We start from the raw sequence: 57,385 nt of genomic DNA on the forward strand, positions 1-57,385 counted from the left end.
CGCGCTGTTGTAGTGGCATTTTTTAAAATCGACATCAATAAAATCAAATAGTTGCGCGTTTAACTGTCGAACTCAAGTGGACAATGCTGACCCGGATGTTTCTTGCGTCGAGCGCCGAGCGCGCGGCTTCCAGCCTCGACGGCGTGCGATTCCACAACAACACTTCGCGGATGGAAGGCCGGATGTGCAGGTAAGCGTCCGTCAACGACCGTGCAACCGGACCTGCGCCCAACACCAGCAAAACCTCGCTATGCTCGCGGCACAGCATGCGGGCCGCCAGCGCGGAATCGGCCGCGGTTTTCCATCGCGTGATTTCGGGGCCGTCCAGCATCGCGACGAGCCCCTTGGTGCGCTCGTCCAGGACCAGAAACGCGGCCTGCTCCGACGGCAGCGGCGGGACGGCAGCGCCATTGGCCGGATGGATCGACGCGATCTTGACCCCGGCCCCCCTGCCCGGCAGGATCACGCCCCGGCTGAACAGGCCGAAGCTCGCATCCCCGATGAAGTAGCTGCCGCCGCTGGGCCGGGCACCCGCGTGCCCATGGTGCAACGCGTCGAGGACGCCGGACCAGTCGAGTACCGACTGGATCTGCTGCGCGGAAATGATCTGCATGCGTACTGTCCCTACTGTTTCGGCCAGATGTTCCCAAGCGGACCATGCGAACCCGCCTCGAATTCCTCACCTTCGTCTTGCGAACGACGCAATATGAAAAGAAACGGAACGCGTCAGAGCATGACCCGAGAGCGTCATTCGGCGGCGCGAATAGAGCCGACGTCGGCACGCGAGCTCTGACGGTCGCCTTGATGATAAGCATATCCCTCGCGGTCGAGGTCGTTGAAATTTGGAGCGTAGGCTCGCAGGCAGATGCCGCTATTCCTTGCTCTCGTCCGCGAGAGTTGGCAATACGAAAGCTATCGGTGGTTCCTCTGTCGAAGCTGCGCGCCGCTGCTGAGTCTGAAGCAACGCAGTACTAGCAAAAATGAGGGTGATAGCAACCACCTCTACCAGCCCGAACCGATCACCCATGAACCAACCCAGAAGTAGCGCGACTGCGGGTGCCAAGTAGTTCGCGCTCGACGAGGCGACGGCTCCCATTCTCTGAAGAAGAAGGTAATAGAGCAGAAACGCGGCTCCCGTTCCCAAGATTCCCAGCCCAACCACGACCCCGATCGTCGCACGCAGGCTGGACAGAAGGTGGCTTATGCCAGTGAAATCGGTGCAGAAAAACAGTATCAGCAATGCCAGGCCCATCTGCCAGGTCGCGAGCGCGAGAGGCGGAAGGTTGGCCGGTGACAAGAATAGTCGAACGTATATATACGATAGCCCGAGAATCATCGAACTCGCCAATAGCCATAACACTCCGGTAAAGCTGATAGCTCCTTCTCCGGTCTCCCATGGACGAGAGATGAGAACGATTCCCAGGAAACCCAGGACGACGCCAATCGCCATCACTCCAGTCAACTTTTCACTTCGCAGAAAGACTACCGAGAAGAGCGCCGTGAAAAGTGCAATGGAACCGCCGAGGACGCCTGCAATTCCCAGCGGAACCATCGAGGTTCCTTTGATGATGGCGACAAAGTAGAAGGCCGTTGCCCCGGCCGCCATCATTAGGAAGTGAGGAAGTAACCGAACCTGTGCGCGAGTGATTGCACCTTGACGCCATGCAGCGAACACCAAAGGCAGGAAACCGAAGAGAACGCGGAGAAACGCGACCTGCATGGGACTGATGACCTCAGTCGCCCATTTCATGTAGACGAGATTTGCTCCTCCAAGCAGCCCGAGGAGGATAAACGCTAGCTTCATGTTTCTCATGAGCCTGTGGGAAAAGAGGGGAAAAAAGGGCGTCGAACGTCGCCCTCAACGATGCCTCTGCATCGAGGAAGGTACGCGGCAGCGTACCTTCCGTCAGACCAGTTTCTCCAAACCTTGCTGCGTTACTCCTTCCTGGCGAGAACCTCGGCAGCCTCAAACACCGTGAGCCTGCAAACGCCCTGCATACCAACCAACGAACTGGTCGACGTATGCCTCCGTGGTGGGCGAGTACGGTCCAGGAATATAGCCCGGGTCCTGTGCGCCGCGGTGATTGATGGCGACGAGACTAGCGTCCTGTGCGTTCGTCGCGACCCAAACCTCTGTCAGCTTCGTGACGTCATAGTCCACGCCTTCCACTGCGTCCGCGTGAACCAGCCACTTCGTTCGAACCAGGGTTTTGTCCGGAGTCAGCGGAATGATGTAGCTAATCATGGCATGGTCACTCATTACGTGCGTCCACGAATTGTGTGTCCACATGTGCGTATCGCCAAGGTCACGACGGGTGAGATCGCCCAGCAGCTTCTGACAAGCGACCTTGGTATCCATCGTCTGCGACTCGCCCTCGCCTCCGATGATTAGCCGCTGCGTGCGGAAATGCGTGGCGACGTCGCCTGTGAGTTCCTCGACCGCCGAGCACACATGGCCCTCGCTCTCCCAATCCTGCTGGCTATCGGCGTTGAGCTTGTTATACGCGTCGAGCGCTTTCCGTCCCGCCTCATCCATGTCGTCCGCGCTCGCGCCGGTGGATTCCGGAATGAACGACAACGTCAGCTCTGGATGCCCCGCTTCGCAGTGATAGCACTCACGGTTGTTCTCCATGACGAGCTTCCAGTTGCCGTCTTCGACAATTTCCGACTTGAACGCAATCTTTGTGTCCTGCAACTCATACGGGGCGAAGCGCGGCGTCATCGTTTCGTCGAGCTTCGCGATGTCAGCCGGCGGCTCGTCCGCGAAACACACAAAAATATGCGTGCCGACAACTTTGAGATGCACCGGCCGCAGGTTGCGACAGGTCGCGTCGAAATCCTGGCCCATGTGCTTGGCGTGCTTCAGGCTGCCGTCGAGGTCATACGTCCACTGGTGGTAGGGACATACGAGCATACCGACCGTCGATTTACCTGCCTCCTTCAAACGAGCGCCACGGTGGCGACACACATTGCGATAAGCGCGGATGTTCTCATCATCATCGCGGACGATGATGACCGATGCCCGACCGACATCCACGACAGAGACATCGCCTGGCTCCGGAACATCGGCTGTCACTCCCACCACAATCCAGTGCTTATGGAAAAAGATATCGACGTCCGTATCGAAAACGTCCGGTCGGATGAACACTTCGCCGGGCAATCCACACCCAGGCTCACGGCTCCGGACAAGCTCACCAAGGGGCTTCAACACAAACTCAGACATCGTCTTTCTCCAACGTTGAGGGGTATCGGAACTACGAGTGGTCCCGCGTTGGCGCCAGTATTGAATTGCCGAGAAACGCCGTCAATGCGCTTTATTTTCTGTGCAGTATTACTTTAGATTATGGTCTGACGCCTCTCGCGTTTCCGTTAGGTCTGCGCGCGGCTTGCGGCCTCGGATAAGGGAAATCAATGACCTTGCAGGCTTCGACCTTAAGCGAATCCTTCGTTGTTAAGCGGTTCCTGACAGTGGGTTAGCCACGCCAGGAAATTGCCCCGCGCTATCTGAAAACGCAACAGCCCCACTTCGTTGGGGGGCAGGAGGTTGCGAAAGATCAGAATTGATGCAGCGGTGGCTGGCGCGCTATCGCTGGCCGCAGGTGGTCAAAGGAACCGATTTGACGCCGGTCGTACCGCCTCAGGTAACGCCTGCGGCGTGACGCAATAGCTCAATAAGCGTTTGGGTCGTCGGCGTGATTCGTCTCCCGTGAGGGACAACGAGGTAATAGGCATCACGCAACGGCAGAGACGCAGCCGTCACGCGGACGAGTTGTCCAGATGCGAGATGTTCATGAAGCAGTCGGTTCCATCCCATCACTATCCCCTGGCCGTCGAGTGCCGCTTGAACGGCATCCGGATAAAGCGAGGTGAGCAAGCCGTACTTTAACTTTCCGGGACGTTCGCCTAGCGCTCGGAACCACTGCTCCCACGTCAACCAACCCTCTGATGTGGGGTCGTCCGCAATGAAAGTGCAGGTCATCAGTTCGGCCAGCGTTTGAGGCGTCCCATTCTCCTTCAACCAGCTCGGCGAGCACACGGCTGAAACCTGCTCCTCAAACAGCAGATAGGACGTGCCATCGCTCCAGTTGCCGTTTCCGAAGCGTACGACCGCATCGACTTCGTTGTGTCGGAGGTCGGCGGTGAACATCGTGGTTGTGAGCCGAATTCTCAGGTTCGGATTGAGGCGCTTGAGCGTCCCAACACTGGACATCAGACGGAAATGGGAGAAGGCGGCCGTCGCCGCGAGAACAAGCTCTTCATCCTCGATACCTGTTGATAACCGGTCGAAGACGCCTGCGATTCTGCCCATCGACTCAGACACGACTGCATAAAGCGCCTCACCTTCCTTCGTCAGAGTGAGGTTCCTGTGCAACCGGTCTAAGAGACGCACAGCCAGCATCTCTTCCAGAAGCCGTACCTGCCGGCTTACGGCAGCCTGAGTGACCCCTAACTCCGTAGCCGCGTTGGTAAAGCTGCGCAGCCTGGCGACGGCCTCGAATTCGACCAACGCGGTAAGAGAAGGGATGAGTCGTCGATAGCCCTTCGCACCATCCTGGACTGCTTTCATCGTGAGCGTATAAGTCGAGATTTATCCTTCTGAACACGCGCCAAGTGGCAACGACGGCAGTCACCACTTGAAGTCCCGCTGCTACCTTACCGGTAGCAGCGAGTGAAAGCCACATCACCGACCTTTACAGCGATGCCTTGATTTTTTCCGCAGCCGCCGGCGTCACCCACTTCGTCCAAACGTCCGGCTTGTTCTTCAGGAAGTGTTTCGCTGCGTCCTCACCGGTCGCCTGGTTGTCGGTCATCCACGCCATGGCCTGTTGCACGTCATTCGTGGTCAACGTGCGCGTGTTCAAGTACTTCATCACGTCGGGGCTGGCCTTGTCAGCGAACGGCTTCGCGACCAACGTAAGCAAGCGGCTTCCCGGCCACCCAGTCGGCTTCGGGTCAGGACAGCTCGCGACGGTGGTGCATCGCTTCCACTCCGCCAGGTCGACGGGCACACCCTCTTCGAGCTTGACCATCTTGTATTTCCCGAGAAGCGAAGTAGGCGCCCAGTACACGCCGAGCCAACCCTGCTTGCGCTCGTAGGCTTTGCTCAGCGACCCGTCCAAACCCGCTGCGGAACCTGTGTCTACCAGACGGAAGCCCGCCTGCTCAGCTTTGAACGCCTTGTACAACTGGGCCGTATTCACCGTGATGCCCCACCCTTGGGGGCCGTTGTAGATTGCCCCCTTCTTGGCATTCTCGGGGTCGGGAAAGAGCTCCGGATGTTTCAGCGCATCGGAAATCGTTTTGATTTCTGGATGTGCATCCGCTACGTACTTTGGAATGTACCAGCCATAGACTGCACCTTCCTTGATGACGCTTGCGGCGGTGATGATCTTCTTGGAATCGAGGCCTTGCTTGGCGACTGCCGGCAACAGGTCAATTGCGCCCTCAGACACGATGTCCGGCTGGCCCTTTTCGACCATAGACGTAATCGTCGGAACGGTATCGCCGATGACGGAGTTCACCGAGCAACCATAACCTTCGGTGAGAATGTACTTATCGACGGCCGCTTCGAGCTCGGCGCTCTGCCAGTTCATGCTTGCTATCGTCACGTTTCCGCAACTGGCGGCATTGGCTTGCGGAATTCCGCAAAGAGCGCCCACGGTTAAAACGACACCAAGAAGTTTGAGTCTCATTGCAGCTCCTTTGATTTTCCGGACCTTCCCCGGCATGCGCTGGGTTGATGCGTCCGTGACGTTCCAGAAGGACGCATCTGAATGGTTAATGACAGTTTGTGTGGCCAACTACGACAGGCTTCGTACTTCAGCGATGTGTCTGAACGCACCTTTGTTAATCGCGAAAATGCGCAGGAATCAGCGAGACGCGGCTACCTGAACCTCGGCGCGCTTTCGCGCGTCGGCACCGACGGGAATCACAACCGGCTCTTCGTCCGGGGTAATCAGGGCGCAAGCCAACTGACGCAGACTCACCGTTCCCAGCGGATGGTTGTTCTCTCCGACGACAATCAAATGGTCGTGGTCGGGTTCGCGAGTCAATATCGAAATCGCGTCCTCCACGGTCGTATCGGCCGCGACGTGCTTGCCGACTGCAGCGACACCGGAATGAAGGGGCGACATGACGCCGTCGACGGATACGACTCGACCTCGGTTCACCTGCTTGACGAAGTTGGTCACGTACTGATCTGCCGGTCGAAGGACGATGTCCTGCTTCGTCCCCTGCTGAACCATGCAGCCGTCCCGTAGAATGGCAATCTGGTCGCCCAGGCGAAGCGCTTCATCCAGATCGTGGGTGATGAAGACAATCGTCTTTCGGATTTCCTTCTGCAGGTCCAGCAGCACGGTCTGCATGTCCATGCGAATGAGCGGGTCGAGGGCCGAGTACGCTTCATCCATCAGGAGAACGGGTGCGTCCATCGCAAGTGCACGGGCGAGACCGACGCGCTGCTGCATGCCGCCAGAGAGCTGATTGGGATAACGCTGCTCGAAGCCTTTGAGGCCGACGCGCTCAATCCATCGCATCGCCGTATCGACGGACTCCTTGCGCGAGACTCCGCAAACTTCCAGACCGTAGATAACGTTGTCCAACACATTCCTGTGCGGGAGCAGCGCGAACTTTTGGAACACCATCGCGGTTTGACGACGGCGAAAGTCGCGCAAGTCACGGAACTTCATCTTGCAGACATCGACGCCGCCAATCAGCACTTCGCCGGCGGTGGGGTCAATGAGTCGGTTGATGTGCCGAATCAGCGTCGACTTACCGGAGCCAGACAGTCCCATGATGACCTGGATTGAGCCTGCAGGGATGTCCAGGTTGATGTCTCGCAGGCCTAGTACGTGGCCGGACTGCTTCAGCAAGTCAGCCTTGGAGAGGCCGTTCTTGACCGGCGCAACGAACGATGCTGCCTTCGGTCCAAATATCTTGTACAGGTTGCGGATTTTGATTCCGCCATCGTTGATGTCAGCCATGGACCACCTCCTGATGCTTTTGGAGCCGCTTGCCATATGCCTGACTGACACGGTCGAAGATGACCGCGATGCCCACGATAGCAAGACCGTTAAAAATACCGAGCGTGAAGTACTGGTTTGCGATTGCTTTGAGAACCGGCTGACCGAGGCCCTGAACACCAATCATCGCGGCGACCACGACCATCGCAAGCGCCATCATGATGGTCTGATTGACGCCGGCCATGATCGTCGGCAAAGCGAGCGGGAGTTGGACTTTGCGCAGGCGCTGCCACTGAGAGGAACCGAAGGCGTCGGCTGCTTCGAGAATGTCGCGATCAACCAGGCGGATGCCGAGATTGGTCAAGCGGATCATCGGCGGAATGGCGTAGATAACCACTGCAATCAAGCCGGGCACCCGGCCGATGCCAAGCAACATCACGACGGGAATCAAGTAAACGAAGCTTGGCATCGTCTGCATCACATCGAGAATCGGGTCGACGATGCGGCGGACACGGTCAGACTTCGCCATGACGATTCCAATGGGCAGCCCAATGACAATCGACAGCACCGTACAGACGAAAATCATCGACACGGTCCGCATCGTGTCCTGCCACATGTCGAAGTAGCCGATCAGTGCCAGCGTCACGAAGCACCCTGCGACAACCTTCCAGTTTCGACTTGCTCCCCATGCGATGGCGAGGATGAGCAACATGATGATTGGCCATGGCGTCTGAGTCAGAAATCGCTCCGCTGCCATCAAGAACTGCTGGAGCGGTTGAAAAAAACTGTCGACAGAGTCGCCGTACGCCGATGTAAACGCGCGAAAACTGTCATCAATGGACCGCTTCAAATGTAGAAGCGACTCATCCTGCATATGTGGGAACTTGCTTAACCAGTCCATGTGTCCTCCGTCATTCAGCTATTGCCGGAATTTGCTGTGCTTGCGAACGTCGAGCTGATTCGTCACTCCAATCCAGCCGACCACTCCTTCATGCTCAAATTTGCAGTCGCTCCTATCGTCAGGAAAGGCTGAGGTGGCAGCCGCTTCGGCGCCGCAAAGCCTTTAAAGACCTGAACCAGCCAGGAATCCATACCGAGCGCTGCTTCCGCTGCGGCGATGCCAGATGCAGTCGCCTTGGTAGCGCCCACTCCATTGCACGCAATCGCTGCGAACACGCCGGGTTCAATCTCACCGAACGCGGGAACGCCGTTCCAGGTCAGCGCCATTGCCCCGGCCCATCGGTACTCCATTGGCACGCCTTTCAGCATCGGGAAACGCGCTTCCAACTTCTTGTCGTGCACGCGGCCGGCGCGAGCAATGGCGCCTTCGCTCACCTGCATCCGCGGGTTGTAGGTGTATCGCGAGCGAATGAGAATCCGGTCTCCCTTATCGCCTTGAACCCGACGGACCGTTGTTCCCATCGGAAAGGCAGGTGTCGCCGCCCACGAGCGCTGACCTCCAAGCCGCTTCGGCTCGAACGCCTCAGTCATCGACGCGTAGGTGTAGACATGCAAGAGCTGTCCGCGGAACAGACCGAAGTTCTGCGCCTGACCGTTATTTGCGAGAATGATTTTCCCCGCATTAACCGTCCCTTTCGGCGTCTTGACTTGCCACGATGCGCCGTTCCGGTCGAATGACAATGCGGGCGTGTTCTCGTAGAGGCGCACGGATCCAGTGAAGGAATCGGCCAGCCCTCGGATATAAGCAGCGGGCTGGATGATGACGGTTCCTGGCGTGAAAATCGCGGACGTGAAAGAGTTCGTCCCGGTTACGGCCGCGATTTCCTTGGCATCGAGAAGTCGATAAGGTTCGTTCACCTTGTCCAGTTGCTTCGCATACGAGGTAACGTGCTTATCGCCTTGCTCACCGAGCGCGACGTTGTACTTGCCGCACGGGTCGAAGACATCTTTCCCCCATCCTTTTTCGTCGGCCAGGCCTTGGGCCAACGCAATCGCCATACGGTGGACCTTGATGTCGTGTCGCCTTGAATCATCGCCTGACCCACCGTAGTCTTCAGACGAGACTTCGTGCGGCAAGTCGATGATGAAACCCGAGTTGCGGCCAGTGGCACCCTCCGCAACCTCCCCAGCCTCGAGGATGACGACCTTGAGCTTCGGGTCGAGTTGAGAGAGACGCCGCGCTGCCGATAGCCCGGCGAACCCACCGCCAATCACGACGACGTCGGCGTTCACCGTGCCATTCAGAGACGCGCGCGGCGTCCGGCGGGGAAGCATTGATACCCAGCCGGATTGACCAAGATGTTGGGGAAGTTTGCTCGCTACGTACATGATTGGCTCGGCCCGTTAAACAGCACTCTCGCGTTCGACCAGTTCGCCCAAGGCGCTGCGCAGAACATCGATTTTCTTAGCCGACAGACGAGACAAGGGGCGACGCGGATTGCCTGCGCCATAGCCGGTCATCTCCGCCGCCGCGTACACGGACTGGACGTAGTCGCCCTCCCAAATCAGGGACATGGCGGGCTCGAGCAGACGCCAGATTTCGCGGGCATCGTCCCAACGGTGCTCCTGCGCTGCGGTGACGAACTGAGTACAGGTTTTCGGCGCGAAGTTCGCACCGCCCCAGATAAGGCCTTTGACGCCGGCATACATCGCGTAGGGAACGAGCGCATCGGCCCCGTTCATCATCGGGAGGCCGGTACGGACGAGAGCCGCCTGCTTGGCCAAGTCACCGCTGCTGTCCTTGACCGCAAGGAATTCCGGAATCTCCCAGAGACGGCGCAGAAGAGACGGCGTGATTTCTACGCCGACTGCCTGCGGCACGTTGTAGCCGATGATAGGAAGACCACCACGCGCAACAGCGGCGTAGAACTCGAAGACGCCATCGTCATCGGTCGGACCCTCGAAGAACGGCGGGAGAACCATCACACCGTCCGCACCGGAGTCGGCAGCGTGGCGTGTGCGCTCAACGACGTCATCGACAAGCAATGCGGACGTCTGCGCGATGATTCTGGCGCGGCCGTTGATGACCTTTGCGCCAAACGCGACGAGGTCCTTCGACTCTTGCGGCGAGAGGTAGACGTGCATACCGGTGCCTGAACTGAGCACGAAGCCACGAATCCCTGCGGCGAGGTACTTTTCAATCAATTGCTCCAATCGCGCATGGTCGGACTTTCCATTTGCATCGAAAGGAGTACTGATGGCCAGATTGATACCAGTGAAAGCAAAGTTCTTCATGTGATTACTCTTCGTCCGTTTCGTTGTCGTTGAGGTCGAGCCAAATTGTCTTCAGCTGCGTGTATTGGTCGTGAGCGTGGAGCGAGTTATCGCGCCCACCAAAGCCCGAGTGCTTGTACCCGCCGAACGGCGTGGTAATGTCACCTTCTCCGAAGGAGTTCACCGTGACCGTGCCGGCTCGAACCGCGCGTGCCGCGCGCAAGGCTCGCTTACCGTTGCCCGCGAACACGGAGGCGCACAGGCCGTACTCCGTGTCGTTCGCGACGTCGATAGCCTGTTGGAGGCTATCGACTGTGATGACCGACAGAATCGGGCCAAAAATCTCCTCGCGAGCGTGCTTCGCGTCATTGCTCTCGACATCGATGATGGTCGGATGCACATAGCGTCCTTCGCTCGTCTCGCCACCGAAGAGCACCTTTACGTCGCCAGTGAGATACGACTGCACTTTCTCGTAATGTTGACGGGAGACCAGCGGCCCGATCCGGTTCTGCGGGTCCAGCGGGTCGCCTACGCGCCACTCTTCGGCGAGCTTGAGGATTTTGTTGAGAAGGGGCGCCTTGATGTCGCGATGAACGATGAGCCTCGAAATTGCCGAGCAGTTTTCGCCCATATTCCAGAGCGCGCCATTCACGATGTGACCCGCCACTGCGTCGAGGTCCGTTACGTCGGACATCACAATGCAGGGATTCTTCCCGCCCATTTCAAGCACAATCTCCTTTAGATTGCTCTCGGCGGAATAGGAGAGGAACTTCCGTCCGGTGGCCGTTGAACCAGTGAACGACACCATGTCGATGTCCGGGTGGCGTCCAATCACTTCGCCAACCGCGCGGCCAGAGCCGGTCACCACGTTGAAGACGCCTGCAGGAATGCCCGCCTCGAGCGCGAGTTCCGCGACGCGCATGGTCGTCAGCGACGTCTCAACAGCCGGCTTCACGACAAGCGAGCAGCCCGCAGCAAGCGACGGGCCAATTTTCCACGCCAGCATCAACAGCGGAAAGTTCCACGGCAAAACCAGGCCCACAACGCCGACGGGCTCGCGGACAATCATGGAAATATGGCTGTCCGAGGCCGGAGAAACCTGGTCGTAGATTTTGTCGATGGCTTCGGCGTGCCAGCGCAGCACGTTGACCGTTTCGGGAACGTCAACCGTCTGGCAATCGAAGATTGTCTTCCCCGCATCGAGACTTTCCATCACGGAGAGCTCGAGCGCGTTCTGCTCAACGAGGTCCGCCAGCTTGAGAATGGCCTGCTTGCGAGCGGCCGGATGGAGCTTCGACCAGCGCCCGTCGTTGAATGCAGCCCGCGCGCTCGCAACGGCTGCGTCGACGTCCGCCTTCGAACATGCCGGCACGTCCGCGAGGTGTTCACCGGTTGCCGGATTGGTCGTCGGGAACGTTTCGCCCGATGCGGCACCGCGAAGCTCGCCCCCAATGACTGCGGACGTCGGCAGTTTCAGCTCGCGGGCAATCTTTTGATACTCGCTCTTGGACAGCAAATCACTCATGTCAGTCTCTCGTTGATGCGGTTTTCAGGAAGAACCAAATGGTTATTCGGCTCGCGAAACTAGAATTCGACCGGGACGGTGACGCCCTCTGGTGTGACGTAAGACGCCATATTTCGCCGGGCCAGATTGACGTGCGCTAACACCACAGCGCCGGCCGCCTCTGCATCCCGGCGCTCGATCGCATCGATGATGTCTTCATGTTGCTGCACGGCTTCTGCAAGCTCCGAGTCCATTCGCTCGTCGCGCGGTTGATAGAAAGTCCGCCCGAGCCTCGCGTGGTCAATCAGGAGCCGACAGAGGCTGGGCAGCAGATATGGGTTATGCGCCATCTTCCCGATAGCGAAGTGGAACTGGTCGTTCTCGAGCACCCGGTCGTCGACGACATTGCCTTCGACAGCCGCCCGAAACTGCTCCTGAATACGCTTGAGGCCGTCAATCTCCGACTTCGTCGCGTGCCGCGCTGCGAGTTTTGTCGTGGCTACATAAATCAGCGGCGCCGCCAGGAAGTAATTGCGCAGCGAGTCGAAGTTCATCGACGCGACGCGTGCAGCTCGATTCGCCTCGAGCTCGATGTACCCTTCGGCCGCCATCTGGCGCATCAGCTCACGTACCGGCGGACGAGATAGTCCGAACTCCTCCGCCAACGCAACCTCGTCCAAGCTCGCACCTGGCGCCAGTTCCATGCTCAAAATGCGATGTCGCAGTGACTGCGCCAGCGTGGCCTTGCGGTCCTGAGATGGAACCTGTCCATCGCCCTGGTCAATGTCGATGACGTTCGTCTTCATACCGCCTCCTGTTGGTCCGAATCTTGTGTCTTCAATTTGTATTCGTCAAGACGTCTGAGTGTCTAACTAGGGAAGTCACTTAGAAAACCCCATAAAATCAGTACCATGCATAACTTAATGTAATAGAGCGAGGAAAATAAAGCGCATTGACGGCGGTGATTCGCAAACCAATACTCCACCCCAAGCGAAGGTGCATCCGGACCTGAGACACCACCAAAAAAACACCGACCCGCCGCCTTCGCCCGGTTCTTCGGTAGTCACGTTTGATACGTCGCGCGCTGTGACCGGCCGAAAGACTACTCACAACGTGCTTAATTAGATTGACGCTATGAACTCGGTGGAAAGGATGTTGGCCCCCATGCACGATGTAGAGTCCAGCTTTTCGAATCCCGGGACCTGGGAAAGCGCAGGTCGGGTCTGGGCAAGCGGCGAGCAGCAGACTTTGACCTGCTGTCGTGTCACGAATGAAACGCACGACGTCAAAACGTTCGAGTTTCGAGTGGGCGACGGTATGCCCGTGCGTTTCGAACCCGGTCAGTTCATGACTATCTCGGCCAACGTGCACGGGCAATCGGTCGAACGCTGCTACACCATCTCATCGCCGCCGACGCGCCCCTACCTCGTTTCAATCACGGTAAAGCGTGTGCCCGGAGGCGTCATGTCGAACTGGCTGCACGACCACATGCATCCGGGAAGCCATTTGCGCGCCTATGGACCGTCGGGCACGTTCACTTCGACCGCAGCGGCTCCAACAAAGTCGCTCTATTTGTCTGCGGGTTCGGGCGTAACGCCGTTGATGTCGATGACGCGCGCGAGCATCGACTTGGGACTGGACCGCGATGTGGTGTTCGTCCACAGCGCGAGAACGCCTGCGGACATCGTCTTTCGCAAGGAACTCCATCAACTCACCGGGAAATCGCCGCGATTCCACACATTCTTCATCTGCGAAGGCGTCGGCGACGAAGCAGATTGGACCGGCCCGACGGGCCGGCTGAGCCTGCAGCAATTGGCGGCCTGGATTCCGGATTACGCAGAGCGAGAAGTGTTCACCTGCGGCCCCGCCGGCTACATGCACGCCGTGCGCGAAATACTCAGAGAAGGCGGACACGACCCTTCGCACTATCACCAGGAAAGCTTCGACATTACCGCCGGGGTCGCGCCAGAGCCCGTCCATGAGGAAGAACCGGTCACGCAAGAGACGTTCACCGTCACGCTCTCGCGCTCGTCGAGGGCTTTCAAAATGAACGCGTCGGAGACGGTTCTCTCGGCAGCAAGGAAGGCGGGGGTTGCTATCCCGTCTTCATGCAGTCAGGGCGTGTGTGGAACATGCAAAACGAAATTGCTGGAAGGCACAGTCGATATGCAGCACAACGGAGGCATTCGCGAGCGAGAAATTCAGAAGGGCTTTCGCTTGCTTTGTTGCAGCCGACCGACCTCCGACCTGGTCCTTGAACTGTAGGTCGTCGAATTAAGCCGCAACGGGTGTGAGTGGCGAAAATTCGGCGTCGCTATGAGTCCGCCACTCCCCGCTGATTGATTCAAACCCCACTCAAAATAAATGCTTGGAGCAACAGAATGATGGACGTCCGGTCGAATGGAGCAGGCAGCGTCGTCACGACGGGAGAGAGAGACAACATTCAGCGAGATGTCAGAGCATACCGACTCCAGCGCGTCCAGGAGCAATTGCGGCAATACGATTGCCCCGCGATTCTGCTGTATGACCCGGTCAACATCCGCTACGCAACGGACACGTCGAACATGCAGGTGTGGGCTGGTAGAAACCCCGCCCGCTACGTCATGGTCTTCGCCGACGGTCGCATCGTCGCCTGGGAATTCCACAGCAGCGAACACGTCTGGGACGGCCTGGACCTCAACGTCGAATTGCGCGGCGCCAAAAGTTGGACGTTCTTCAACGCGGGGCATGAAGCGGAAAACCGCGCTCAACTCTGGGGGGCCGAGATTGTCGACGTGTTCCGTAAGTACGCCCCGGGCGAGCGCCTGCTTGCCATCGACCGCCTCGACCCGTTTGGTACCGCGTATCTCGAGAAGGAGGGAATCACCATCCTTGATGGCCAGGCCTTGATGGAGACCGCGCGGCTTATTAAGTCGTCGGGCGAACTCGTTCTCATCGGTGAATCCTTGCGGACCGCAGAAAAAGGCATCGAGCGCATGCGTCGCGAGCTTCGCCCGGGGCTCACCGAGAATGACATCTGGGCGCACCTTCATTTTGAGAACATCAGGAATGGCGGAGAGTGGATTGAAACGCGGCTTCTCGCCTCTGGTGACCGAACCAACCCGTGGATGCATGAGTGTTCGTCCCGGGTTTTGAAAGAAGGTGACCTTCTCGCTTTCGATACGGACATGGTGGGACCGAACGGCTATTGCTCCGACATCTCGCGGACATGGCTTGTCGGCGATGGCCGTCCGTCTGACGAGCAACGCAAGCTTTATGAATACGCCTACGCACAGGTCCACTACAACATGGACATCCTGCGGCCAGGTATGACGTTCCGGGAGTTTTCGGAGAAGGCCTGGAAGATTCCGGAGCAATTCGTCAAGAACAGATACTGCTGCTTGGCCCATGGCATCGGCATGGTCGACGAGTACCCCTCTATCGCACACATGGTCGACTGGGATGCCGCGGGTTACGACGGCAGATTCGAGGTTGGCATGACGGTGTGCGTGGAGAGCTACATCGGCGCCGAGGGTGGAACGCAAGGCGTCAAACTCGAACAGCAAGTGGTGTTGACAGAAGAAGGATGTGTTTCGCTTACTGATTGCGACTTCGAAACCGATTGGCTGTGACCGCAGCGTCGCTTTGTATTACATCAGAACAGGAGGCTACATGTCAGGTAATCGTGGAGTGGTTTATGTTGGGCCTGGAAAAGTCGAAGTCCGCAGCATTGCTTTTCCGGAGCTTGTCGACCCCGCTGGGAGGAAGGCCAATCACGGTGTCATCCTTCGAGTTGTCGCTACGAACATCTGCGGCTCGGACCAGCACATGGTTCGCGGTCGAACCACCGCCCCCGCTGGGCTTGTGCTCGGCCACGAAATCACCGGCGAAGTGATCGAAGTCGGCTCCGACGTGACGACTTTGCAGAAAGGTGATCTGGTTTCCGTGCCCTTCAACGTCGCGTGCGGCCGCTGTCCGATGTGCAAGGCTCAAAACACCGGCGTGTGTCTGAACGTCAACCCGGCGCGCGCCGGTGGCGCATATGGCTACGTTGACATGGGCGGATGGATTGGCGGCCAGGCCGAGTTCGTCATGGTGCCGTACGCAGACTTCAATTTGCTCAAGTTCCCGGACCGGGACCGGGCGATGGCCAAAATTCGCGACCTGACATGCCTGTCGGACATTCTGCCGACCGGCTATCACGGCGCCGTGACCGCAGGGGTCGGTCCGGGTTCCACCGTCTATATTGCGGGCGCTGGCCCGGTCGGGATGGCCGCGGCTGCATCGGCGAGACTGCTGGGCGCAGCGGTCACCATCGTCGGAGACGTCAATCCGACACGCCTCGAGCACGCTCGTCGAGTCGGATTCGAGACCGTCGACTTGTCCGAAGACGCATCGCTTGCTGAACAGATCGCGGGATTGCTCGGTGAACCGGAAGTCGACTGCGCTATCGATTGCGTGGGCTTTGAGGCTCGAGGGCATGGTCACGCCGGTTCTCAATCGGAGGCTCCAGCCACCGTCCTGAATTCACTCATGGAAGTCACCCGCGCCGCTGGCAAGATTGGCATTCCCGGCTTGTACGTCACGGATGACCCCGGCGCCGCCGACTCAGCCGCCAAGCACGGTAGCCTTTCGGTTCGCTTTGGACTAGGTTGGGCGAAGTCGCATTCGTTCTTCACCGGCCAGACCCCGGTGATGAAGTACAACCGCAATCTGATGCAGGCCATCCTTTGGGACCGGCTGAATATTGCCGAAGCGGTCAACGTGACGGTCATCGAACTCGATCAGGCACCTAATGGATACGCCGAGTTCGATTCGGGTGTGCCAAAGAAGTTCGTCATCGATCCGCACGGAAGTCTGAAGGCAGCGGCGTAGACGTGGATCTTCGATGAGTGCTTTGCGGCCGGTCGTAGGACCGGCACTTTTTCTTGATCGCTCGCACGGCAGTCGATCCCGACATACGAAAGCTGCATCTCCACTCCTCCATTGACGGCGCTTTTACAGGCTCGAATACTCGGATCGGCGTCTCGAAACACGTTTCGCTTGACGACGCATTCGTCCAGGGCAAAGGGCGAATCGCTGATGTTAATCAGAATGGTTGAGCGGAACATAGGTGGAAGCCAGGTTCAAAGGCAGACTTCAACTGTCGCGACACAGGTGACGAAACGAAGAAATCCTTTTCCTCGCAGTTCGTTATAAAGGCTGCTGTCGCAGTCTCCGCGATCACGTTCGTGATGTCCGCGAACTCGGCTGAACCAATCAAGATTACGCTAGCCCACTGGGCCGATGCGCAAGCAGTCGTCTACACGGCGAAGTACGTTCTCGAAACGAAACTGCAACAGCCTGTCAATCTGGTGTATGCGGACCTTGGTATCGAATTCCAGGGCATCGCCCGGGGCGACGTGGACTTGATGCTGGGCGCCTGGCTGCCGGTCACGCACGCAGCCTATTACGCACGCTTCAAGAATGACATGGACGACATCGGGGTCATCTACACGGGAGCGAAGATCGGCTGGGCCGTGCCAGACTACGTGCCCGAAAGCGAAGTGTCGTCGACTCCCGATCTGAACAAGCCCGAGGTCAAGAGCAAGCTCAATAGCTCGATTCAAGGCATCGAACCGGGTGCGGGCGAGATGGAGGCATCGGAAAAGGCCTTGAAGGAGTACAACCTGGCCGGTTACAACCTCATCAGGGCGAGCGAGGCCGGCATGCTGAGTGCCGTCACGCGTGCTTACGATTCGAAGAACTGGATTGTCGCGACTGTGTGGAGCCCACACTGGCTGTGGCAAAAGTACAAAATGCGCTATCTGAAGGATCCGAAGGGCGTCTTGGGCGGCTCCGAGGAAATTCATGGCTTCGCTTCGAAGCAGTTCGCGCAAAAGTACCCGCGCGCCAACGTCTTTGTTCGCCACTTCAAGCTGACCTTGGCCGATGTCGAATCAATTGAGCTCGACGGTAATGCGACGAACGACTGGAACGCCGCCGCAAAGAAGTTCGTCGACACGCATCCGGACAAAGTTCAGGCATGGCTTGCGCAGTAGACGATCGACGGCGACACTCGCGCATCCTGCTGCCGTGGTTTTCTTAGCGGTCGCCTTTTTCGCGACTGTCGTATTCGACGCACCGGCCTTCTTAACGGTCGACTTTGCCTTCTCCGGGGTCACAGCTTCGGTTTCTGACTCTTTCGCAGCCACGCCCTTCTCCGCAACCGCATTCGTTGGTTCGCCCCTCTCGCCTGCAGCGCCGCTGCCTTCAATCAGAAACGCGCTGCGATCCTTGGCCGTGGCGATCCAGCCCGGCGCGCGTCCAAATCCATTCCAGGTAAGCCCGGAAACCGGATCACGGTACACCGTGCTTCGGTTCATTAGTCGGGAAACAACGCTTGCAAATCCCGAGTCCGTCTGTGTGATTTCGCGAATCCATGCGCATGGATCGTCCGACAATCCTGAATAGTCCCTCCAACGATAGAGGAGTGACAGAAGGTCCGGAGGAACCGAGTTCATCGAGACCCTGTTTCGACGAAAAACCAAAACGCTAGTCAGTACAATCAATTGCTGTCGTAAACGACATTTTCAGAGTAACTCCACAACACCCATACGCCGACAACGAATCACGTCGATGGCGGAAGACAGCCGGAGTCGAACCGACCTGGGAATGTCTGACATCCCCAACTGGGTTTGAAGCCCAGCCGCACCACCGGATACGAATGTCTTCCTTTTCACGACCGCGATCGAACACGCTCGCTCCAGATTCGACCGGGCGTCCGATTATAGCGGCGCCTCTTCAGCTGCTGCCATCGCGCGAACGCGAGGGCGGCTGTCGTCGCCGCACGAGTCGATAAACCCAGTACAGCAAGGCCGTCGCGACGAGCAGATCGACCACCGTCGCGCCGTGCGATTCCAGCGTCAGCACGGCGCGACGCAATTGCGGCTCGAACAGCGCGCCGCCCATCACCCAGAACGACGCCCACGCGACGATGCCGGCCGCGTCCCACGAAAAGAACGCGAGCGCGGCGATCTGCGTCGTGCCCATGAGCGGCGGCGTGACGAGCCCGAGGCCCGGCACGAACTTCGACACCGCGACGATCGGCGCGCCATGCCGCTCGAACAGTTCGCCGGTCGTGCGCATGCCGGTATCGACCGCATACGACCTGCGCGCGAGCGCCGCGACGAGCCGCCGTCCGTAGATGCGTCCCGCCGAGAACCACACGCTGTCGCCGAGCAGCGCCCCGCACATCGCCGCGAGCAGAACGTGCCCGAACGACAGCCGCCCGCTCGCCACCATCGAGCCCGCGAACACGAGCAGCGGCGCGGACGGCAGCGGCACGCCCAGGCGCGTGAGCAGGACGTTCGCGAACACGGCCGCGCCGCCCCACTGCACGATCGCCGACGGCGGAATCTGGATCAAGCGGCACCTCTCGATCGTTGGCTACCGGCTTCAATCGGACACGTCATTCGGGCTTCGACTCGACGAGCATCACCGGGACGCTGCCGCATCCAGCGCTGCTCGCAATTTCGATGCCGCGCCACGGCGAGCTCTCGCCGTGATCGAAGGCCATCGGATCGACGCGCCTGTCCGGCCTCAGCACGTTGAACGGCCACGAGGGCCGGCGCAAGCGCTCGTGCACGACCGAGCCGAGCCAGATGGGCGCAGGCGGCCCGCCCGCGTGCTCGCGCACCGCGTAATGCGTCGCCCAGAAACGCAGCACGTCGCGCTCGTCGCTGCCACGATTCGAGCGCGCGAACACGAACTTCGACGGCTCGCCGTTGTTCAGGCGCGGCAGCGCGGGCAGCGCGATCGCGGGCGCATTCGGCGACACCACCGACATCACGCTCGCAAGCGACACATGCGACACCTCGGTCCACCCGCGCGACAGCAGTTGCGCGCGCATCTGCGCGGGCGTCGCGGCCCATTGCACGGTGATCGGCTCGCGGCGATCGCCCTCCATGCTCGACCGATAGCAGGAAAACGTGCGCCAGACCGAATCGGTCCATTGGATCGGCGTGACGACGACGGTCGCGGGCGGCGTCGTGTGCGCCTCGGTGTCGTCGCTCAATTGCAGCGCGACGCTCGCGCAGATGACGGCCAGCACCGCGACCGGCATCAACGGGCGCGGCTTCGGTTTGGCCGGATTGCGCCAGACCGCCGTGAGCGCGATCAGGAACACCCAGACAGCCGCGAGCGCCGCGCTGCCGAGCGCATCGGAGATGGTGAAGCGGCCGAAGTACAACCCGGCGAGACCGACCGCCGTGACGATGGCCGAAGTCGCCGTCGCGATGAACACGCCCGTCAGCACACCCACGCGCCGCAGCAGCAGGAACGCGAGAAAGCCGTAGATCACGACCGTGGCCGCCACATGGCTGCTCGGAAAGCGATGCTCCGTCGGCGCGAACGACACGAGGACCGGCTCGTGCGCGGTGAAGCGGATCGCCGCGACGAGCAACTGCGAGAACGCGATGGCCACGACCCAGTACGCGACCGTGCGCCAGCGCCGCTCGAAGCTCATCCACACGATGACCATCGCGCCGAGCGCGAGCAAGGTCTGCGTGCTGCCGAGCGTCGCGGCGGCATCGAGAATCGAATCGGTCCAGGTCGAGCGGAAGGATTGCAGCAGCCGGTAGATCGACACATCCACCTGCACGATCGACGCGCCGCGCGCGACATTCGCGAGCACCGAGAAAAAGAGGACTGCGGAGGCGAGCAGCAGCACCGAGATGACGACGATGAGGCCCGTGGCCGGGTTGCCGGGATCGAGCGCCCGCGCCACGAGCCGCGCGATCAGCCCGCGGCCCTTCTGCGCCCACGCGAGCAGCGCGTCGCGCGACGCGATGGTCCAGCGCATCGCATGCGATACGACCACGCGCGCGAGATTGAACACGATCCAGCCGATCGCGGTGACGATGATGAGGATCACGACGAGCCGGATCGACACCGCGCCCGCCAGCTCGATCGACGCACCGAACACGACGCCCGGCAGGATATGCGTCGGCGCCCAGATGAGCGCGCTCAGGATGTTCACGAAGAGAAAGCGCGCGGGCGTCATGCCCGCGACGCCCGCGACGACCGGCACCACCGCGCGCATCGGGGCGACGAATCGCGCGAGCACGACGCTCTTCGCGCCGTGCGCGTCGAAATACTTCTTGCCGGCGACGAGCGCGCCGGGATGCGCGCGAAACGGCCACATCTGCGCGATCCTGTCCGCGTAGCGCTGGCCGAACCAGAAGCTCGCGGCATCGCCGGCGATGGCGCCCGCGATCGCGCAGACGAATACCCAGCCGAGATTCAGCGCACCGGCGCCGACGAGCGCGCCCGCGATGAACATCGCCGTGCTGCCGGGCACGAAGGTGCCGATGAACGCGACCGATTCGAGAAACGACGCGAGCAGCACGACGGCGAGCGCCCATTCCGGGTGGCCCGACAAGAGGTGCAGCAGCTTGAAGTAGGAATGCTCCATCGTGATCGACAGGCGAAGGCGCGAAGGTGCGCAATCGTCAGACGGACTCGTGCCAGCGGCTATCGGCGCGCAACAGATGCACGTCGCGGTGGAATCGAGTGTACCCAACCCGGTCGAAGAACTCCAAAATCTGTATCGCACGCTTGCGGCCGAGCGCGCTGGCATCGCGGAATGCCGCCGCGCCGAGCGCGCCGCCCTGTGCCTCGGCCGCTTGCGCCACGAGCTGCGCGAGCGCGCCGATCGACGCGCGGCAATAGAACAGGTCGCGCACGACCTGATGCACGTCGCCGCGCCGCGCGAGCTTCTTCAGCAGCCGGCGCATCTCGTCTTCCGCGACGCCATGCGTATTCGCGAGATCGCGCACCCACGGCGGATCGAAGCGCCCTGCTTCGAGCGATGCGAGCACCGCGCGCGCGAGCGTTTCCTCGCGTTCGTCGAGCGTCACCGCGTGCGACGGCAGATGCAGCCACGGCCCGCTCTTCGCGATCGATCCTTCGTTCACGGCATCATCGACGAGCGCGCGCCACAAGGCATCCGGCGCGAGCGGCGCGGCCATGCGGCGCAGGCGCGCGGCGTCGGGGCCTTGTTCATCGGGGAAACGTTCGTGGAAGGCGGCAAGCGCGTCGAGCAGACGGGCGTGCAAGGCGCGCCAGTGCGATGCCGCGATGAGCAACGCGTCGTCCTGCAAGGCAACGATGCGGGCATCGGCGGGCCATGCGATCGACGCCGCCGGCAGTCCGCACAGATGCTCGATCAGCGAGCGCTGCAGGCCGTAGGGCGCCTGCTCGAAGAGCGCATCGGCGCGGCCCGTGTCGAGCATGTCGGCGAGCGCGTCGAGCCACGCGCGGCGCTGCGGCGTGCGTCGCTTGCGCGCGGGCGCGAACGGATCGAGCACGCGTCCGCCGCCCACGGTTTTGTTCGCCTGCGCATTGCGCACGATGAAGCGGTCGCCGGGCAGCGCGCAAACAGGCTTGTCGAAGACGAGTTGCACGCGCGCCGTGTTCCCTGCGAGGAGCATGTCGGCTTCGAGCAGCGCGACGTGCGCCACGCGATGCGTCGTGCCGAGATGCACATGCAACGGCGCCCAATGCGTGAGCGTGAGTTGCGCATCCTTCAGCAGGCTCAGTTCGACATCGAGCCGCTCGGACGCGCGCGCGAGCCGCGCATCGACGATCCAGTCACCGCGTGCGAGCGCATCTTTTTCGATGCCCGCGAGATTGAGCGCGCAGCGCTCGCCCGCCCTGCCCGTCTGCGCCGCGCGGTTTTGCGCGTGAATGCCGCGCACGCGCACGGGTTCGCCGCGCGGTTCACGCGGCGCGATCGCGAGCGTGTCGCCGACGTTCGCGCGGCCCGCGAACACCGTGCCCGTCGCGATCGTGCCCTGCCCCGTCAACGTGAACACGCGATCCACCGCGAGCCGGAAAAAGCCGTCGTCGCGGCGCGTGCGCCAGTGCGCGGCGGCATCATGAAGACAGGCGTTCAGTGCGGCGACGCCCGCGTCGTTCTCTTTCGTCGCGTCGGTATCGAAGCAGGGCGCGTCACGCAACGCGCTTTCGGCGAGCAGCGCTGCGATGTCGGCATGCACGTCACGCACGCGCGCTTCATCGACGCGATCGCATTTCGTCACCGCGACCGCGCCGCGCGTCACGCCGAGCAGTTGGAGTATCGCGAGATGCTCGCGCGTTTGCGGCATCACGCCATCGTCGGCGGCGATCACGAGCAAAGCGAAGTCGATGCCGCACGCGCCCGCCGCCATCGTGTGGACGAGCTTCTCGTGACCGGGCACGTCGATGAAGCCGAGCACGCCGCCATCGTTCAGCGGCACGTAGGCGTAGCCCAGTTCGATCGATATGCCGCGCGCCTTCTCTTCCTTCAGGCGATCGGTGTCCACGCCCGAGAGCGCGCGCACGAGCGTGGTCTTGCCGTGATCGATGTGCCCCGCCGTGCCGACGATCATGCGCGTGCTTCCAGTTGCGCGATGAACGCGGCTTCGTCGGCTTCCTCGAGGCAGCGCAGATCGAGACGCAGCGCGCCGTCCGCGATGCGCCCGATCACCGGCCGCGGCAATGCGCGCAGCCGCTTCTCGATGCGGTTGAGCTGGCTTCCGGCGCGCTTGCCGTTCGCGAGGCGCACGGCCAGGCCATAGCTCGGCAACACGTCGACGGGCAATGCGCCGCTGCCGATCTGGCTGAACATCGGCTCCGCGCTCACGATGAATTCATCGCCGGTCATGCGTTGCAGCGCAGGCTCGATGCGCTCGGCGGCGACGCGCATCGCGTCGGCGGGACGCGTGAGCAGGCGCAAGGTCGTGAGCCGCTCGGCCAGCGTCTCGGGCGTGCGATACAGCCGCAGCACCGCTTCGAGCGCCGCGAGCGTCAGCTTGCCGACGCGCAATGCGCGCTTCAGCGGATGCTTCTTGATCTTCGCGATGAGATCGCGGCGCCCGACGATCAATCCCGCTTGCGGACCGCCCAGAAGCTTGTCGCCGCTGAAGCTGACGAGATCCGCGCCGGCCGCGACGGTTTCGCGCACCGTCGCTTCGCGCGGCAAGCCCCATTGCGCGAGATCGACGAGCGAGCCGCTGCCGAGATCGACCGCCACGGGCAGACCGCGCGCCTTCGCGAGCGGCGCGAGTTCCGCGATCGTCACTTCCTTCGTGAAGCCGCTCACCGCGTAGTTGCTGCAATGAACCTTCATCAGCAGTGCAGTCTTCGGGCCGATGGCTTCGTCATAGTCCTTCAGATGCGTACGGTTCGTCGTGCCGACTTCGCGCAGCTTCGCGCCTGCGCGGCTCATGATGTCGGGAATGCGGAACGCGCCGCCTATTTCGACGAGCTCGCCGCGCGACACGATCACTTCCTTGCGCGATGCGAGCGCGGACAGCGTGAGCAGCACCGCCGCCGCGTTGTTGTTCACGACGGTCGCGGCTTCGGCGCCCGTCAGCTCGCAGATCAGGCCGTTGATGAGATCGTCGCGATCGCCGCGCGCGCCGGTCTCCAGATCGAATTCGAGATTCGCGGGGCGCGTGAGAATGTCCGCCACCGCCTTCACCGCTTCGTCCGGCAAGAGCGCGCGGCCGAGGTTCGTATGCAGCACCGTGCCCGTCAGATTGAAGACGCTGCGCACGTTGCTGCGGGCGCGCTTTGCGAGGCTGGCATCGACCGTGCGCGCGAGTTGTTCGTCGCTCAACGCATCGACGGAAGCGCGGCCCGCCTGGGCATCGACGCGCCATGTATCGAGCGTGGCGCGCAACGCGGCGAGCGTCTGCGTGCGTCCGTATCCGGCGATCACCGCTTCGAATTCCGCCGATGCCAGCACGCGCTCGACCGACGGCACACGGGCCATCAGCGCGCGCAGTTCGCCGCCATCGTTTCCTGTCACGTCGCTCATCGTTGATCGTCGGTTTGCTCGGGCCACAGCCACGGATTGGGCGCCGCGCGCCGAAAGCCCGCATCGCCCATCAAGAGATCGAGCGTGAGGCTCGCGAGATCGTCGGCGTAGGGCTCGAAGTCGTAGGCCTTGTCCTGATAGCCGATCTTGCGATACGTGCCGCATTCGTCGCACGACTCCGCCTTGAGCGGCGCGCTCTTCGCCTTCGCGGCCTTGTCTTCCTCGCGCTCGTCGCCGCTGCCCATCACGTGATAGGCGATACCTTTGGTGGAATCGCAGTTCGTGCATTTCGCGCGGACCACGTGAAGCTCGGTCGCGCAGAGGCCGCATTGCACGTAGCGATAGCCCTCATACGCGCCGCCCACGCGCACGATGCTCGCAACCGGCAGCGAGCCGCACACCGGACAGACGCCGGGCGTGTCGAGATAAGGCACGTCCTTCACGTCGATGCGGCTCGCGAGATCCGTCCACACGACTTGCAGCGCGGCCGCGACGAAGGGCGCCGCGGCCGGATCGATCTCGGCGAAGCGCAGCGCGAGGATCGCATCGGCCTGCGCGTCGAGCGCGGCGCCGTTCATCGTGCGCAACCTGGCGACGAGCTGCATGAGTGCGGGTGTGAGCGCGCCCGCCGCCTCGATGCCGTCGAGCAGCATGAAGAGCACGTCGCGCCACGCGGGATCGCGGATATCGGTGAGCGCGGGGACGATGGGCATCGAATGCCGCTGATTCAGCTCGATGGATTCGCGCGAGGGCATCGGCGCGTCGAACGTGGTGAGCACGCGCTGCTGGGCATCGGCGAGCGCGGCCATCAGGCGCAGATAACCGGCGATGGGATTGTTCGCGTCGGCGAGTTGCAAGAGACGCGCCGCGCGCGCGGCGAAGACGGTGGCGCGCTCAGGCATGCGCAGGCGCGGAATGGCCGATGGATCGAGCGATTCGATTCGTGCGGCTTCGAGTATGCGTTGGACCACGGAAGGTTTCCTCGCGGGGAACGTGCCGGTCGATCAAGCATATCAGCTAATTCGACGCGTAAATGGACCGCACCCCGCTCGTATTGGCCCAACCGATCTTCGAACTTTCTACTTCCCGATAATCTCCCTGAACCACCGCGGATGATGCTTCCGCGCCCATCCATACGTGACCGTGCCGCGCGTCATCGCGCCGATCGATCCCTTCACCCACAGCGCCGCGTAGATGTGCACGATGATCGACACGATCAGCACGAACGCCGTCGCCGCATGCACGACCGACGCGATGCGAATCACCGTGATCGGGAAATAGAACGCGAAGTACGCGCGCCACATCACGATCCCGCTCAGGAGCAAGAGCACGAGACTCGCGACCATCACGAAGAAGATCAGCTTCTGCCCCGCGTTGTACTTGCCGATCGCGGGCAGGCGGTCCTCGCGATTGGCGAGGACGTCGTTCATCTGCTTCATCCACTGGATGTCGCTCTCGTCCAGATAGTTGTGATGCCAGAAGCGCAGCGCGAGGATCAGGAACGAGATGAACATCACGCAGCCCACGAACGGATGCAGGATGCGCGTCCACTGCCCGCCGCCGAATATCGCGTAGAGCCATGACATCGACGGATGGAACATCGCGAGGCCCGAAAGCGCGAGCAGCACGAAGGTGATCGCGGTGATCCAGTGGTTCGTGCGTTCGTTCGGCGTGTAGCGCACGATCAGTCGGTGGCCCTTCACGTCACGCAGTTCGCTATCGTGTTTCATCTGTCCGCTCCTGTCCGCCTTCACGGCGACGCCGCATCTCTTCCGCTTCCTGGTGCGCTTCCAGTTCGTCTTCCTCGGAGACCTCGTTCGGCCCGATGCGCGTGTAATGGAAGAAGCCCGCGAGCGCCGCGATGCCGATGCCGATCATCGCGAGCGGCTTCGTCACGCCTTTCCATATCGACACGAGCGGGCTGATGTGCGGATCCTTCGCGAGCCCGTGATACAGCTCCGGCTGATCCGCGTGATGCAGCACGTACATCACGTGTGTGCCGCCCACGCCCTGCGGATCGTACAGACCTGCATTCACGAAGCCGCGCTCCTTCAGATCCTCGACGCGCTCGGCCGCCTGCGCCTGCATGTCCACCTTGGTGCCGAACATGATCGCGCCGGTCGGACACGTCTTCACGCACGCGGGTTCCTGCCCGACCGAAACGCGATCGGAACAGAGCGTGCACTTGTACACGCGATGATCTTCCTTCGAGAGCCGCGGAATATTGAACGGGCAGCCGGTGATGCAATATCCGCAGCCGATGCAGTTCTCCTCGTGAAAATCCACGATGCCGTTCGTGTACTGCACGATCGCGCCGGGCGACGGACACGCCTTCAGACATCCCGGGTCCTCGCAATGCATGCAACCGTCCTTGCGGATCAGCCATTCGAGGTCGCCCTTCGGATTCTCATATTCGGTGAAACGCATCACCGTCCACGAATGCTCAGTCAGGTCGCGCGGATTGTCATAGACACCGGTCGTGTGACCGATGTCGTCGCGCAGATCGTTCCACTCCATGCACGCCGTCTGGCACGCCTTGCAGCCGATGCACTTCGACACGTCGATGAGCTTCGCCACCGAGCCCGTCACTGGCTCGCGCACCTGCGTCTGCGGCGTGGTCGTCGCCGAGATGCGCCTGATATCGAGCGATTGCAGAGCCATCTCGTTCTCCCTATGCCTTCTCGACCTTCACGAGGAACGACTTGAACTCCGGTGTCTGCGAGTTTCCGTCGCCCACGGAAGGCGTGAGTGTGTTGACGAGATAGCCCGGCTGCGTGAGGCCCTTGAAGCCCCAGTGCAGCGGCAGGCCGACGGTGTGCACCTTCTTGCCCTCCACGGTCAATGGCTTGATGCGCTTCGTGACGAGCGCCACCGCGACGATATGCCCGCGATTGCTCGACACCTTCACCCGATCGCCCGCGACCACGCCCACTTCCTTCGCATGCTCCTCGCCGATTTCCACGAACTGCTGCGGCTGCACGATCGCGTTCAGGCGCGCGTGCTTGGTCCAGTAGTGGAAGTGCTCGGTGAGGCGATACGTCGTCGCCGTGTTCGGGAACTTGTCGGCGGTGCCGAACGCCGCGCGATCGTCGGGGAACACGCGCGCCGCCGGATTGCTCGTCGCCACCTTGTTGTCGGGGAAGAACGGGTTGTGACCGAGCGGCGTCTCGAACGGCTCGTAGTGCGTGGGGAACGGCCCCTCGTTCATGCCGTCGCGCGCGAAGAAGCGCGCGACGCCCTCGGGGTTCATGATGAACGGGCTCATGCCCTTGTCCGGCGCCTCGTCGATCTTGAAGTCGGGAACGTCGGAGCCCGACCAGGCGCGTCCGTTCCACGCGACGAGCTTTCTCGACGGATCGAACGGCTTGCCGTTCACATCGCACGATGCACGGTTGTACAGGACGCGCCGGTTCGCCGGCCATGCCCACGCCCAGTTCAGCGTCTGGCCGATGCCCGTCGGGTCCGAGTTGTCGCGCCGGCCCATCTGGTTGCCCGCCTGCGTCCACGAGCCGCAGAAGATCCAGCATCCGCTCGCGGTCGAGCCGTCGTCGCGCAGCTGCGCGAAGCTCGCCAGCTGCTCGCCGCGCTTTGCGAGCACTTTGGTCTGATCGGTCGGATCGGTGACGTCGGCGAGCGCGCGGCCGTTGTACTCCATCGCGATTTCTTCGGGCGTCGGGCTTTCCGGGTCCGCGTACGGCCAGGTCATCTTCAGGATCGGATCGGGGTACTTGCCGCCCTTCTCCTGATACGCCTTTCTCATGCGCAGCCACAGCGCCGACATGATCTCCAGGTCGCTTCTCGCCTCGCCCGGCGCGGCCGCGCCCTGCCAGTGCCATTGCAGCACGCGCGACGAGCTCACGAGCGAGCCGCGCTCTTCCGCGAAGCAGGTGGTCGGCAGACGGAACACTTCGGTCTGGATCTTCGATGCATCGACGTCATTGAACTCGCCGTGGTTCTTCCAGAACTCGGACGTCTCCGTCGCGAGCGGGTCCATGATGACGAGCCACTTCAGCTTCGACAGCCCGAGCCCGATCTTCGCCTTGTTCGGCGCCGCGGCGAGCGGGTTGAAGCCCTGGCACATGTAGCCGTTCATCTTGCCCGCGGCCATCAGCTCGAAGACCTGCAACATGTCGTAGGACTTGTCGAGCTTCGGCAGCATGTCGAAGCCGAAGTTGTTCTCGGCCGTCACGTTGTCGCCCCACCACGACTTCATGAAGCTCACGTGGAACGCGCGATAGTTCTTCCAGTAGCTCAGCTGATTCGGCCGCAACGGCTGCGATGCGCGCTTCTTGATGTACTCGTCGTAGTCCTGCTCGCCTTCCATCGGCAAGGTCATGTAGCCGGGCAACAGGTTCGACATCAGGCCGAGATCGGTCAGGCCTTGAATGTTCGAGTGTCCGCGCAGCGCATTCATGCCGCCGCCCGCGATGCCGATATTGCCGAGCAGGAGCTGCACCATCGCGCCCGTGCGGATCATCTGCGCGCCGACCGAATGATGCGTCCAGCCGAGCGCATAGAGGATCGTGCCCGCGCGATTCGGCGCGGCCGTCGTCGCGAGCATCTCGCAGACCTTCAGGAACTTGTCGGTCGGCGTGCCGCAGACCTTCGTCACCATCTCCGGCGTGTAGGCGGCGTAGTGCTGCTTCAGCATGTTGTAGACGCAGCGCGGGTCCTGCAGCGTGGGATCGGTCTTCACGAAGCCGTCCTCGCCACGTTCGTAATCCCAGCTCGTCTTGTCATACTTGCGGTGCTCCGCGTCGTAGCCGGAGAACACGCCGTCCTTGAACGCGAAGTCCTCGCGCACGATGAACGACATGTCCGTGTAGTTCTTCACGTACTCGTGCTGGATCTTGTCGTTCGTGAGCAGATAGTTGATGACGCCGCCCAGGAACGCGATGTCCGTGCCGGTGCGTATCGGCGCGTAGAAATCCGCGACCGATGCGGTGCGCGTGAAGCGCGGATCGACCACGATGAGACGCGCGCGGCGATGCGCCTTCGCCTCGGTCACCCACTTGAAGCCGCACGGGTGCGCCTCGGCCGCGTTGCCGCCCATCACGAGAATCACGTCCGCGTTCTTGATGTCGACCCAATGGTTCGTCATCGCTCCACGGCCAAACGTCGGGGCAAGACCTGCCACCGTCGGGCCATGTCAGACACGCGCCTGATTGTCGAATGCGAGCATCCCCATGCTGCGCACGGTCTTGTGCGTCAGATAGCCGACCTCGTTGCTGCCCGCCGACGCCGCGAGAAAGCCCGTCGTCAGCCAGCGGTTCACCTTCTTGCCGTCGGGCGTGGTCTCGACGAAGTTCGCGTCGCGGTCCTCTTTCATCAGCACGGCGATGCGATCGAGCGCGTCTTCCCACGAGATGCGTTTCCACTCGTTCGACCCCGGCGCGCGATGCTCCGGATACATCAGCCGGCTCGGGCTATGGATGAAGTCGATGAGCGAGGCGCCCTTCGGACAGAGCGTGCCGCGATTGACCGGATGATCCGGATCGCCCTCGATATGGATGATGCTCGCCTTGGCGTTCTTGGCGTTGTCGCCGAGGCCGTACATCAGGATGCCGCACCCGACCGAGCAGTACGGGCAGGTATTGCGCGTTTCCGTGGTGCGCGACAGTTTGTACTGCCGGACTTCGGCAAGCGCGGGTGCCGGAGAAAAGCCCATTGCCGCCAGGCTCGATCCGGCGAGCGTGCTCGCGGAGACCTTGAGGAACTGTCGCCGTGACATTTGGAGCATGATTGCCCTCGGCGCGAGTCGTAAAGTGGGTTTCTAAAGTATATGGTGCACGATGACATCCGGCAGGCCGGTTGACACGGTGTTTGCACCGATCGGCCTGTTTTCGTCGCTCGCGCGTCGAACACTTCACTTGCTGCTGCTGTTTGCATCTTGCCGAAGCGCATCGGCCCGCTCGGCAACTTCGCAGCCGCAGCAAACCGCGCGCCTGCACTCGCCGCTTCTGGAATGGAACGTGCTCGAACGGATGAACATCGCCGGGCGTCCGTGCTCCATTCATCGAACCGAGAGGTCGTCATGAGTTCCGTCTCAACGCAAAAGATCGAAGCGGCCGTCAAGAAAGACGCTTCCTGGGTGGCCGGTGCGCTCAAGCAGTTCTCGGAGAACCGCTGCGCCGCGATGGCCGCGAGCATCGCCTTTTACTCCGCGTTCTCGCTCGCGCCGACGCTCGTCATGGTGATCGCCGTCGCGGGCTGGGTCTTCGGACCGGAAGCCGCGCGCGGGCAACTTTTTCATCAGGTGAACGGACTCATCGGCGATCAGGCGGCGGCGAGTGTGCAGAGCATCGTCGAGAACGCGCATCGCAGCGGCGGGACGGGCATCGCCGCGATCATCTCGTTCGTGCTGCTGGCAGTCGGCGCGTCGGCGACATTTTCGTCGCTCAATACGGCGCTCAACATCGTCTGGCCGATGTCCGGCGACGCGCGCTCCAGCATCATGACGATGGTGCGCGTGCGGCTCGTGTCGTTCGGGCTCGTACTCGGCGTCGCGTTCCTGCTGATCGTCTCGCTCGTGCTCGACACCGCGATCCAGGCGGTCGGCATGTGGCTGTGGGCGAATTCGCCGTTCGTGATCGTCGGCGATGTCGTGCAACTCGCGGTCGGGCTCGCGATCCTGTCGGTCGCGTTCGGCGCGCTGCTGAAGTTCCTGCCCGACGCGCCCGTGCAATGGCGCGATGCGCTCGTCGGCGGGCTCGTTGCGGCGCTTTTGTTCTCCGCGGGCAAGAAACTCTTCGCGCTCTATCTGACGCACGCGGGGACCGCCAGCGCATTCGGCGCGGCCGGTTCGCTCGCGGTGCTGCTGATGTGGCTGTATTTCTCCGCCGCCGTGCTGCTGCTGGGCGCGGAGTTCTCGGCAGCGCGCGCCCGCATGCACGATCCGCGCGGCGCGTGGGGCACGCAGAACGCGAGCCGCGTGCCCCCGGGCAGCCGCGCGAAAATCGGCTCGATGCTCGCCGCATCGACGCGCACCGCGACGCCGGTGGCCGCAGTCGCGCCGGGCACGCCAGTCCCGTCGTCGAGCGCCCGCGCTGACGCACGTTCAGCCGCGAGCGCGCGGCGCGCGATCGACGCGCACTCGCAGCACGCGCAGCAGTTGACCGGTCAGGCGCGCAGAAAAGTGTCCGCCCTGGCGCGGGCGCTCGCGCTCTCGCGCGGGATCGCGCGTGCGGAATCGACGGCGACACGCGCCACCGCCATCGCAATGATCGGCGCGAGCCGCAAGGCGTCGCACGCGAACGCCGTGGTGCGGCGGCATCCGTGGCGCGCGGTGTTCGTCGCCGCCGGCGCGGGCATGGCCGTTGCGCTGCTGTCTCGCCACAATGTAGTGCGACAGGACGACGCGGCGCGCCGAAGCTGATTTTCCGAATGGCGGATCGGGTTTGCGGCGGTTCCGAATAATGGCGCGCCGTAAAAACCGTTTGTTATATGAATCGAGGGTAATCCGCTGCTGGCTTGCGAACGCCCGATTCGCATTTCCGAGTGCGCCCGGAACTTTTTCTGAACGCGCCTGTCTCCCGAAATTCCGCTTTAAATTTCCGGAAAACCTTGATCGACGGGCGTCAGCCCGAGTGTGTGTTTTTCGAGACAGTCTATATTTTTTCGTTTCTTAAGTTTCGAAACGTTGCGTTATTCTCTGCGCCGGCAACAACGATTTTAATCATTCGCGTGGAGAATTCGATGAAGAAATTCGCACTGACGTCCCTCTCGCTGGCGCTTCTCGGCGCAGCTGGCGCGGCACAGGCACAAACGAGCGTGACGCTGTACGGCGTGATCGACGCAGGCCTTGGCTACGTGAGCCATGCAAACGCAAACGGCGACAAGCTCTTCGGCATGATCAACGGCAACCTGTCGGGCGACCGCTGGGGCCTGAAGGGTCAGGAAGACCTGGGCGGCGGCCTGAAGGCAATCTTCCAGTTGGAAAACGGTTTTGACGTCGGCACCGGCCGTCTGAACCAGGGCGGCCGCGAATTCGGTCGTCAGGCGTTCGTCGGTCTGTCGGGCAACCAGTGGGGCACGGTCACGCTGGGCCGCCAGTACGACCCGCTCGTCGACATGGTTCAGGGCATCACGGCTGACAACTACTGGGGCGCGATCGTCGCGACGCCGGGTGACGTCGACAACTACGACAACTCGCTGCGCACGTCGAACGCCGTCAAGTACGTTTCGCCGAACTACGCCGGCTTCCAGGTCGAAGGCCTGTACGGCTTCAGCAACCTGGCAGGCACGACCGGCCAGGGTCAGACGTGGTCCGCAGCAGCGACGTACAACAACGGCCCGCTGGCTATCGCAGGTGGCTACTTCTACGCGAACAACCCGACCGCTGGCCGTCGCGCCAACGGCACGGAAGGCGGCTGGAACAGCCCGTCGTCGGATTCGCTGTTCAACAGCCCGATCAACGCGGCGTACTCGTCGGCCAAGGCCATCGGCATCGCCCGCGGCGCGATCCAGTACTCGATCGGCGCCTTCACGGTCGGCGGTTCGTACAGCAACGCGCAATACAAGTCGGACGGCTCGTCGTTCTTCGGTTCGCAGCACTACAACACCGGCAACGCCTTCGTGAACTTCCAGGTCACGCCGGCTCTGTTGACGGGTCTGGGCTACACCTACACGAAGGCGGGTGGCGACACGTCGGCGACGTACAACCAGGTCAGCCTGGGTGCGGACTACTCGATCTCGAAGCGCACCGACTTCTACGCTGTTGCTGCTTACCAGCACGCAAGCGGCGACCAGCGCCAGTCGGATGGTTCGACCGCATCGGCGCAAGCGTCGATCGGTTCGTACGGCTTCGAAAGCGGCCGCAACCACCAGGAAATCGTCATCGTGGGCATGCGCCACAAGTTCTAAGAACAACCGACTGGCGTGGCACGCAAGTGCCACGTCGGGAGGACCGCAGTACCCTCGAACAGCCATCGGTCTTGCCGGTGGCTGTTTTTTTTATGCGCGCGAAAACGGCAATAAATTGTCAACATCGACCGCGCGGTTGTCAGCCAAGCCGCACATCGCAGCAGAATCGCCCGGACCTCCAATTCCGAGAGATTCTCAAATGCCCATTCGCTCCCGCCTTGCCCGAACCTTCGCGCTCGCCGCATCGCTCGCCGCCTGTCTCACGAGCGCCGGATGCGGCCCGGGCAGTATTTCACCCGCTCATGCCGACGATTCCCGTGGCCTGCCGATGATCGTCGCGCATCGCGGCGGCACCGCGGACTATCCCGAGAACACGCTGATCGCCATTCAAGGCGCGCTCGAGAACCACGCCGATGCGATCTGGCTCACCGTGCAGCTCACGCGCGACGGCATTCCCGTGCTCTATCGCCCGGCCGATCTTTCGACGAACACCGATGGCCGCGGCGCGGTCGCCACGCTCGACTTCGCCGATCTCGAGCGTCTGAACGCGGGCTGGAACTTCGCTCGCATCGATGCGGGCGGCACGAAGCGTTACCCGTATCGCGATCAGCCGGTACGGATCCCATCGCTCGCCGAAGCGTTGCGCGCGATCCCGCCCGCCATGCCCGTGATGCTCGACATGAAGGCCACGCCGGCCGAGCCGCAGACGGCGGCCGTCGCCCGCGTGCTGGATGAAGAAAACGCCTGGCAGCGCGTCCTCATCTACTCGACCGACGCCGCCTATCAGACGACGTTCGCCGCCTATCCCAAGGCACAGGCGCGCCTGTTCGAATCGCGCGACGCGACCCGCGCACGGCTTGCCGCCGCCGCGCTGTCGCATACGTGTGAAGACGCGCCGCAGACGGGCGTCTGGACGGCGTTCGAATTCGCGAGAAAGATGGAACTGGTGGAAACGTTCACGCTCGGCGAGGCGCGTTCCGCGGTCACGGCGAGGCTCTGGACGCCCGAAGCGGTGAAATGCTTCCGCACCAACGCAGACGTGCGGATTCTCGCAATCGGCATCGACAACGCCGACGACTATCGCGCCGCCGCCTGTCTGGGCGTGAACGCCGTGCTCGCCGATTCACCGCAGAAGATGCGCGCGATCAGGGCAAGCATGGCGCAACCGCTGCAATGCGCGGCCTCCGCGCGCTGAGCGGATTTACTGTTGCGGCGCGTTGCCCGTCGGGTTCATGTCCTCGGCGAGCGTCTGCGCGGGCGCGTCCGGGCAAGGCAGATCGCCGATGACAAGCCGCGGCACCGTGCTGCGCGTCTCGCGCGGGCGCAGCGGCACGTTGTCGAGATCGGTCCACGACGGGTTCGGAATCTCGCCAAACAACTGCCGCAGGCGCTCGCCCCACGTCTTGTTGATCATCTGGTAATACGTGCTGTTGTTGTCGAGCGTGGCGAAGCGCGTCACGCGCAGCGAGTTCTTCTCATACACCAGCAGATCGAGCGGCAGGCCGACCGATAGATTCGAGCGCAGCGTGGAATCCATCGAAATGAGCGCGCATTTGGCGGCTTCGTCGAGCGGCGAGGCCGGCGTGATCACGCGGTCGATGATCGGCTTGCCGTACTTCGATTCGCCGATCTGGAAATACGGCGACACGCGCGTCGATTCGATGAAATTGCCCGCCGCGTAAATCATGAACATGCGCGGCGGCTGGCCGCAGATCTGCCCGCCGAGGATGAAGCTGCAATTGAAGTCGACGCTGAATTCCGCGAGCGACAAGGCATCGCGCCGATGCACCTCGCGCACCGCATCGCCGACGATGCGCGCCGCCTCCGCCATGTTCGGCGCGCTATAGAGCGTGGGCGCGTTGGGATCGGACGGCTCCGCAAGCAGATGCGTCACCGCCTGCGTCAGCGCGAGATTGCCCGCCGCGAGCAGGACGAGCACGCGCTCGCCCGGCTGTTCGAACACAGCCATCTTGCGCGCGGCGCTCACGTGGTCCACGCCGGCGTTGGTGCGCGTGTCGGCGAGGAACACGAGTCCCTCGTCCACGCACATGCCCACGCAATAAGTCATGTCGATCCGTCCTGAAGCAAGCAAACCCTCATTGTACTGAGCGCGACCGTGCGTCGCATTCATCCGTTCACTGGTCCGGCTGCGCATCGATGTCGACGTGCACCGTCAGCGTCTCCTCCTTGCCGCCCACGCGCGCGCCGCGCACCGGCGCCGCCGCTTCATGGTCTCGCGCGACCGCGAGGCGGCAGTGGCGCTCGCCCGCGAAACCGGCCTGCGTCGCGTCCACCGACACCCAGCCGTGCTCCATCCAGACATCGGCCCAGGCGTGCAGCTTGAGGTCGGCGTCCGCGCCCCCATCGACATAGCCGCTCACGCAGCGCGCCGGCACGCCCCGCGCTCGGCAGCACGCGAGCAGCAGATGCGCGAAATCGCGCGCATCGCCGAAACCGCTTGCGAGCGCGAGCGCCGCCGTGCCCGCCGCGTACGCCGGCTCATTGCGATACCGCACGCTCTCCGCGATACGCTCCATCAGCGCGACGAGCGACGCGGACGTGTCGAGCGATGCCACGCGATGCGCGAGCTCGCGGATCGCGGCATCGGGCGTCGTCAGCGGCGTCGCGCAGGTGAAATGCTCGAGCGGAATCGGGCCGGCTTCGTCGAAGAGGCGGCCATCGGCGAGTGCTTCGGTCTCGACCTCGCCCGCCACGCTCACATGCAGCTCGCTGTGCGGCTTCGTCAGCACGAGCGTGTGCAGCGCATTGCCGTAGGCGTCGCGCGCGGCGTCGAGCTTGCCCGGCGCATCGACATGCCAGTGCCGCACGAGCTGCGACGCGCCGCTCGCGGGCGTCACGCGGAACTGCTGGATCGAATACGTGACCGGCGCGGCGTAGCGGTAGCGGATGTCGTGGCGAATGGTCAGCAGCATGATCACGCGATCGGCAACATGAGGAAGGTATGCATCACCCGCAGTCCCAGTTCATCGACGCGCTTCAGGAACTGCGTGAGCCACGCGTGCACGCCCGCCTCCAGAATCTGGCGGATGTCGGCGTACAGCACGTCGGCGCGCAGCTTGCCCGCGAAGCGCTCGCATTCCTTCGATGCATCGGTGCGCAGCTTCGCGAGCGTGTCGCAGACGCCGTCGAGCGACGCGATCAGCGAGCGCGGCATCTGCTCGTTGAGAATCAGCAGTTCGACGACGCGCGCAGGCGTCACGACATCGCGATACACCTTGCGATAGATCTCCAGCGCCGACACCGAACTGAGGATCGACGTCCAGTAATAGAAGTCTTCGAGCTGGCGCGCCGCCTCGCGCGAGTTGGGCGTGGCATCGGCGAAGCGCACATCGAGAATGCGCGCCGTGTTGTCCGCGCGCTCCAGATAGGCGCCGAGCTGCATGAAGAAGAACGCATCGTCGCGCAGCGCGGTGCCCTGCATCACGCCGCGGCACAGGTTCGAGCGGTACTTGACCCATTCGAAGAGCGTGTCCGGGCTCGTTTCGAGCTCGCCGTTCGCGAGCCGCTGATTGAACTCGAGCCACGTGAAGTTGATCGTCTCCCAGCCTTCCGTCGTGAGCGTGCCGCGCACCGCGCGCGCGTTCTCGCGCGTCGCCTGCAGACAGGAAAGAATGCTCGACGGATTGCGCGCGTCCGCGGCCATGAAATGCAGCATGTCCTCGCGCGAGCGCGATCCCGGATGCCGCTCGTCGAACATGTCTTCGAGCTCGGAAATCTTCAGCACCGAGCGTTGCGCGCGCGCCTCCTGCTCCGGCGTTTGCGGCAGGAGCGCGCCTTCCATGTTGATGTCGAGCATGCGCGCGGTGTTCTCCGCGCGCTCCATGTAGCGCGCCATCCAGAACAGGTGATCGGCAGTGCGGCTCAGCATGACAGTGTGCGCAGTGAGTTATTCGACCGTCCACGTATCCTTCGTCCCGCCGCCCTGCGACGAGTTGACGACGAGCGAGCCTTCACGCAGCGCGACGCGCGTGAGGCCGCCCGCGCACATCGACACTTCGCGGCCCGAAAGCACGAACGGCCGCAAATCGATATGACGCGGCGCGATGCCCGCCTCGACGAAGGTCGGGCACGCGGAGAGCGAGAGCGTCGGCTGGGCGATATAGCCCTCGGGCCGCGCGACGAGCCGCGCGCGGAAGGCTTCGATTTCACCGCTCGTCGATGCCGGCCCGACGAGCATGCCGTAGCCGCCCGCGCCGTGCACTTCCTTCACGACGAGCTGCGCGAGATTCGCGAGCGTGTACGCGAGGTCGTCGGGCTTGCGGCATTGATACGTCGGCACGTTGTTGAGGATCGGCTTCTCGCCGAGATAGAACTCGATCATGTCGGGCACGAACGGATAGATCGATTTGTCGTCGGCGATGCCGGTGCCCATCGCGTTCGCGAGCGTCACGCGCCCGGCGCGATACGACGTGAGCAGCCCCGGAATGCCGAGCACCGAATCCGCGCGAAAGGCGAGCGGATCGAGAAAGTCGTCGTCGACGCGGCGATAGATCACGTCGACGCGGCGCGGTCCGTGCGTCGTGCGCATGAAGACGTAATTGTCGTCGACGAAGAGATCCTTGCCTTCGACGAGCTCCACGCCCATCTGCTGCGCGAGGAACGTGTGCTCGAAGTAGGCCGAGTTGTACATGCCGGGCGTGAGCACGACGACCGCGGGATCGTCGACGCCTTCGGGCGCGATCGAGCGCAACGTTTCCAGCAGCAGGTCGGGATAATGCGCGACCGGCGCCACGCGGTTCTGCACGAAGAGCTCGGGAAAGAGCCGCATCATCATCTTGCGGTTTTCGAGCATGTACGACACGCCCGACGGCACGCGCAGATTGTCTTCGAGCACGTAGAACTCGCCCGCCTCGCCCGCGCGCACCACGTCGATGCCCGCGATATGCGCGTACACATCGAGCGGCACGTCGACGCCCTGCATCTCCGGCCGATATTGCGCGTTCGTGTAGACCTGCTCGGCCGGAATGCGCCCGGCGAGGACGATATCGCCCTCGTGATAGATGTCGTGCAGAAAGAGATTGAGCGCCCGCACGCGCTGCCGCAAACCCGCTTCGAGCACGCGCCATTCGTCGCCGGGAATGATGCGCGGAATCATGTCGAAGGGAATGAGGCGCTCGGTGCCGGACAGATCGCCGTTCACCGCGAAGGTGATGCCCACGCGCCGGAACAGCACATCGGCCTCGGCCCGCTTGCGCGCGATGATCTCCGGGCTCTGCATGTCGAGCCAGCGGGAAAACCGTGCGTAGTGGCTGCGCACGGTGTCGTCCTGACGCATTTCATCGTAGATCTGCATCATGTGCGTCCTTCGTTTTTCGGCGCATTTCATTGCAGTATCGGACGAAAGTGCGTGACGTGTGCCACTTTTTTAACGCGCGTTCATGGTGCATCGTGTTTTCGCGCTAGACTGCCCGCTTGCGCTCAACGTTTCATCATGTCCGAAGCCCTCCAAGACGAAGCCGCTTCTCTCCCCGATTCCCTAGCCGATGCCCTGCTCGCCGGCCTCGCGCGGCCGATCGTGTTCGTCGATCTGGAAACCACCGGCTCGAACGCGACCGAGGACCGCATCACCGAAATCGGCGTCGTGGAGGCGAGCACGGCGGGCATCGAGCGCTGGAGCGTGCTCGTCGATCCGGGCGTGGCAGTGCCACCGTTCATCTCGCGCCTGACGGGCATCGAAGACGCGATGCTGCGCGGCCAGCCCACGTTCGAATCGCTCGCGCCCGCGCTTGCCGAGCGTCTGCACGGCAAGCTCTTCGTCGCGCACAACGCGCGCTTCGATTACGGCTTTCTGAAGAACGAGTTCCGCCGCGCGGGCATTGCGTTTCGCGCGGATACGCTGTGCACGGTGCGGCTATCGCGCGCGCTCTTTCCATCGGTCGAACGGCATGGTCTCGATGCGCTCATCGCGCGGCTGAATCTCGCGCCCGAAGGACGCCATCGCGCGCTCGCCGACGCCGATCTGCTCTGGCAGTTCTGGCAGAAGATTCACGCGCTCTATTCGCAGGATCTCGTCGATGCCGCGATCAAGACGCTCGTGAAGCGCGCGAGCCTGCCCGCCGCGCTGCCGGAAGGCGCGCTCGATGCGCTGCCGTCGACGCCCGGCGTCTATCTCTTTCACGGCGACGACGACGTGCCGCTCTATGTCGGCAAGAGCATCAATCTCAAACAGCGCGTCGCGGCGCATTTTTCGGGCGATCACAGGCTTCAGAAGGACTTGTCGATCTCGCAGGCCATCCGCCGGATCGAATGCCGCGAGACGCTCGGAGAGCTCGGCGCGCTGCTGCTCGAAGCGAAGCTCGTGAAGGATCTCAAGCCGACGCATAATCGCCTGCTCAAGGGCGCGTCGGGAACGTGCGCGTGGCAATGGCTGCCGGGCGCGAGCGCGCCGACGCTCATCAGGGCGAGCAGACGCGATCTGTCGCGCGAGGCGCATCTCTTCGGCGTGTTCGCATCGCGGGCGAAGGCGCACGCGTTCATGCGTCATTTCGCCGATGAGCACACGCTGTGTCACGCGACGCTCGGGCTCGAAAAAGCGCCGCTTTCGCCCGGTCGCGGCTGCTTCGGCTATCAGGTGAAACGTTGCCTCGGATCGTGCGCGGGCATCGAAACGCTCGCGGATCACGCGGCGCGCGCGCTCGACGCACTGGAAAGCGCGCGCCTCGTGCGCTGGCCGCATGAAGGACCGATCGCCATTTGCGAGCGCGACGAAGAGACGGGCCGCGAGGCATGGCATGTGATCGACCGATGGTGCTATATCGGCACGTGCGCGACGCGCGACGAGATCGCGCCGCTGCTCGCGGACGCGCCCGCGCCGCGCCCGTTCGATTCCGACGTCTACGGGCTGATCGCGAAACGCCTCGCGTCGGGACAGTTGAGCTGGATCGCCTGCGACACGCGGCCCGCGTTCGATCTCGTCGTACAAGAAGCGCCCGCGCGCGCCGTCGTCGCGCAACACACACAACATACGCAACAAACGAAGCGCGCGACGAAGCGCCGCGCGATCGCCGCCGATCAGTTCGCGCTTGGCTTCTGACGCGCCATCGCGCGCTCAGGCGATGCCGCCGTTCGCGCGCAACACCTGCCCGTTGACCCAGGCCGCATCCGGCCCGACGAGAAACGCGACGACCGCCGCGATGTCGTCCGGCTGACCGAGTCTTTCCAGCGGCGCCATCTTCGAGAACGTGGCGATCTGCTCGTCGGTCTTGCCGTCGAGGAACAGCGACGTCGCCACCGGTCCCGGCGCCACGGCGTTCACCGTGATGCCGCGCCCGCGCAATTCCTTCGCGAACACATGCGTGAACGATTCGACCGCCGCCTTCGTCGCGTTGTAGATCGCGTAGCCGGGCATATTGAGCGCGAGCGTCGTGCTCGAAAAGTTGACGATGCGCCCGCCGCCGTTCATGCGCGCCGCCGCTTCGCGCAGCGTGTTGAAGGTGCCGCGCACATTGATGTCGAAGGTCTGATCGTAGAGCGCGTCGCTCGTGTCGGCGAGCGGCACGGTCTTCAGCACGCCCGCGTTGTTGATCAGCGCATCTACACGGCCGAGTTGCGCTTCGACGGTCTCGAACATGCCACGCACGTCCTCCGCGTTCGCGACGTCCGCCTTCACCGCGATCGCCGCGCCGCCCGCTTCGCGCAATTGCCCGACGAGCGCGTCCGCTTCCTTCGCGCTCGATGCATAGTTCACCGCGACCGCGAAGCCGTCGCGTGCGAGACGCCGCGCAATTTCAGCGCCGATGCCGCGCGACGCGCCCGTGACGATGGCCACGCGCTTCGATTGGGTCTGACTCATGATGTGCTCCTCAAGGTTGGCTGTTCGATGGGAAGCATGATGAATCATTCCGTTTTCGCGATCATCGTGCGTGGCTTAGTATCATCGTTCCAGTTGCTTCAACAATCCCGAGCGCTCATGGACCGATTCCAGGAAATGCAGGTATTCGTGCGCATCGCGGAACGGCACAGCTTCACGCAGGCCGCCGACGATCTGCAAATGCCGCGCGCCACCGTCACCAATCTGATGAAGCGCATGGAAGAGCGGCTCGGCGCGCGGCTGCTCGAACGCACGACCCGCACCGTGCGCCTCACGCTCGACGGCGAGGCGCACTATCGGCGCTGCGTGCGTCTCATCGCGGATCTGGAAGAAGCGGAAGGCTCGTTCAGGCATGCGGAGCCGAAGGGCCTCTTGCGCGTGAACCTGCAAGGCACGCTCGCGCGGCATTTCATCATGCCGGGCTTGCCCGCGTTTCTCGAACGCCACAGGCAGATCGAACTGCAGATCGGCGAGGACGACAGGCTCGTCGATCTCGTGCGTGAAGGCGTGGATTGCGTGCTGCGCGCGGGCACCTTGCAGGACTCGTCGATGGTCGGCCGGCGCGTTGCGCTGCTCGAACAGGTGACGGTGGCAAGCCCCGCGTATCTGTCGCGCGAAGGCGTGCCGGACGATGTCGAAGCGCTCGCATCGCATCGCGCGGTGAACTTCGTATCGAGCGCGACGGGGCGTGTGCTGCCGCTCGAGTTTACGATGAACGAGCGCGTCGAGACGATCGAACTGAAAGCCGCCGTGTCGGTGACGGGCGTCGAACTCTATACGCAAGCGGCGCTCGCAGGATTGGGCATCGTGCAGGTGCCGCGCTATCACGTCGACGATGCGCTCGCCGATGGCCGCCTGCAAGTGCTGCTTCCGGATCTTCCGCCACCGCCGATGCCCGTCTCCGTGCTCTATCCGCATAACCGTCAATTGTCCGCTCGCGTACGGGTTTTCGCGGATTGGTTGAGCGATGTCTTCGCTGAGCACAACAAACGCGGCTGATCGAAAAATCAAAAGCAAAAGAGGCCAGCATCCCAATGAAGGGAAGCTGGCCTCTTTTTCATCGCGCTTCGATTTCGTCGACGAAACCGAAGCCTGAAACGCTCGGGAACGAAGCTTAAGCCGCTGCGTCCTTCAGCTTCTTCAGCGCGCGTGCCTTGATGCGGACGCTTGCCGGCTTTGCCGGGAACCAGCGCTCTTCACCCGTGAACGGGTCCTTGCCGAAGCGCTTCTTCTTCGCCGGCACGGCTTGCGCGGAGATCTTCAGCAGACCCGACAGCGTGAACTCGCCTGCGCCCTTCTTGTGGATCGAGCCGAGGATGGTGTCTTCCAGCGCGACCAGCACGGCCTTCACCGCCTTCAGTTCGACAGCGGCGCGCTCGGAGAGATGCGTCGCGAGCGATGCCTTCGTGAACGTGTCCTTGATCGGCGAGGGAGCGCCCGTGGTCTTCTTCGCGGCTACTTTCTTTGCGGCAACCTTCGGTGCTGCTGCTTTCTTGGCCGGTGCGGCGGCGGTCTTCGCCGTGGCCTTCTTGGCCGGGGCTTTCTTGGCAGCGGTTTTAGCGGAAGTCGACATGTTTCTCCTACCTGTTTTTGGTCAGTGATGTTCGAATACGTCCGCACCGATGCGTTCGTATCACGCCGGATTCTACATACGCCAGGCGTGTTCGTGCGAGTCTTTTGCGCTTTTATATCGTTTTTATAGGGGTTTTTCGTGGTGCCGCGCTGACACATCAGCAACGGGACCGACATTCACGATGTTCTTCGATGCGTTTACAGACGACGCGCGATGCATTTCATCGCTGCACAGAAGAGGTAAACGCGCGATGCGCGATGTGAGCGATGAGCGGATAGTGATCGGAAGCGATGCGCGAAAGGCGTGTGCGATGCACATCGACACGCATGAGACGCTCGCCCGGATGCACCCAGATGCGGTCGAGCGCGAAGAGCGGACAGCGCGTGGGAAAGGTGCGAAACGCGCTCGCGCGATGAAAGTGCGTGACGAGCCGCCGCAACGTGCGGCCATAGACGAACCACTCGTTGAGGTCGCCGAGCAGGATCACGGGCAGCGCGGGCGTATCGAAGCTTTGCAGCACCTGCTCCACTTGCGCGCGCCTTTCGCTCGATGCGAGACCGAGATGCGTCGCGACCACGCGCCATACTTCGCCGCCGCAATCGATGTCGGCATCGAGCGCGCCGCGCGGCTCGCGGCTTCCGAACGAGAGATCCAGCGTGCGCACCGCGCGCACCGGATAGCGCGTCAGCACCGCGTTGCCGTAGCGTCGCTCGGGCGTATCGAGCGTCGGGCCGGCGACCGCGTGCAGACCGGTCATGCGCTGCAGCACGTCCAGCACATCGTGCGAACCGCTGCCGCCGAGCGGCACTTCCTGCAACGCGAAGATGTCGGCATCGATTTCGGCGAGCACTTCGCCGATGCGCTCCGGCGCGAATCTGCCGTCGATGCCCACCGCGCCGTGCAGGTTGTAAGTCGCGATGCGCAACTCGCGCGCGCGGGTTTCCTGTTCGATGACGGCGTCGTGCATCAGCGTCATGAGCTGACCTCGTCCTGAGGCTCGTTCTTCGACGATGCATCGCGCGGCATCGTGCCCTGGCGGCGCAGCTCGTCCGCGCGTTTGGCTTCGTCGCTTGCGCGCGGCTTGTCGGCATCGCTCGGTGCGCCTTCGTGCGGGTCGTGACGATCCGTGCGGCCGAGAAAGCGTTGCAGGAGCATCGACACACCGATCAGCACCGCGCCGATGCCGATCAGCACCGCGAACGAGCCGACCGTCGGCCGATGCAGCGAAGCGACGAGCTGATGCGCGAAGGCCACCGTCAGAACGATGCCGGGGCCCATGCCGAGCATCGTGCCGAGCATGAAGTCGCGCATGCGGATATGCGACGCGCCCGCGACGAGATTGACGATCGCAAACGGTGCGACGGGCAAGAGCCGCAACACCACCACCGCGACGATGCCGCGTTTCGCCACGCGCTCCGACAACCGGTTGACGCGCGCGCCCGCGAGCTTGCGCACCGCATCGCGGCCGAGCCAGTTGCCGAGCGAATAGCTGATCGCGGCCGCGATCGTCGTGCCGGCGAACGCATAGGCCACGCCCCACCACGCGCCGAAGACGAGACCTGTCGTCGCGATCAGCAACGTGATGGGCACGGCGACGACCGCCGCCACGACATAGCAGAGGACGATCCACAGCGGCGCGAGCGGCAGCGCATCGATGCGGCGCGTCGCGTGCGTGAGCGAGGTCAGGTTCACGTAATCGGCGAGCGGCGTCCAGTGCCACAGACCCGCGACGGCGACGACCGTCAGCGCGAGCACGCCCAGCAGCGCGAAACGGCTGATGAGCGGACGCGCCTTTTGCACGGGCACGAACTGGTCGACGAGCTCGTCGGCGGCGATCGGCGTTTCGGGATCGATGAGCGCTTCGGGCGGAATCAGCTGATCGAGTTCGGTCGACACGCGCGGATCGAGCGGCACCAGCGTGCGATGCGCGTCGCGGTCGCGCAGCAGCGCTTCTATCGCCGCGTTCATGCCATTGCGCGCCTGGGACTCGCGCACGATGTCCGCACGCTCGCAGCCGAGATGCTCCGCGAGCAGCGTGTCGCGCATCGTCGCGATCGAACGGCGGATGCGCGCATCGGCGCCCGCATCGATGGAGATATTGCACTCGCTGTCGAGCACCATCGAACGATTGTTCAGGTTGGCCGAGCCGACGATCAGCAATTCATCGTCGACGATCATCAGCTTGCTATGCACATTGACGATGTGATCGCCGAGTTTCGGCACGCTCGGGCACAGCAAACGATAGCGTCCGTGCGTGTCGGCGTTCTTCAGGAGCGCGTGCAGGCGCGCGCGCAGCACGCCCATCGTCACTTCCTGCAGCCAGCCGCTCTGATTGCGCGGCACGACGATGGCGAGATCGGGGCCGTCGTCGCGCGCGAGCGATGCGGCGAGCGCCGCGCCGATCGCACCCGACGTGAAGTACTGGTTCTCGATATAGATGCTGCGCCGCGCCCGCGCGATGGCATCGAGATACTGCGTGCGAATCTGCTGCACGGGTTCGCGGCCGAGATACGCGGGTTCGGTGAGCGAGATCGCGATATCGACATCTTCGATATCGACGCGGCGCGAAGGCGGCCACGGGTCTTGCTGAAGCGCCGCGCGATGCGCGCGGATCGCGAGCCGCTTGCCGCATGCGCGCGCCCATCGCTCGCGCGCGAGCACGCCGATCTCGCGCGCGGCATCGCCGTCGAACATCGTGTGGACATCGTGAAACGGCTGATACGCCGCGCCGTTTGCATCGCGGCGCAGCGGCTCGTCGGGCGCGTGCGCGGTCGTGTCCCAGCGCGAGCGCGTGAGATCGAGACCGCCGACGAACGCCACGCGATCATCTATCACGACGAGCTTCTGATGCTGCGAGGCGCCGAGCGGATGCTTGCCGTCCATCTGGAACGCGATGCGCCGGTTCGTGCGCCAGCCCATCTTGTAGACCGGCAGCCACTCGCGCTCGAACGCGTAGAGCATCGCGAAGTCCCACGCGAGAATATAGATGCGCAGGCGCCGCCGCGTCGAAGCGATCGCGTGCAGGAAATCGCCGAGCGCTTCGGGGAAGCCGTCGTCCGCGCCTTCGGGCGTGAGCTTCATGCGGCTGTCGATATCCCAGCCGAGGATGAACACGGTGCGTTCCGCGCGCGTGATGGCCTCGCGCAGCACGCGGAAATAATCCGCTCCGTCGATGAGAAGACTGAAGCGCCCGGCATGACGCACGCTCGCGCAATTGCGTCCCGGCTGGAAAAAGGGCTCGTCGTGGTGGGGGTTGCTCATGTGCCTCTCGAAGCACGCCGCGTTCAAATGACTTTCGATTTGCAAACAACATGCCCGCCGTGGTGCTACGCTTCGATGCACATGCCGGTCCGGGAGCGACATGCGCGATGAACGACGACGAAGCCACGGAAGTCACGGATGTCACCATTCAGGACGAGCGCGCAGGGCTCGTTCCGCTCGCGGCGGCGTCGGTGGTCGTCGGCGCGGCGACGGGCGCGATCGGCGTGCTCTTTCGTTTCGCGCTCGAACGCGCCGATGCGTGGCGCAACGCGTTCGTCGCGTGGGCGCATGCGGGGCATGATGCCGCCGTCCTGCTCGTGGTCCTCGCCGCGGCCGTGGCGAGCGGTCTCGCGGCGTGGCTCGTCGCGCGCTTCGCGCCCATGGCGAGCGGCAGCGGCATTCCGCATGTCGAAGCGGTGCTGCACAGCACGTTGCCGCCCGCGCCGCTCGTGCTCATACCGATCAAGTTCGCGGGCGGCGTGCTCGCCATCGGCGCGGGACTCGCGCTCGGCCGCGAAGGCCCGACGGTGCAGATGGGCGCATCGATCGCGCATGTCATCGGCGGGATCTTCAAACGCAACGCCGACGATTGCCGCGTGCTGCTCGCGGCGGGCGCGGGCGCGGGGCTCGCGACCGCCTTCAACGCGCCGATCGCGGGCGCGGTGTTCGTGCTGGAGGAACTGATGCGGCGTTTCCACACGCGCACGGCGGTGGCGGCGCTCGGCGCATCGGCGAGCGCGATCGCGATGGCGCGTCTGCTGCACGGCGATCTGCCCGACTTCCACGTTCCGGCGCAACCCTTTCCCGGCTTCGAAATGACCGGCGCGCATCTTTTGCTCGGCGCGCTGCTGGGGCTTTTGGGTGCGGCGTATAGCCGCGTCATTCTGTGGACGCTCGATGCCGCCGATGCGATCGCGCATCCCGCATCGGTGAAACATGCGACCGTGCGCGCGGCGGCGGTCGGCGCGGCGATCGGCCTGCTCGCGTGGTTCGCGCCGGATCTCGTCGGCGGCGGCGACGCGCTGACCGAGCGCGCTTTGCTGGGCCGCGGCACGATCGCCGGCGTGATCGCGATGTTCGCGCTGCGCTTCTTCGTGGGCCCGGTGTCCTACGCGGCGGGCACGCCCGGCGGCATCTTCGCGCCGATGCTCGTGCTCGGCGCGCAGACCGGTCTCGTATTCGGCCGCGTCTGCCTCGACTGGTTCCCCGGCATGGCGCCCGCCACCGGCGACACGAGCACGTTCGCGGTGGTCGGCATGGCGGCGTTCTTCGTCGCGGTCGTGCGCGCGCCGGTCACGGGCATCGTGCTCGTCACGGAGATGACGGCGAGCTTCACCCTGCTCCTGCCGATGCTCACCGCCTGCTTCACCGCGATGATCGTGCCGATGCTGCTGCGCGTGCCGCCGATCTACGATTCGCTGGGCGAGCGCGCGGCGCAACATCATCGCTAGCGGCGCGCTCTGCATGCGATGAGCCGTTGCGGTAGTCTCGTCGATGAACATTCGTTGCGCCGCCCTGCACGCACGAAGCGCGGCGCCCACGGACTTCATCCACGAGGACACGCAATGGAATATCGACATCTCGGCGCATCGGGCTTCAAGGTTCCCGTCCTGAGCTTCGGCACCGGCACCTTCGGCGGCAAGGGCGAATTCTTCCAGGCCTGGGGCGAAACCGACGTGAGCGAAGCGCGCAAGCTCGTCGACATCTGTCTCGATGCGGGCGTCACGATGTTCGACACCGCCGACGTCTACTCGCACGGCACATCGGAATCGATACTCGGCGAGGCGATCAAGGGCCGGCGCGACAAGACCATCGTCTCGACCAAGGCCACGTTCCGTTTCGACCCGAACGATCCGAACGCCGTCGGTTCATCGCGCTTTCATCTGATTCAGGCCGTGAACGCGGCGCTCGCACGCCTGCAGACCGACTACATCGACGTGTTCCAGCTGCATGGCTTCGACGCGAAAACGCCCGTCGAGGAGACGCTTTCGACACTCGACGATCTCGTGCGCGCGGGCAAGATCCGCTACACGGGCGTGTCGAATTTCTCGGGCTGGCATCTGCAGAAATCGCTCGATGTGGCGGACCGCTACGGTTATCCGCGCTACGTCGCGAATCAGACGTACTACTCGCTCATCGGCCGCGATTACGAATGGGAGCTGATGCCGCTCGGGCTCGATCAGGGCGTCGGCGCGATCGTGTGGAGTCCGCTCGGCTGGGGCCGCCTCACCGGCAAGATCCGGCGCGGCCAGACGCTGCCCGCGACGAGCCGCCTGCACAAAACCGCCGACATGGGGCCGCCGGTGCCGGACGACTACCTGTACCGCGTGGTCGATGCGCTCGACGCCATCGCCGAGGAAACCGGCAAGACCGTGCCGCAGATCGCGCTCAACTGGCTGCTGCAGCGCCCGACCGTGGCGACGGTGCTCATCGGCGCGCGCGACGAGGATCAACTCAGGCAAAACCTCGGCGCGGTCGGCTGGAACCTGACGCCCGGGCAGGTGAAGAAGCTCGACGACGCGAGCGCGGTGCGGCCCGCCTATCCGTACTGGCATCAGCAGGGCTTCTCGGAGCGCAACCCGTTCCCCGTATGACGGCGAAAGGCGCGGCGGTCCACGCCGCCGCGCTCGGAAATGACCTGGACACCGTACCGGAACTCGCCTGAGAATCTGTACCGGTACTGTACCGGACACCTCCCGTACACTGGGCGCTCGTCGAGTCATTCATTACCCGGAGCGCGCCATGCCCCCCGAACTCCTGAACGCCCTGCCCGCCGCCGCGCTGTTCGCGCTGGTGACGACCATCACGCCCGGCCCCAACAACACGATGCTGCTCGCCTCGGGCGTCAATTTCGGCCTCAGGCGCACCGTGCCGCACGTGCTCGGCATCAGCGCGGGCATGGCTATTCTGATGATCGCGGTCGGTCTCGGGCTCGCGCAGGCGTTCGAGCGGCTGCCGTGGCTCTACACGGTGCTGGAAGCGGCGAGCGTCGCGTATCTGCTGTATCTGGCGTGGAAGATCGGCACGTCGTCGTCGGTGCAGATGCGCGATGGCCAGGGCCGCCCGATGCGCTTTCACGAAGCGATCGCCTTCCAGTGGATCAATCCCAAAGCGTGGATGATGGTGCTCACCGCGGCGACGACCATCCATCTGCACGCGAGTCTTTCCCTGAATGCCGCGCTGATGGCGCTCGTGCTCGTCGTGATCGGGCTGCCGTGCATCACGATGTGGGCGGCGTTCGGCATGTCGCTGCGGCGTTTTCTCGCGAATCCGCGCTGGCTGCGCGTGTTCAACATCACGATGGCCGCGCTGCTCGTGCTGTCGCTGTACCCGATCGCCGCCCATCTTTTCGCATGACCGCGCGAAGCGGCGAAGGGGCGCGCACCGGGCGAAAAGCGCGCACCCTCTTTGCCTCGGCGCCCGACCGGTGCATACTGGTCTTACGCGCCGGCACGCAAAATCTGCCGTCCCGCTTGCAAGATTGGGACTGCGTTTCTTTTCCGTCAGCTACGACTGTCCGCCTCGCCGCCCCAACGATCCTCGAGTGATCCTTAAGCGATCCTTTAAGGCGGCAAATCAGTCCGGCGCGTACATGCCTTGCTAGTCCGTTGGTTCGCGCCGAATCGTCGGCGCGGCTTTGAAATCTGTTCAAGGAGTACGCCATGTCTGGAGCCAATCGCCCGTCCGGTCCCGCCACGCGCAAATCCCTCGACCTAGCCGATCAGATCGAACGCGATGAACTGGAGAACAACCTGCCGGATGCGCTCAACCGCGTCGATGACGAAGACGACATCGACGATGATTCCGACTCCGATCGCACACTAGGCCGTTAGCCTCGACAGCCGGGCCCATCGCGCCGATGAAGGCGTGATCCGCGACGCCGCAATGTTTTCTGGCATTGCGGCGTTTTTGCTGGGCACAGCCGTTGCTTTGAGCGTTCGCGTCGCGCAACGATGCGCGACGCGAAACCGAAGAGCGAAGCCGCGGCGGCATCAGTCCGCATGCGAACGACGATCAACCCATCCCACGGGAGGACTCCATGCTCCGTTACGCTGTCATCTTCTTCATCATCGCGATCATCGCGGCCGTTTTCGGCTTCGGCGGGATCGCAACGGGCGCGGCGGAAATCGCCAAGATCCTGTTCTTCATCTTCATCGTGATCTTTCTCGCAACGCTCCTGCTCGGCGTGTTCAGGCGATGACGATCTCGCCGCGACGAGCGCTGTAAAGAAGAAACGCGCGGGCTTCGCCGAAGGCTGCGCGTTTTCGCATGCTTGATCGCCTGAAACGGATTACGTAATGATCACGCGATTCTTCCCGTCCCGCTTCGCGCGATAAAGCGCGAGATCCGCCGCTTCCACGAGCTGCTTCGACGTATCTTCGCGCATCGCCGTCTGCATCGCGCCGCCGATGCTGATCGTGACGCGCCCGTTCGCCGAACCGGTGTGCGGCACGTTGAGCGCCTCCACCGCGATGCGGATTTTCTCGCCGAGCAGCCGCAAGCCCGGCGCCGACGACGACATCAGCACCACCGCAAATTCCTCGCCGCCGAAGCGCGCGGCCAGATCGGTGGGACTGCCGAGGCTCGTCTCGATCGTATGCGCGACGAGCTTCAGCACGTCATCGCCGGCAACGTGGCCATACGTGTCGTTGTACGACTTGAAGTTGTCGACATCGATCATCAGGAAACCGATGGCCGTATGCTCGCGCGACGCGCGGCGCCATTCGGCATCCAGATAATCATCGAGACGGCGGCGGTTGGACAGACCCGTCAGGCCGTCCGAGTGCGTCAAACGCTGCAATTCCAGGTTCGTTTCGAGCAGTTTCTGCTGCGACTGACGCAGCGCGCGATACGCCTCGTCGCGCTGCAGCAGGTTTTGATACGAACGCGAGTGATAGCGCACGCGCGCGACGAGCTCGATCGTGTCGGGCAGCTTCACGAGGTAATCGTTCGCGCCCGCCGCGAAGGCCGCGCTCTTGATGCGCGGCTCTTCCTTCGTCGAAAGCACGATGATCGGGATATCGCGCGTCGCGGGATGCTCGCGGTACTGACGCACGAGCGTCAGGCCATCGACGCCGGGCATCACGAGATCCTGCAGGATCACCGTCGGCCGCGTTTCCTGCGCGGTGCGCAACGCCTCTTCGGGATTCGCGCAGTAATGCAGATCGACGTTCGTCTCTTCCGCGAGCGCGCGGCGCAGCGCCTCCGCGATGATCGCCTGATCGTCCACGAGCAGCACCATCACCGGCAGCTCGGCCGCGGGCGGCGCGTTCAACGCGGCCGCGAGCAGATCGGACACGGCGCGCTCGTCCGCCATCGCGCGCGTGCCCGCGCGCTCGATGCTCGCCGCCGCTGCTGCCGCCGCCCGTTTCGCACGCTCGGCCAACGGGTCGGGATGAGGAAGTTTCATGGACGTGTCCTGGTTCGGTGTCTTGTTGGTTGATGCGGTGCCATTCAATCGAATGCGGAAGCGAGTGCTTGCGCGATGCGCGGCAGCGGCAGGATCGACACCGCTGCATCGAGCGCGGCCGCGGCTTTCGGCATGCCGTAGACGGCGCTCGTCGCCTCGTCCTGCGCGATCGTGTGATAGCCCTTCGCGCGCATCGCCTTGAGACCGATGGCGCCGTCGCGGCCCATGCCCGTCAGCAGCACGCCGACCGCACGGCCCGTCCAGCGCTCGGTCACGCTCTGAAAGAACACGTCGACGGAGGGCCGGTAAGGCAATTGCTTCGGATGCGCGGTATAGCCGAGGCGCGTCGCATCGGCGAAATGGAGATGATCGTTGGTCGCGGCGAGCAGCACTTCGCCGGGCACGGGCTTGTCGCCCTCGCGCGCGACGCGCACGGGCAACGCCGATTGCGCGTCGAGCCATTGCGCCATGCCTTCGGCGAACGCGCGATCGACGTGCTGCACGATGACCGTCGCCGCCGCGAAGTTCTTCGGCAGCGCGCCGAGCAGCGTCGCGAGCGCGGCCGGCCCGCCCGCCGATGCGCCGATCGCGACGAGCCGCGCGCCGCTCTTCGGCACGCCGATCGCGCTCGCGGACGCAGCGCCGGACGACGCGAGCCGCGCACCGATCTGATCGATCTTCGCGATCAACGCCGCCGCGCCGCGACGCGCATCGGCGCCGGCGAGCGCGGGCGTATCGACGGCATCGAGCGCGCCCGCGCCCATCGCTTCGTACACGCGCCACGCGTTCGCGCCGACATCGACCGTCACGACGAGAATCGCGCACGGCGAGCGCGCCATAATGGTCCGCGACGCCTGCACGCCGTCCACGTTCGGCATCACGAGATCCATCAGCACGACATCGGGCGTGTGCGCCGCGCAATAGTCGATGGCCTGCTGGCCGTCCTGCGCGACCCACGCGATCTCGAAGTCGGCCCGCGCCGCGAGCGCGCGCCGCAGCGCTTCCACGGCCAGCGGGACATCGTTCACGATGCCGATCTTCATGACTTCGCCTCGCCGATCAGGTCGCGCACCGCGTCGATCAGCGCCTGATCGTGGAAGCTGCCTTTCGCGAGGTAATAATCCGCGCCCGCATCGAGGCCGCGCTGACGGTCTTCCGCGCGATCCTTGTACGACACGATCATCACCGGCAGGCCGGACAGTTGCGCATCGCGCTTGATGAGCGTGACGAGCTCGATGCCGTCCAGTCGCGGCATGTCGATATCCGTAATGACGATGTCGAAGTCTGCGCCGCGCACCGCGTTCCAGCCGTCCATGCCATCGACCGCGACCGTCACGTCATAACCGCGCGACGCGAGCAGCTTGCGTTCGAGCTCGCGCACGGTAAGCGAATCGTCCACGACGAGCACGCGCTTCGCGCTCGCCGCGCTCGCACGCGCCGCCCCGGCGCCGACGCGCCCGAGCTCGCCGCTGCCGACGAGCTTTTCCACCGAGCGCAGCCAGTCGTCGAGATCGGCGATGAGCAGCGGATCGCCGTTTTCCATCAGCGCGCCCGCCGCGATGTTGCGGACCTTGCCGAGACGCTTGTCGAGCGGCTGCACGACGAGCATGCGCTCGCCGAGAAAGCGATCCACGACGACGCCGTAACTCGCCGCGCCCTGTCCGATCACGACGACGTTGAGCGCATCGCTCGCGGCTTCGAACGCGGCCGTTTCCAGAATCTGATGCGCGGTGACAAGCCCGACGCGCTTTCCGTCGAAGGAGAAATGCTGCTGGCCTTCGAGCGTATCGATGGCGCTCGCGGGCAGCACCAAAGTACGCGCGACGTGCCCGAGCGGCAGGCCGTAAGGCTCGCCCGCCACTTCGACGATCAGGCTGCGGATCACCGACAGCGTGAGCGGCAATTGCAGCGTGAAGCGCGTGCCCGCGTGCGCTTCCTGCGTCGCGCGCACGCTGCCGCGCACTTGCCGCACGACGTCCTGCACGGCATCGAGACCGACGCCGCGGCCCGATACGTCCGTGACGGAATCGCGCATCGTGAAGCCCGGCAGGAACAGGAATTCGAGCAGCTCGGCTTCGGTGAGACGCGCGGCGGTGTCTTCGCTCGCGAGGTTCTTGCGCACGACCGCGCGGCGCAGCGCATCGAGATCGACACCCGCGCCGTCATCGGACACGCTGATGAAAAGCGAGCCCGCGCTGTGACGCGCTTCGAGCGTGATCGTGCCGGTTTCGGGCTTGCCGAGCGCGCGGCGCAACGCGGGCGGCTCGATGCCGTGATCGACCGCATTGCGCAGCAGATGGCCGAGCGGCGCGTCGAGCAGGTCGAGAATGTCGCGGTCCACTTGCGTCGTTTCGCCCGCGATGACGAGACGCACATCGCGGCCGAGCCCGCGCGCGACATCGCGCACCATGCGCGCGAAGCCGCCGGTCGCATCGACGAAAGGACGCATGCGGCACGCGAGCGCTTCGTCGTAGATCTGCTGCGCGAGATGCGTCGAGCGGCGGTCGAAGTTCTCCAGTTCCGCGAGCCGCTCGCTCAGTTGACGATGCGCTTCGGCGGTCAGGCGCCGCACTTCGTCGAGCGCGGCGTGCGCGCGGGCGTCGAGCGGCGCGGCGTTCGTTTCGGTCAGCGTTTCGTGCAGACGTTCGAGCGCGCGGCTCGCGTCGTGCTGAATGCGCTTCACGCGCAGCATCGATTGCGAAAACGGCTTCAGCCAGCGCGATTCGACGAGCGATTCGCCCGAATGACTCAGCAGACGGTCGAGCGTGTCGGCGCGCATGCGCAATATGCGGGCGTCGTTCGTGCGCGAAGGCGTCTGGACCGGCTCGGGCGTTTCTTCGGGCGGTCTCGCCAGCGTGAGTTCCTGCGACAGATCGGGCGTGTCGTCGCGCGGCGCGATCTCGCGCACATCGACGCCTTGCAGCCGCGCATCGAGCCCGGCGACCAAGGCATCCACATCGCGTTCGAGCGCCGTTTGCGCGTCGCTATCGCGCGCCTCGCCGATCCGCACGATCAGATCGACGCCGCGAAACAGTATGTCGATATAACCCGCATCGAGCACGATGCGCCCTTCCTGCGCCGCGACGAAGCAATCCTCCATTACATGCGCGAGCGTCACGCCGACCGGCACGCCGACCACGCGCGCCGCGCCCTTCAGCGAATGCGCGGCGCGCATGCTCGCTTCGAGCGTGACGGGATCGCGCGGCGCGCGTTCGAGCGCGATGAGGCCATCGGAAAGAATCTGCGCCTGCCCGCGCGCTTCTTCCTGGAAGAGGTCGAGCAGCGACGAGCGGCCCGGATCGATGCTCGTCATGTCAGGCTCCGGTTCAGGCTGTCGATGAGGCGATCGGCGTCCAGCAGACCGACGGTCGCGTCCTTGAAAGCGGCGACGGCATGCGCGTGCGATGCAAGGCGCTGCGCGAGCGTCGCGGGCACGGGCTGAAGCTGCGCGCGCGAGAAGCGATGCACGCCGTCGACGGCATCGACGGGAAAGGCGACGGGGCCTTCGTGATCGCCGTTGCCGTGATGCTCGCGGCCGTCCGCGCGCTGAATGACGAGCAGACGCCCGAGCTCGCGCGCATCGACGGCCTGATTGCCGGACACCGCTTTCAACACGCCCTCTTCGATGCCGAAGAGCCGCGCGAGCGACGCGCACACGATCAGCCTGCCGCGCACGTTCACGATGCCGAGCACCGCGCGGTTCCTTCGATGCGGCAGCGAATGCACCGGGCGCAGCTGCGCCACCTGCGCGCAAACCGCCGTCGGCAGGCCGAGCCATTCGCCGCCGATGCGAAACACGAGGCACGAGAGCGTATCGGTTTCGTCGTCGTTGCGCGCGACATGCGACGACGCCGCGCCCGCATGCTCGATCGACGTGCGCGCCTCCACGCGATCGAGCACGCGCGACGCGGCTTCATCGTGCGCCGGGCAATTGCGGCAATGCACGTAACGTTCGAGTTTCGGGCACGACGCATCGCCGCGCACGCCGATGCGGTTCCAGCAGTCGTCGATGTCGGCGACACCGGTCGTGTCGAATGTTGCGGGTGTGCGTGCGTTCATCGCGTGCTCCCCGTGACGCGGCCGGCGCGCGCGAGCAGAAGGCGCGCACCGCTTTCGTCGCCATCGAGCGAAAGGCATGCGGCGAGGTGCGTGAGCGCCTCGCGATGCGCGGGATCGAGATAGAGCGCGCGACGATAATGGCCGCGCGATGCCTGATGCTCGCCGCGCGCATCGGCGATGACGCCGAGCAGATAGTACGCATCCGCGTTCGACGGATGCGCGTCGAGAAACGCGCGCGCGGCGCTCGCGGCGGCGTCGAGCCTGCCGGCATCGGCGAGTTCGCGCGCTTGCGCGAGATCGGCCGCTGGTGCGGGCTCGACGCGCTCTTCTTCGCGCGGCTTCGCAAGCGGCACGGAACGAACGGCGAGCGGCGCGCTGGCCCACGCGGGCAGCACGAACGCGCGCTTCATCGGCGGCAGCGGCTTCGCGACCGGCGGAACCGGCCATGCGCCGCTGAACACATTCGCACTCTCGCGCTCGGGCCGGTTGAATGCGAACGCGAGCGGAATGTTCGCGGAGCTCATGCCCTCGCGCATCAGGAGACCGGTCTCCGCCGGGCCGACGAACAGCGTGCCGCCTTGCGCGAGCAATCCGTCGAGCACGCGCAGGACGGCGCACTGCGTGTCGCGATCGAAATAGATCAGCACGTTGCGGCACAGGATGAAATCGAAGCGCTCGAATGCGTGGGCGTCCAGTTGCAGCAGATTCGCCTGCGTGAAGCGCACGCATTGCGCGACGGCGGGATCGAGCTGCCAGCCGCCATCGGCCGCGCGGAAATGCCGGTCGCGAAAAGCGAGCGCGCGTCCGCGAAACGCGTTGCGTCCGTAATGCGCGCGACGGGCGATGGCGAGCGCGCGCTCGCTCACGTCGATCGCATCGATGGAAAAGCGTTCGGCGGGAATGCCCGCCTCGATCAGCGCCATCGCGATCGTATAGGCTTCCTCGCCGGTCGAGCACGGCGCGCTCAGCACGCGCAAGGGCTTCGCGGGCCGCTCGTGCAGACGCACGCGCGCAAGACGCGCGAGCGCGGCGAACGCTTCCGGATCGCGAAAGAACCAGGTCTCCGGCACGACCACCGCTTCGATCAGCTCCTGCATGCGCGCGGGGTCGTGCGTGACCGCGCGGTAATAGTCGTCGAGCGTGCCGCCGTGCCGATCGCGCCACAGGTTGTAACGCTCGCGCACCGCGCGCGACACCGAGTTCGCGCCGATCGATTCGGCATCGAGCCCGATCGTGCGATGCAAGAGCTCGATGAAGCGGCCGATGCCGAACGGCTCATCGGCGAAGACGCTCGGCAGCGCGCTCATGCTTCGCTCCCGGCGAACAGCAGCGCCTGCACGTCTTCCGGCAACAGATGCTCGATGCGCACCCATTGCAGCAGCCCCGCAGCGTCGCGCGTGAGCGGGCCGAGATAGCGCGCGTGCGGCGTGTCGATGCCCGCATCGCTGAACGAGGCGGCATCGAAGGTGACGGTGCGCGTCGCCTGTTCGAGCAAAAGGCCCAAACGATGATGCGTCGTCACGCCGTCTTCGGCACGGCGCGGATAGGCGACGAGCGCGAGCCGCGTCGACAATCTTTCCTGCGACGGACGCGCCAGCGCGAGCGCCGCGATATCGATCACGGGCACGCTCGCGCTTTCATGGTCGAGCACGCCCGCGACCCATGCGGGCGCGCCCGGCAGCGCCTTCAGCGGCGCGAGCGGCAGCATGCGCTCGACCTGCGCGCTGTCGAGCAGATAGCGGTCGGACCCGAGCGTGAACTGGACGAAGAGCATCGCGGCGCGCCTTAAGCAGCCACCTTGAAGCGCGACACGCCGGTGCGCAGACCGTTCGCGACATGCGTGAGATCGTCGATCGCCTGCGTCGACTGGCGCAGCGATTCGGCCGTCTGCTGCGCGGCCTCCGAGAGTTGCGACAACGCCTGCGA

General features: G+C 63.7%; 49 protein-coding genes and 1 tRNA gene (1 of these 50 cut by a window edge). 14 read left to right on the forward strand and 36 right to left on the reverse strand.

Translation table 11 applies throughout. The annotated features are described in order from the left end of the window. Positions 1 to 43: 43 nt before the first annotated feature. The 11 genes from AWB78_RS30070 to AWB78_RS30120 all read right to left on the reverse strand — a co-directional run bounded on the left by AWB78_RS30070 (position 44) and on the right by AWB78_RS30120 (position 12,446). Positions 44 to 613: a hypothetical protein gene (locus tag AWB78_RS30070; protein ID WP_232477941.1), complete on the reverse strand. Its 570-nt coding sequence runs from the start codon at positions 611 to 613 to the stop codon at positions 44 to 46. Between the two features lie 258 nt (positions 614 to 871). Further along, positions 872 to 1,804, reverse strand: a complete 933-nt coding sequence (locus AWB78_RS30075; RefSeq protein ID WP_232477942.1) for a DMT family transporter — start codon at positions 1,802 to 1,804, stop codon at positions 872 to 874. 162 nt (positions 1,805 to 1,966) lie between these two features. Continuing rightward, the gene (locus AWB78_RS30080; RefSeq protein WP_062610190.1) at positions 1,967 to 3,223 is read right to left on the reverse strand and encodes an aromatic ring-hydroxylating oxygenase subunit alpha; all 1,257 of its coding nucleotides are present in this window, start codon (positions 3,221 to 3,223) and stop codon (positions 1,967 to 1,969) included. 414 nt (positions 3,224 to 3,637) lie between these two features. Continuing rightward, positions 3,638 to 4,567, reverse strand: coding sequence for a LysR substrate-binding domain-containing protein (locus AWB78_RS30085; RefSeq protein WP_062610192.1), 930 nt, complete (start codon positions 4,565 to 4,567; stop codon positions 3,638 to 3,640). A 124-nt stretch (positions 4,568 to 4,691) separates the two neighbouring features. Continuing rightward, complete coding sequence (locus AWB78_RS30090) at positions 4,692 to 5,693, reverse strand: glycine betaine ABC transporter substrate-binding protein (protein WP_062610194.1); 1,002 nt, start codon at positions 5,691 to 5,693, stop codon at positions 4,692 to 4,694. A 177-nt stretch (positions 5,694 to 5,870) separates the two neighbouring features. Beyond that, on the reverse strand, positions 5,871 to 6,983 hold the full coding sequence (locus tag AWB78_RS30095) for a quaternary amine ABC transporter ATP-binding protein (protein ID WP_062610197.1): 1,113 nt from the start codon (positions 6,981 to 6,983) through the stop codon (positions 5,871 to 5,873). Next, positions 6,976 to 7,863 carry an ABC transporter permease gene (locus AWB78_RS30100; protein ID WP_062610199.1) on the reverse strand — a complete coding sequence of 296 codons (888 nt, stop codon included), beginning with the start codon at positions 7,861 to 7,863 and terminating at the stop codon, positions 6,976 to 6,978. Before AWB78_RS30100 ends, AWB78_RS30095 begins: the two co-directional genes overlap by 8 nt. A gap of 62 nt (positions 7,864 to 7,925) precedes the next feature. Further along, positions 7,926 to 9,251 carry an NAD(P)/FAD-dependent oxidoreductase gene (locus tag AWB78_RS30105; RefSeq protein ID WP_062610201.1) on the reverse strand — a complete coding sequence of 442 codons (1,326 nt, stop codon included), beginning with the start codon at positions 9,249 to 9,251 and terminating at the stop codon, positions 7,926 to 7,928. Positions 9,252 to 9,266: 15 nt separating this feature from the next. Beyond that, positions 9,267 to 10,157: a dihydrodipicolinate synthase family protein gene (locus AWB78_RS30110; RefSeq protein ID WP_062610203.1), complete on the reverse strand. Its 891-nt coding sequence runs from the start codon at positions 10,155 to 10,157 to the stop codon at positions 9,267 to 9,269. 4 nt (positions 10,158 to 10,161) lie between these two features. Then, positions 10,162 to 11,661: an aldehyde dehydrogenase family protein gene (locus tag AWB78_RS30115; RefSeq protein WP_062610206.1), complete on the reverse strand. Its 1,500-nt coding sequence runs from the start codon at positions 11,659 to 11,661 to the stop codon at positions 10,162 to 10,164. A gap of 59 nt (positions 11,662 to 11,720) precedes the next feature. Then, complete coding sequence (locus tag AWB78_RS30120; protein ID WP_062610208.1) at positions 11,721 to 12,446, reverse strand: GntR family transcriptional regulator; 726 nt, start codon at positions 12,444 to 12,446, stop codon at positions 11,721 to 11,723. A gap of 328 nt (positions 12,447 to 12,774) precedes the next feature. Between AWB78_RS30120 and AWB78_RS30125 the strand changes: the two genes are divergently transcribed. The 4 genes from AWB78_RS30125 (at position 12,775) to AWB78_RS30140 (ending at position 17,660) form a co-directional block, all read left to right on the forward strand. Beyond that, positions 12,775 to 13,905, forward strand: a complete 1,131-nt coding sequence (locus AWB78_RS30125) for an FAD-binding oxidoreductase (protein WP_062610210.1) — start codon at positions 12,775 to 12,777, stop codon at positions 13,903 to 13,905. Between the two features lie 116 nt (positions 13,906 to 14,021). Continuing rightward, positions 14,022 to 15,251, forward strand: coding sequence for a M24 family metallopeptidase (locus AWB78_RS30130; protein ID WP_232477943.1), 1,230 nt, complete (start codon positions 14,022 to 14,024; stop codon positions 15,249 to 15,251). Positions 15,252 to 15,291: 40 nt separating this feature from the next. Then, positions 15,292 to 16,494 (forward strand): formaldehyde dehydrogenase, glutathione-independent, encoded by a 1,203-nt coding sequence (fdhA, locus tag AWB78_RS30135; RefSeq protein ID WP_062610212.1) that lies wholly within the window; start codon positions 15,292 to 15,294, stop codon positions 16,492 to 16,494. A gap of 359 nt (positions 16,495 to 16,853) precedes the next feature. Continuing rightward, on the forward strand, positions 16,854 to 17,660 hold the full coding sequence (locus AWB78_RS30140; protein ID WP_096031868.1) for a glycine betaine ABC transporter substrate-binding protein: 807 nt from the start codon (positions 16,854 to 16,856) through the stop codon (positions 17,658 to 17,660). Here the strand turns inward: AWB78_RS30140 and AWB78_RS43975 are convergent. The 10 genes from AWB78_RS43975 to fdnG all read right to left on the reverse strand — a co-directional run bounded on the left by AWB78_RS43975 (position 17,559) and on the right by fdnG (position 30,203). Then, a complete protein-coding gene (locus AWB78_RS43975; protein WP_082883467.1) occupies positions 17,559 to 18,122 on the reverse strand; it encodes an H-NS family nucleoid-associated regulatory protein in 564 nt (187 codons plus the stop codon). The genes AWB78_RS30140 and AWB78_RS43975 overlap by 102 nt on opposite strands. A gap of 116 nt (positions 18,123 to 18,238) precedes the next feature. After that, positions 18,239 to 18,334 (reverse strand) — tRNA-Sec (locus tag AWB78_RS46855). Between the two features lie 68 nt (positions 18,335 to 18,402). Continuing rightward, positions 18,403 to 19,026: a DedA family protein gene (locus AWB78_RS30145; protein ID WP_062610216.1), complete on the reverse strand. Its 624-nt coding sequence runs from the start codon at positions 19,024 to 19,026 to the stop codon at positions 18,403 to 18,405. 43 nt (positions 19,027 to 19,069) lie between these two features. After that, entirely contained in the window at positions 19,070 to 21,073 is a 2,004-nt protein-coding gene (locus tag AWB78_RS30150; protein ID WP_062610218.1) for a bifunctional DedA family/phosphatase PAP2 family protein, read from the reverse strand. Between the two features lie 37 nt (positions 21,074 to 21,110). Next, positions 21,111 to 23,030 (reverse strand): selenocysteine-specific translation elongation factor, encoded by a 1,920-nt coding sequence (selB, locus tag AWB78_RS30155; protein ID WP_062610221.1) that lies wholly within the window; start codon positions 23,028 to 23,030, stop codon positions 21,111 to 21,113. Next, positions 23,027 to 24,463 (reverse strand): L-seryl-tRNA(Sec) selenium transferase, encoded by a 1,437-nt coding sequence (gene selA, locus AWB78_RS30160; protein ID WP_062610223.1) that lies wholly within the window; start codon positions 24,461 to 24,463, stop codon positions 23,027 to 23,029. The genes selB and selA overlap by 4 nt, the downstream gene beginning before the upstream one ends. Further along, on the reverse strand, positions 24,460 to 25,434 hold the full coding sequence (gene fdhE, locus AWB78_RS30165) for a formate dehydrogenase accessory protein FdhE (protein ID WP_062610225.1): 975 nt from the start codon (positions 25,432 to 25,434) through the stop codon (positions 24,460 to 24,462). Before fdhE ends, selA begins: the two co-directional genes overlap by 4 nt. Positions 25,435 to 25,542: 108 nt before the next feature. Then, entirely contained in the window at positions 25,543 to 26,193 is a 651-nt protein-coding gene (locus tag AWB78_RS30170; protein WP_062610227.1) for a formate dehydrogenase subunit gamma, read from the reverse strand. Beyond that, complete coding sequence (gene fdxH, locus AWB78_RS30175) at positions 26,180 to 27,124, reverse strand: formate dehydrogenase subunit beta (protein WP_062610229.1); 945 nt, start codon at positions 27,122 to 27,124, stop codon at positions 26,180 to 26,182. Before fdxH ends, AWB78_RS30170 begins: the two co-directional genes overlap by 14 nt. A gap of 10 nt (positions 27,125 to 27,134) precedes the next feature. Next, complete coding sequence (gene fdnG, locus AWB78_RS30180) at positions 27,135 to 30,203, reverse strand: formate dehydrogenase-N subunit alpha (protein WP_082883468.1); 3,069 nt, start codon at positions 30,201 to 30,203, stop codon at positions 27,135 to 27,137. A gap of 294 nt (positions 30,204 to 30,497) precedes the next feature. Between fdnG and AWB78_RS30190 the strand changes: the two genes are divergently transcribed. The 3 genes from AWB78_RS30190 to AWB78_RS30200 all read left to right on the forward strand — a co-directional run bounded on the left by AWB78_RS30190 (position 30,498) and on the right by AWB78_RS30200 (position 34,520). Beyond that, positions 30,498 to 31,838, forward strand: coding sequence for a YihY/virulence factor BrkB family protein (locus AWB78_RS30190; protein WP_062610235.1), 1,341 nt, complete (start codon positions 30,498 to 30,500; stop codon positions 31,836 to 31,838). A gap of 320 nt (positions 31,839 to 32,158) precedes the next feature. Then, entirely contained in the window at positions 32,159 to 33,325 is a 1,167-nt protein-coding gene (locus AWB78_RS30195) for a porin (RefSeq protein ID WP_062610280.1), read from the forward strand. 199 nt (positions 33,326 to 33,524) lie between these two features. Beyond that, a complete protein-coding gene (locus AWB78_RS30200) occupies positions 33,525 to 34,520 on the forward strand; it encodes a glycerophosphodiester phosphodiesterase family protein (protein ID WP_062610236.1) in 996 nt (331 codons plus the stop codon). A 6-nt stretch (positions 34,521 to 34,526) separates the two neighbouring features. On the opposite strand, the gene AWB78_RS30205 is transcribed toward AWB78_RS30200, so the two are convergent. The 4 genes from AWB78_RS30205 to AWB78_RS30220 all read right to left on the reverse strand — a co-directional run bounded on the left by AWB78_RS30205 (position 34,527) and on the right by AWB78_RS30220 (position 38,639). Then, positions 34,527 to 35,393: a proteasome-type protease gene (locus AWB78_RS30205; protein WP_062610238.1), complete on the reverse strand. Its 867-nt coding sequence runs from the start codon at positions 35,391 to 35,393 to the stop codon at positions 34,527 to 34,529. Between the two features lie 67 nt (positions 35,394 to 35,460). Next, positions 35,461 to 36,258, reverse strand: a complete 798-nt coding sequence (locus AWB78_RS30210) for a transglutaminase family protein (protein ID WP_062610240.1) — start codon at positions 36,256 to 36,258, stop codon at positions 35,461 to 35,463. A 2-nt stretch (positions 36,259 to 36,260) separates the two neighbouring features. Continuing rightward, positions 36,261 to 37,214 carry an alpha-E domain-containing protein gene (locus AWB78_RS30215; protein WP_062610242.1) on the reverse strand — a complete coding sequence of 318 codons (954 nt, stop codon included), beginning with the start codon at positions 37,212 to 37,214 and terminating at the stop codon, positions 36,261 to 36,263. An 18-nt stretch (positions 37,215 to 37,232) separates the two neighbouring features. Continuing rightward, positions 37,233 to 38,639, reverse strand: a complete 1,407-nt coding sequence (locus AWB78_RS30220) for a circularly permuted type 2 ATP-grasp protein (RefSeq protein WP_062610283.1) — start codon at positions 38,637 to 38,639, stop codon at positions 37,233 to 37,235. Between the two features lie 138 nt (positions 38,640 to 38,777). On the opposite strand from AWB78_RS30220, the gene AWB78_RS30225 reads away from it, so the two are divergent. Continuing rightward, positions 38,778 to 40,379, forward strand: a complete 1,602-nt coding sequence (locus AWB78_RS30225; protein WP_062610244.1) for a 3'-5' exonuclease family protein — start codon at positions 38,778 to 38,780, stop codon at positions 40,377 to 40,379. 15 nt (positions 40,380 to 40,394) lie between these two features. On the opposite strand, the gene AWB78_RS30230 is transcribed toward AWB78_RS30225, so the two are convergent. Then, positions 40,395 to 41,138, reverse strand: a complete 744-nt coding sequence (locus tag AWB78_RS30230) for an SDR family oxidoreductase (RefSeq protein ID WP_062610246.1) — start codon at positions 41,136 to 41,138, stop codon at positions 40,395 to 40,397. Between the two features lie 117 nt (positions 41,139 to 41,255). Here AWB78_RS30230 and AWB78_RS30235 point away from each other — a divergent pair, with 117 nt between their 5' ends. Next, positions 41,256 to 42,155, forward strand: a complete 900-nt coding sequence (locus tag AWB78_RS30235) for a LysR family transcriptional regulator (protein ID WP_062610285.1) — start codon at positions 41,256 to 41,258, stop codon at positions 42,153 to 42,155. Between the two features lie 115 nt (positions 42,156 to 42,270). Here AWB78_RS30235 and AWB78_RS30240 read toward each other — a convergent pair whose 3' ends face one another. From AWB78_RS30240 to AWB78_RS30250, 3 genes are all read right to left on the reverse strand, one after another. Next, positions 42,271 to 42,729 (reverse strand): HU family DNA-binding protein, encoded by a 459-nt coding sequence (locus AWB78_RS30240; protein ID WP_062610248.1) that lies wholly within the window; start codon positions 42,727 to 42,729, stop codon positions 42,271 to 42,273. 220 nt (positions 42,730 to 42,949) lie between these two features. Then, positions 42,950 to 43,705, reverse strand: a complete 756-nt coding sequence (locus AWB78_RS30245; protein ID WP_062610250.1) for an endonuclease/exonuclease/phosphatase family protein — start codon at positions 43,703 to 43,705, stop codon at positions 42,950 to 42,952. Beyond that, the gene (locus AWB78_RS30250; RefSeq protein WP_062610287.1) at positions 43,702 to 45,990 is read right to left on the reverse strand and encodes a VTT domain-containing protein; all 2,289 of its coding nucleotides are present in this window, start codon (positions 45,988 to 45,990) and stop codon (positions 43,702 to 43,704) included. Before AWB78_RS30250 ends, AWB78_RS30245 begins: the two co-directional genes overlap by 4 nt. Before the next feature lie 107 nt (positions 45,991 to 46,097). On the opposite strand from AWB78_RS30250, the gene clcA reads away from it, so the two are divergent. The 5 genes from clcA (at position 46,098) to AWB78_RS43150 (ending at position 50,191) form a co-directional block, all read left to right on the forward strand. After that, complete coding sequence (gene clcA, locus AWB78_RS30255; protein ID WP_062610288.1) at positions 46,098 to 47,441, forward strand: H(+)/Cl(-) exchange transporter ClcA; 1,344 nt, start codon at positions 46,098 to 46,100, stop codon at positions 47,439 to 47,441. 114 nt (positions 47,442 to 47,555) lie between these two features. After that, on the forward strand, positions 47,556 to 48,584 hold the full coding sequence (locus tag AWB78_RS30260; RefSeq protein ID WP_062610252.1) for an aldo/keto reductase: 1,029 nt from the start codon (positions 47,556 to 47,558) through the stop codon (positions 48,582 to 48,584). Positions 48,585 to 48,732: 148 nt separating this feature from the next. Further along, positions 48,733 to 49,347, forward strand: coding sequence for a LysE family translocator (locus AWB78_RS30265; protein ID WP_062610254.1), 615 nt, complete (start codon positions 48,733 to 48,735; stop codon positions 49,345 to 49,347). Between the two features lie 305 nt (positions 49,348 to 49,652). Continuing rightward, positions 49,653 to 49,823 carry a hypothetical protein gene (locus AWB78_RS46860; RefSeq protein WP_157697670.1) on the forward strand — a complete coding sequence of 57 codons (171 nt, stop codon included), beginning with the start codon at positions 49,653 to 49,655 and terminating at the stop codon, positions 49,821 to 49,823. Between the two features lie 206 nt (positions 49,824 to 50,029). After that, positions 50,030 to 50,191 (forward strand): DUF1328 family protein, encoded by a 162-nt coding sequence (locus tag AWB78_RS43150; protein ID WP_008352793.1) that lies wholly within the window; start codon positions 50,030 to 50,032, stop codon positions 50,189 to 50,191. A 90-nt stretch (positions 50,192 to 50,281) separates the two neighbouring features. On the opposite strand, the gene AWB78_RS30270 is transcribed toward AWB78_RS43150, so the two are convergent. The 7 genes in view from AWB78_RS30270 to AWB78_RS30300 are tightly spaced (at most 44 nt apart) and all read right to left on the reverse strand, a layout consistent with a single transcriptional unit that may run on beyond the window. Beyond that, on the reverse strand, positions 50,282 to 51,400 hold the full coding sequence (locus AWB78_RS30270; RefSeq protein ID WP_269768958.1) for a diguanylate cyclase domain-containing protein: 1,119 nt from the start codon (positions 51,398 to 51,400) through the stop codon (positions 50,282 to 50,284). 44 nt (positions 51,401 to 51,444) lie between these two features. Continuing rightward, positions 51,445 to 52,443, reverse strand: coding sequence for a chemotaxis response regulator protein-glutamate methylesterase (locus AWB78_RS30275; protein WP_062610257.1), 999 nt, complete (start codon positions 52,441 to 52,443; stop codon positions 51,445 to 51,447). Then, the gene (locus AWB78_RS30280; RefSeq protein ID WP_062610259.1) at positions 52,440 to 54,713 is read right to left on the reverse strand and encodes a hybrid sensor histidine kinase/response regulator; all 2,274 of its coding nucleotides are present in this window, start codon (positions 54,711 to 54,713) and stop codon (positions 52,440 to 52,442) included. Before AWB78_RS30280 ends, AWB78_RS30275 begins: the two co-directional genes overlap by 4 nt. Further along, a complete protein-coding gene (locus AWB78_RS30285) occupies positions 54,710 to 55,459 on the reverse strand; it encodes a chemotaxis protein CheW (protein ID WP_062610261.1) in 750 nt (249 codons plus the stop codon). The genes AWB78_RS30280 and AWB78_RS30285 overlap by 4 nt, the downstream gene beginning before the upstream one ends. Further along, the gene (locus tag AWB78_RS30290) at positions 55,456 to 56,766 is read right to left on the reverse strand and encodes a CheR family methyltransferase (protein ID WP_062610263.1); all 1,311 of its coding nucleotides are present in this window, start codon (positions 56,764 to 56,766) and stop codon (positions 55,456 to 55,458) included. Before AWB78_RS30290 ends, AWB78_RS30285 begins: the two co-directional genes overlap by 4 nt. Continuing rightward, positions 56,763 to 57,233, reverse strand: a complete 471-nt coding sequence (locus AWB78_RS30295) for a chemotaxis protein CheW (RefSeq protein ID WP_062610266.1) — start codon at positions 57,231 to 57,233, stop codon at positions 56,763 to 56,765. The genes AWB78_RS30290 and AWB78_RS30295 overlap by 4 nt, the downstream gene beginning before the upstream one ends. Before the next feature lie 11 nt (positions 57,234 to 57,244). Beyond that, positions 57,245 to 57,385: the final stretch of a methyl-accepting chemotaxis protein gene (locus AWB78_RS30300; RefSeq protein ID WP_062610268.1), read on the reverse strand. 1,485 nt of this gene lie beyond the right edge of the window; only the last 141 of its 1,626 coding nucleotides appear in the window; the start codon falls outside the window, past its right edge; the stop codon is at positions 57,245 to 57,247.

It is taken from the genome of Caballeronia calidae, from assembly GCF_900044055.2.
Lineage (GTDB): Bacteria > Pseudomonadota > Gammaproteobacteria > Burkholderiales > Burkholderiaceae > Caballeronia > Caballeronia calidae.

Bases quoted from the DNA above. Each gene is read 5' to 3' on its own strand.
- AWB78_RS30200 (WP_062610236.1), top strand. From the start codon at position 33,525: ATGCCCATTCGCTCCCGCCTTGCCCGAACCTTCGCGCTCGCCGCATCG.
- AWB78_RS30125 (WP_062610210.1), top strand. From the start codon at position 12,775: ATGAACTCGGTGGAAAGGATGTTGGCCCCCATGCACGATGTAGAGTCC.
- AWB78_RS30265 (WP_062610254.1), top strand. From the start codon at position 48,733: ATGCCCCCCGAACTCCTGAACGCCCTGCCCGCCGCCGCGCTGTTCGCG.
- AWB78_RS30105 (WP_062610201.1), bottom strand. From the start codon at position 9,251: ATGTACGTAGCGAGCAAACTTCCCCAACATCTTGGTCAATCCGGCTGG.
- AWB78_RS30140 (WP_096031868.1), top strand. From the start codon at position 16,854: ATGTCCGCGAACTCGGCTGAACCAATCAAGATTACGCTAGCCCACTGG.
- AWB78_RS30275 (WP_062610257.1), bottom strand. From the start codon at position 52,443: ATGAAGATCGGCATCGTGAACGATGTCCCGCTGGCCGTGGAAGCGCTG.
- AWB78_RS30210 (WP_062610240.1), bottom strand. From the start codon at position 36,258: ATGCTGCTGACCATTCGCCACGACATCCGCTACCGCTACGCCGCGCCG.
- AWB78_RS30295 (WP_062610266.1), bottom strand. From the start codon at position 57,233: ATGCTCTTCGTCCAGTTCACGCTCGGGTCCGACCGCTATCTGCTCGAC.
- AWB78_RS30230 (WP_062610246.1), bottom strand. From the start codon at position 41,138: ATGAGTCAGACCCAATCGAAGCGCGTGGCCATCGTCACGGGCGCGTCG.
- AWB78_RS30130 (WP_232477943.1), top strand. From the start codon at position 14,022: ATGATGGACGTCCGGTCGAATGGAGCAGGCAGCGTCGTCACGACGGGA.
- AWB78_RS30080 (WP_062610190.1), bottom strand. From the start codon at position 3,223: ATGTCTGAGTTTGTGTTGAAGCCCCTTGGTGAGCTTGTCCGGAGCCGT.
- AWB78_RS43975 (WP_082883467.1), bottom strand. From the start codon at position 18,122: ATGAACTCGGTTCCTCCGGACCTTCTGTCACTCCTCTATCGTTGGAGG.
- fdxH (WP_062610229.1), bottom strand. From the start codon at position 27,124: ATGGCTCTGCAATCGCTCGATATCAGGCGCATCTCGGCGACGACCACG.
- AWB78_RS30205 (WP_062610238.1), bottom strand. From the start codon at position 35,393: ATGACTTATTGCGTGGGCATGTGCGTGGACGAGGGACTCGTGTTCCTC.
- AWB78_RS30115 (WP_062610206.1), bottom strand. From the start codon at position 11,661: ATGAGTGATTTGCTGTCCAAGAGCGAGTATCAAAAGATTGCCCGCGAG.
- AWB78_RS30235 (WP_062610285.1), top strand. From the start codon at position 41,256: ATGGACCGATTCCAGGAAATGCAGGTATTCGTGCGCATCGCGGAACGG.
- AWB78_RS43150 (WP_008352793.1), top strand. From the start codon at position 50,030: ATGCTCCGTTACGCTGTCATCTTCTTCATCATCGCGATCATCGCGGCC.
- AWB78_RS30090 (WP_062610194.1), bottom strand. From the start codon at position 5,693: ATGAGACTCAAACTTCTTGGTGTCGTTTTAACCGTGGGCGCTCTTTGC.
- AWB78_RS30215 (WP_062610242.1), bottom strand. From the start codon at position 37,214: ATGCTGAGCCGCACTGCCGATCACCTGTTCTGGATGGCGCGCTACATG.
- AWB78_RS30260 (WP_062610252.1), top strand. From the start codon at position 47,556: ATGGAATATCGACATCTCGGCGCATCGGGCTTCAAGGTTCCCGTCCTG.
- AWB78_RS30270 (WP_269768958.1), bottom strand. From the start codon at position 51,400: ATGAAACTTCCTCATCCCGACCCGTTGGCCGAGCGTGCGAAACGGGCG.
- AWB78_RS30250 (WP_062610287.1), bottom strand. From the start codon at position 45,990: ATGAGCAACCCCCACCACGACGAGCCCTTTTTCCAGCCGGGACGCAAT.
- AWB78_RS30120 (WP_062610208.1), bottom strand. From the start codon at position 12,446: ATGAAGACGAACGTCATCGACATTGACCAGGGCGATGGACAGGTTCCA.
- AWB78_RS46860 (WP_157697670.1), top strand. From the start codon at position 49,653: ATGTCTGGAGCCAATCGCCCGTCCGGTCCCGCCACGCGCAAATCCCTC.
- AWB78_RS30290 (WP_062610263.1), bottom strand. From the start codon at position 56,766: ATGAGCGCGCTGCCGAGCGTCTTCGCCGATGAGCCGTTCGGCATCGGC.
- AWB78_RS30100 (WP_062610199.1), bottom strand. From the start codon at position 7,863: ATGGACTGGTTAAGCAAGTTCCCACATATGCAGGATGAGTCGCTTCTA.
- AWB78_RS30095 (WP_062610197.1), bottom strand. From the start codon at position 6,983: ATGGCTGACATCAACGATGGCGGAATCAAAATCCGCAACCTGTACAAG.
- selB (WP_062610221.1), bottom strand. From the start codon at position 23,030: ATGATCGTCGGCACGGCGGGGCACATCGATCACGGCAAGACCACGCTC.
- AWB78_RS30220 (WP_062610283.1), bottom strand. From the start codon at position 38,639: ATGCAGATCTACGATGAAATGCGTCAGGACGACACCGTGCGCAGCCAC.
- AWB78_RS30245 (WP_062610250.1), bottom strand. From the start codon at position 43,705: ATGACGCTGATGCACGACGCCGTCATCGAACAGGAAACCCGCGCGCGC.
- AWB78_RS30190 (WP_062610235.1), top strand. From the start codon at position 30,498: ATGAGTTCCGTCTCAACGCAAAAGATCGAAGCGGCCGTCAAGAAAGAC.
- fdhA (WP_062610212.1), top strand. From the start codon at position 15,292: ATGTCAGGTAATCGTGGAGTGGTTTATGTTGGGCCTGGAAAAGTCGAA.
- AWB78_RS30170 (WP_062610227.1), bottom strand. From the start codon at position 26,193: ATGAAACACGATAGCGAACTGCGTGACGTGAAGGGCCACCGACTGATC.
- AWB78_RS30075 (WP_232477942.1), bottom strand. From the start codon at position 1,804: ATGAAGCTAGCGTTTATCCTCCTCGGGCTGCTTGGAGGAGCAAATCTC.
- AWB78_RS30110 (WP_062610203.1), bottom strand. From the start codon at position 10,157: ATGAAGAACTTTGCTTTCACTGGTATCAATCTGGCCATCAGTACTCCT.
- clcA (WP_062610288.1), top strand. From the start codon at position 46,098: ATGAACGACGACGAAGCCACGGAAGTCACGGATGTCACCATTCAGGAC.
- AWB78_RS30085 (WP_062610192.1), bottom strand. From the start codon at position 4,567: ATGAAAGCAGTCCAGGATGGTGCGAAGGGCTATCGACGACTCATCCCT.
- AWB78_RS30280 (WP_062610259.1), bottom strand. From the start codon at position 54,713: ATGACGAGCATCGATCCGGGCCGCTCGTCGCTGCTCGACCTCTTCCAG.
- AWB78_RS30285 (WP_062610261.1), bottom strand. From the start codon at position 55,459: ATGAACGCACGCACACCCGCAACATTCGACACGACCGGTGTCGCCGAC.
- AWB78_RS30225 (WP_062610244.1), top strand. From the start codon at position 38,778: ATGTCCGAAGCCCTCCAAGACGAAGCCGCTTCTCTCCCCGATTCCCTA.
- AWB78_RS30070 (WP_232477941.1), bottom strand. From the start codon at position 613: ATGCAGATCATTTCCGCGCAGCAGATCCAGTCGGTACTCGACTGGTCC.
- AWB78_RS30150 (WP_062610218.1), bottom strand. From the start codon at position 21,073: ATGGAGCATTCCTACTTCAAGCTGCTGCACCTCTTGTCGGGCCACCCG.
- AWB78_RS30195 (WP_062610280.1), top strand. From the start codon at position 32,159: ATGAAGAAATTCGCACTGACGTCCCTCTCGCTGGCGCTTCTCGGCGCA.
- AWB78_RS30240 (WP_062610248.1), bottom strand. From the start codon at position 42,729: ATGTCGACTTCCGCTAAAACCGCTGCCAAGAAAGCCCCGGCCAAGAAG.
- selA (WP_062610223.1), bottom strand. From the start codon at position 24,463: ATGAGCGACGTGACAGGAAACGATGGCGGCGAACTGCGCGCGCTGATG.